Source organism: Candidatus Bathyarchaeota archaeon (genome assembly GCA_029882535.1).
Classification (GTDB): domain Archaea; phylum Thermoproteota; class Bathyarchaeia; order Bathyarchaeales; family SOJC01; genus JAOUKM01.
The window spans coordinates 1-56,958 of record JAOUKM010000007.1; the positions used below are offsets into that span (position 1 = coordinate 1).

A 56,958-nucleotide genomic window follows, 5' to 3' on the forward strand; every position below is an offset into this window, starting at 1 on the left:
AACTCTACATACTCATTTAGAATTTCCAGTTCTTCAGTAGTCAAGCGGTCTTGAAATTTTGTCAGCAACGCCTTAGCATGGGCTTCTGGAACTCGAACATAGAGAATATCTTTTTCGTGGATATGTCGTCCTACGACAGGTTTTTCTAGAGAAACTGCCACTTGCATTTCAGTCACGGCTTCAGAAACAGCTTTTCCTCGGTCTTGAATTTGGATAATCTCCCCCACACTCTCTCCGTCTTCTTTGACAAGAACAACCTTGGGCTTTATTCGGCCTGCTAAAACCTCTACTCCTACAATGGCGGGCTTCGCTTTTCTGAAAACGTATCCAGGTAATATTCGAATTTTTCCTGGTGTAATAAGGCGATCAAACTCTTCAAGAGTTAGTTTGTCTCGTTCGCGTCGTATCCACTCCACAAATTCGTCAATTAGGTGGTAGATTATGCTGTGTTGAAAGATTTTGACTCTGCGATCTCTAGCTTCTTCTTCAGCGTCAGGCAACACCTTTACGTTAAACGCCAAAATAGCTCCAAAAAGCGGCTCATGCTCCTTCACGACGTTAGCCTCTACAACGTCACGTTTTGAAACGTCGCCGACATCTGCCATCCGTATTGGAACATTTTCTCGTTTCAAAATCTCGGCGATAGCTTCTAAAGAGCCTAATGCATCAGTTTTTAGCACGATGCCATCGACGTCTGTAGCGATTTTTACTTTCTCAACTTCTTCAGAAACTATTTTGACAAATTCTTCAGTTTGTTCTTCTGAAGGCACTACATATAATGGGGCTCCGGCCAAAGCCGTGTCCAACTCTGGAGCAGCTAGTTTTATTCCTGAAGCAGCGGAAACCGAGTCTACCGAAGAAAACTTATCGCGAGGATCCCTTATTTCGTCCAAGGGTTTAGGCAAAAGAACCGCACGAACCTTCGTTACAATGGGCTTTTCCTCGCCTCCAATCACAACGGTATCTCCTTTCCTGAGAATTCCATCGTAAATAATGGCGTTAACAGTCATTCCAAGCCCCGCTTCTTCCTTCACTTCCAATACTGTTCCTTTTCCAGCACCCTCAGTTACTTGTAATTGAGTTCTAAGATACTGCTGCGTCAGTCCTACAAGAACTGATAGAAGCTCTGGAATTCCCTCTCCTGTTTTTGCGCTAACTGGCACAAGGGCAATTGTTCGCGTAAAATCTTTTATTTTGTCGAAGCGGTCAGACTGAAGGACCAAGGTGGAAAAAGTGCCCATAATTGTGTAAAGGCGGTTGTCAAGGTCTTCACGTACATAGGGGTCTTGAGATTGATACGATTTCAAAAAAAGTTTTTCCGGCTGAGACAACCATCCTGGTATGCGATCAATTTTATTTACAGCAACCAGAAACGGCGTCTTCCTCACCTTTAAAATCTCCAAAGACTCGTAGGTTTGGGCTTCAAAACCCTTCAACACATCAATCACCAGAATAGCGATGTCAGCAGCGCCTCCGCCGCGTTTTCTAAGGTTAGCAAAAGCCTCATGCCCAGGCGTGTCAATCACTAGAAGGCCGGGAATCTGAATTTTTCCTTTCGACCGACCAAGTAATGGGCCACATATCTCTATAAGCGTGTCTAAGGGAAAGAAGCTTGCGCCAATGTGCTGGGTTATGCCGCCAACTTCGCGTGCTTGGACGCTGCTTTTCCTAATCTTGTCTAGCAAAAGCGTCTTTCCAGTGTCAACGTGTCCTAGCACGCAAACTATGGGTTGCCTTGTTGTCATAATGTTCCCAGCGCTTGGATCTTTCTAAGGCTTAGTTTAAGAGCCTCATAAAAATGCTGTGCCTTTGATATAAACTGTTTTGCTTATCGATGCTTTTACAGATATTCTTTAATGCAACTACTCTCTAAAAGAAAATTGTGGCGATCTCTGTCTGCGGGTTGAGGAAAAATGCAGATCGAGCCAATTGAAAACCACCTGCTTTCAACAGTATTAAACCCTGCCTTAAAAAAAATAATTTCCAAGTTCGATATAGAATGCGAAAAAGACGGAAGCCTGATGGTTAACTCCTTAAGGCAGTTCCTAGGTGACGACCTAAAACTCTGCGAAAGATGCAGCAAGCTAAGCAACAAAGTAGCTACGCCCTTTTACGAGGCAGGCAGCCGAATAATGCGCACTGACAAGAAATTCATGAAAAACTGCTTTCTCGATCCAAAACACGGTGACGCTTGGTTGAAAGGCTTCACTCTGATGATGAAAGGAATCGAAAAATACGGCATCCGAATCCCCTTTACTCCGGGTGGTCCATTTGAGGTTGTTTGGAACTTCACACATGTCTGCAACCTAAAATGTAAACACTGTTACGAAGACGCGGGTGAGTATAAACCTGAACTATCCACAGAGGAGGCGTTCCTCGCCATCGACAAGCTTTCGAAAATAGCCTCAACCGGCCTTCCAGCTCTTTCTTTTTCCGGTGGCGAACCATTAATGCGCAAAGACTTTTTCGAAGTTGCTGCCTATGCTCACAAGAAAATTTCTTATCTTAGCGTAGCCACAAACGGAACACTACTCACGAAAGATAACGCAAAACGACTAAAGGATTTGGGCATAGAATATGTTGAGATAAGTCTCGACGGTGCAACTAAGGAGGTGCATGAGGAGCTCCGGCGTGTGCCAGGGTGCTTCGAAAAAACTATGAAGGGGATACAAAACAGCATAGATGAGGGCCTCGATGCTTGTATCGCCACTACAATACATAAAGAAAACATAGGTGAATTTGAGAAGATAATTGAACTTAGGGATAAGCTGGGCGTCCGATTTATACATTTCAATTACATCCCTACAGGAAGGGCTAAAGCACATTTCGAGTTAGACCTAACTCCAAAGGAACGCCTTTCCATTCTCGAAATAATGGGGAGGAAAATTGTTGATCTTTCTATTCAAACTAAGGAAGAAGAAGAAAAAACGGGGAAAAGCAACATAAGAGTTGACCGTTTCTTCAGCACGTGTCCACAGTATGCGAGTGTTGTCAAGAAGATAGCTAAGGAAAAAAGACAAGACTTCGCCGTTTCTGCTCACTATGCTGCCATGAAAGGCGTGGAAACTGTGGCAAACTTTCTAGGCGGATGTGGCGCTGGAAGACTTTACATGTGTCTTGAGCCAAACGGCGACATCAAACCATGTGTCTTTTTCCCCACTAACGAAGAAACTGTTCGAGGCAACATCCTAAAAGACAATTTGGAACAAATGTGGGACCATGACGAAATGTTTTGGAAGCTTAGAACAAGAGAGAATTTAAAATCATATAATGTGGGAGGACGTTTAGTTGGGTGTGGAAGCTGCAGAGACAAGTACATCTGCGGTGGTTGCCGTGCTCGTTCCTATAGCTATTTTAACGGCGACCTTGACTCTCCGGATATTGGTTGCATTGATAATGAAAAAATTTGGGAAAAAATTGTCATCCCTCTCTTAATCGCACCAACAACATCTTAGACTCTAAGCCCTGCCTTTTTCCTCTTTGCCAAAATATTTTGTCCATTTCAGCTTTCTCGCATCTCTACGCAATTTCAAACTGTTCTTGCGGCATTTACTTGAACAGAACCATAGGATAGTGCCGTCATTTTTAACATACATTTGACCCGTGCCCTGCTGAAATTCGTGCCCGCAGAAGGAGCATAACCTCGATTTTGGCATCTATCATGTCTCCAGTTTTCCTTTTTAACGTCGCATTTTTCTTGCTTCTCGCTCCGTTTCTCTCAGCATCAACACATCTTCAACTCTGACTGGGCCTTTTAAGTTTCTAGTGATTATGCGACCCTTGTCTTTGCCTTCAAGTATACGCACTCGAACCTGTGAGATTCCACCTGTTGCGCTTGTGCGGCCTATTACTTGGATGACTTCGGCGGGAATGTGTTCTAGCTCTTGTGTTTTCGCTTCTTCTTTTTTGCTCATCTTACTGTTTGCCTCGTTGAAGTGCCTCGATTCGGCTGATTATTTCTTTGATGAGGTTTGCAGCGTCGCCTTCTTTTACTATGCAGACGGACGCAGATGGAACATCTATACCTACAGCCGGGCCTAGTTTCTGTTTTGTTGGAACGAAGACATAGGGGATTTTTCTTTCTTCGCAGAGTATGGGAAGGTGGGCAACGACTTCTGGTGGTTCAACGTCTTCTGCGATGACTACTAATTTTGCTATGCCGCGTTCTATGGCTTTTGTTGTTTCGTTTGTTCCTTTTCTGACTTGACCTGTTTGTGTTGCGATTTGGAGGGCTTCATAGGCCGCATCTGCTACTTCTGTGGGAATCTCAAATTTTACGTAGAATGGTTTGGACATTAGCCTTCACCCTTTTTGGCAGAGTTTATTCAACATCTCCTATTTATAAGGTTTAATGATTTTTGTGCATACAGCAATGCTGCTTCAAGGATATAAGCTTTGGATTAAGTATGTTGTTTTGGTGACGTGTTACGTTTCTTTTCTTCCTCTAGGATTGCGCTCAACAAATTTGTGAAAATCTTTACTCCCTTAACGTTAACTATTGGAAGATGTACTCCTTTCTCTACTTCATAGAATTTTTTGTATTTTGGAAACTCTGTGAAGCAGACTTGGCTGATTGGGAACACGTGCTTTGCTATTTCGTGTTCGAAGGCTTTTTCGTAAACTTCAGCACATATAAGATATCCGTCTATCCAAAACAAACGATTTATACTAAAGGTTGATGCACACCAAATAAGATCGTCTAATGGGCGTTTGTCAAGTCCCAAAACGACAACTTTCTTTGTAGGTGCAATTTCTACGTCCAAAACTGTTTCTACTCCTTGAACGGCGTGTTTAAGACTTTTTTCACTTTCTTGCTAATTACGGGTCCGAGACCGTGTACTTCTTTTGCCCAGCCATCCACGTTAATTAGAGCGTTTATGGGAGTCTGGTATGATTCAAGGATGGCTAACGCCTTTTCATGGCCGATGTTTGGAAGACTTGCAACGAGGTATAATTGTGCGTCAGCCAGAGTTGCAGTTTTTTTTGCAGCGTGCACTACAGGAATCCGTTTTTCAACTATCTGTTCTTGTTTGGCAGCGGTGTAAAGAAAGTCAACTGTTCCTTTGTAGTTTGTTGTGTGAACCAACGCAATTCCTTGCTTTGCTAAAGCAAACATGGCGCCCCAGACTGCTGAGGGGTTGATGCGGGTGAACTTGTAAATTATCGGCAGATATCCCTCAAGTAGAACAATAGCGGTTGGATAAAGTTCTTTTAGCCCGAAAAGCTGGTCAAACAGGTAACGACGTGTAAGTGTATAGACAAAATCATGAACCGTTTTCCGCTCCACAGCACAACGATCTGAAAGAATGTAATCGCCTTTTGACAGCGGATGAGTTTTAACTGCGGCTCCCCGTTCCACCAATCCTTTAACAATCTTTGATGCGCTACTTGCCTCGTGATTGTCAACTATTATTGTAGGCTGGGGTTCTTTTTTTGGCTCTTCAATGTAAGGAATTAGCGTTTCTGTTCCAGACATTTTCTCAACTCAACCGTGAACGACAGTCAAACATATGTTCACTGCTTAATAAAACGTTGACAAAAATCAGCGTTGCGCTTTACTGTGGTAAAAGACAAAGAAAAAAAAAGAAAAAGAAGGAGTTTACAGTTTTTAAGGTCCTTTCTTTGTGATTTCTTTGATTACACCAGCAGCCACAGTTGTACCCATGTCTCGCACCGCAAATCGTCCCAGTTCTGGAAAGTCAGTGTAAGGTTCTACCGCGATAGGGTGCAAGGGTTCCATTCGGACAACAGCGCCATCGCCTGTCTTCAAGAACGCCGGTTTTTCCTCAACGGTCTGACCAGTTCGAGGGTCAATTTTCTTGATAAGCTCTGTGAACCGACACGCCACTTGTCCTGTGTGGTAGTGAAGCACTGGTGTGTAGCCAGCTGCAACTGCAGTGGGGTGATAGATTACTATGATTTGTCCAATGAATTCTTTAGCAACGCTTGGCGGATTGTCTGGGTGTCCACCCACGTCTCCTCGGCGCACATCATTTCTCGATATACCCCTCACATTAAAGCCTATGTTGTCTCCCGGCTCAGCTTTAGGCACCCTAGTGTGATGCGTTTCCATAGATTTGACTTCACCTTTCACATTCGACGGCATAAATACAAGCATGTCACCTTCTTTTACGACTCCAGTTTCAACACGTCCCACCGGTACGGTGCCAACTCCTGTAATCGTGTAAATGTCTTGCACAGGTATACGTAACGGCTTCGTAAGCGGCTTAGGTGGAACCTCGAAACCGTCCAGAGCCTCAAAGAGCGTTGGTCCTTTGTACCAAGGCATTTTGTCGCTTTTCTTAAGCAAGTTATCTCCAGTCCAGCCAGACGTCGGCACAAACGGGATTTTATCCACTTTGAAGCCAACCATCTTAAGCATGCGGCCGATTTCACTTTTGATTTCTTCGTAGCGCTCTTGGCTCCAGTTAACCGTCGGGTCGTCCATCTTGTTAATGGCAACCGCCATCTGATGGCATCCCAACGTGAAAGCCAAGAAGCCGTGTTCTCGTGTTTGTCCACCAGCGCCGATACCTGCTTCAAATTCTCCTCTCTTCGCCGAAACGAAAAGTACAGCAGCGTCTGCTTGACTTGCGCCCGTAACCATGTTTTTGACGAAGTCTCTGTGGCCTGGAGAGTCGATGACCGTGAAGAAGTATTTTGGCGTTTCAAACTTGAGAAATCTGAGATCGATAGTTAAGCCTCGCTCTCGTTCTTCTTTAAGATTGTCGAGAACCCATGCAAACTTGAAAGTTTCCTTGCCCAGCTTTTTAGCTTCTTCTTCGTAAGACTTTATTATTCGTTCGTCGATGGCGCCAGCTTCATAGAGCAAGTGCCCAGTGGTTGTAGATTTTCCATGGTCAACGTGACCGATGATGATTAGGTTTAGGTGCGGTTTCTCTGATTTGCTCATTTTTTCCTTCTCCATATATTGCTTATTTCTTTCCTCCAAATATTGGTGAAATTCGGTTTACACCACTGTTCCTTCAGCAATATTAAGTTTACTTTCTCAGATTCTGTCAATTCTTTTGGACTTACAGAAAAAACCGTGAGTGTTAACTAGGGACTTAGCAAGAAAGAGAAGAAGCGCCTACATATATTGATTAAAAAACCACAGAGAGCATAGTTTGTTCTTGTTTCCCATTCACGCCACCACGCAAAATGTATTGCCAATTCATAAAGACTATCTACCGTTTTCCCATTTCTTAAAAGTGGTTGTGCAAAAAGGAAGCAAAGGCATTCTTCGGCATTTATATAATCACAGTAGTGATAATAGCAAGTGCTTGCATATACATCAGTGCATATGCAAGAGAGTCGCTTGTGTTTGTTAGTTGCGAGTTTAATGATAGATACGATTTCATTAATATGGAAGTTAAAAACACTGGAAACACTAACATGAAGATTGTAGATTTGCAGATAAATCATGTTTCGTTATGGGATAACCCTAATGGGTCGATTACAGTAGATGCAGGAAAAACTCAGAGTTTAGGAGTTATGTATAATTGGTCTTCAGGGCATAGCTATAGTCTAACCATTGTAACAGCACATGGAAACACCTTTTCATTACTTGAAACAGCGCTTCAAAGAGAACTCCCTTTGGAAATCGAAGACATATTTTGGGACTCCACTGAAAACAAGACAACCATAGTTGTCAAAAACATAGGCACAAGAGAAAGAAAAATCATAGGACTTGAGTTAACCGATGCACTACCAATGTATTGTATGGTGACATCTTATACAAACATCGACATAGGAAAACTTGTCCCAGTCAACCAAACAGCCACAATCGTTCTCAACTCGTCAAATCACTTCCCACTTGCATGGACAAATGGCGAAACATACTATTTCAGTATAACACCTGAAACTGGACCTTTTACTATATTCACTAGTGAAGCGACAACTTGATACGTGTTTAAGGTTTGAGACATAAGAAAGATGCCATTTTTTGCTACTCACCTTTATTAGACATAGCCACTTATTATTACCTAGTCTTGTGATTCTCGTTTTCTCTGTTGGTGTTTTTCCCTTTGGTGCCATATGGCTCAGTCACTGCCAAACAGCATAAATTATTCCAAAACCAATTTCCTTCTAAATAAATAGATATTTCTTCACCTTTTTATAGTAAAAGGAATAGAGACACGATGCCTACCAATTTGCCTGTAGAAGCAAAAAAGAAATGGAACGAAGCTTCGACAACCAGAAACCCAAAGGCTAAGCTTCAACTTTTACAAGAGTTTCTGAGCTTAGTTCCTAAACACAAAGGCACAGAAAAACTTCGTGCTCAAGTAAAAACAAAAATGGCTACACTACGGAGAGAGGCAAAAGAGAAAAAACGCAAAAAAATCGGTGCACATGGACCAAAGCTTTTTATTGAGAAAGAAGGAGCTGCTCAGATTGTTATTTTAGGACAAACAAAGGCGGGGCGAAGCAGCCTTCTAGCTTCTATCACAAACGCGAAAGTTGAAGTCTCCAACTACCCTTTCACAACACACGAACCAGTTCCCGGCATGCTTCCCTTTGAAGACCTCCAATTTCAAATTGTTGAGGCCCCAGCAATAATTAGAGGTGCCGCGGAAGGAAAGACATGGGGACAACAAACATTGGCGTTGGCTCGAAATGCTGATGGCTTGATTTTAATGGTTGACTTGGCTGAAAATCCCGTTGGACAACTTTCTCTTATATTGAATGAACTTGAAAACGCCCGTATTCTTGTCAAAAAGCCAACTGCGCGGGTGGAAATAGAACGGAAACATATGGGTGTTGGCTTAAGAATCTTTGTAATCGGCCAACTTGTCAATTGCACGCTTAAAGATGTGGAGACGCTGCTGAAAAGCTACAGAGTTTCAAACGCTGTTGTAAAAATATACGGTGATGCCCAGCTTGACGATGTCGAGGACTCAATTTTTGAGAGCGCCGTGTTTCGTCCAACAATAATAGTGGCAAACAAGTTCGATGTCAAAGGAGTGACAGAAAGTCTTAGAGAATTGGAAAGACTTGTTGGCGGGCGCATCAATATAATTCCAGTGTCCTGCAAAACGGGGGTCGGATTGGAAGGACTTGGTGCAGGACTGTTTAAGTCGCTTGAAATAATCCGAGTCTACACTAAAGAGCCAAGTAGCAAGGAACCGTCTTCAGCACCATTCATTTTGAAGAAGAATTCAATAGTTGCGGAATTGGCTAAGCAGATTCACAGTGACTTTTATAGACGCTTTTCTTATGCGAGAGTATGGTCAAAGCGACTTCCGTTCAGTCCACAGAAGGTAGGATTGTCCTTTATTTTGGATGATAAAGACGTTGTAGAAATGCACATGCGGTAGGTTATCTTGACGCCCTAGCGATTCTTTCCATTTCGTTGCGTTTAGACACTGCGTAGCTTTTTATGTCATTGTTTGCTGCCAGAACAAGTTCTTCTGCTATGCACTCCTCCAATGTGCGAGAATTGCCAAAAGTTGATTTTCGCGCACCTTCCGACAATAGGCGAAGAGCAATGTCTACTCTTCTCTGAGGCGCAACATCAACAGCCATGTGATAAGCAACACCGCCATAGCTTATTCTGGTTGTGTCCTCGCACGGAGCAGAGTTCTCAACAGCTTTTACGAGGGCTTCAATGGGGTTTCTTCCTGTTCGCAAGTGAATAATTTCAAACGCGTTTCTTAACATGTTTATTGCTCGTGCTTTTTTGCCTGCGCTTTTCCCTGGCCTCATCAAATTGTTTATGAATCTTTCAACAATGTTTACTTCTGCCTTGTGAAATCTGTGATGTTCATGTCTGCCCATGCTGTGGGGGATATAAACTGGTGAAAGGGAAACGTATTTTTTTAAACCAATATCTTGTATCTGAACGTTCTTAAAGCTCCATTTTCCGAAAAGTTTTATCTCTTGCACTTGTTTGCTCATTTTTTACACCCTTTTCAACGCATTGGTTTCTGCTTTCTTCCGTATACAAGTTCGTTTAGAGACACGCCATTAACTGTGATGACTTTCCATCTTACACCGGGGATGTCGCCCATACTTCCTCCTCGGGAGCCGCCGATGCCTTCAACTAATACCTCGTCATGTTCATCTACTACATTTAGAGCTCCGTCACCAGGTAGAAAGGCTGTGATAGATCTACCATTTTTGATGAGTTGTGTTCTCACGCATTTCCTGATGGCACTGTTAGGCTGTTTGCTTTCAACGCCAACCTTCTCTAGCACAATTCCTCGCGCCATGGGTGCGCCTTGTAGCGGGTCAGCTTTTACATCTAGTCTGAGCATTCGCCGTTTGTAGTAGCGGTCGCTCCACCGGAATTTTTTCCTTTTCTTGACTAGTTGTCTTGCGGCGAATTCACCAGTTGGCGATTTTGAACCCATACTTTCAAATCCTTTCGCTACGATAAACCGCACTCTAATATTTAAACTGTCACGCACATGCATCAAACTTACATAGGAAAAGATATGTACCATGTGGGCATTATATAATTATATTTAGACTTATGAGCGTGGCTGGTTGGGCGTACCACAGCCCACCGATTACCTATTTAATCCATCGTATACTGGAATCCAACAAGTTTGTTAATTGCTGGAATTGTGGGGCAAGAAATCCGAGGAGCATGGAGCCCTGTTTTGAATGTGGAAAGAAGTTTCCGCGACAAAACATTACTGAAAAAATAAAAAAGTGAAGTAGAGCGGTATTATAAAATTTAAGGGAAATACGCTGAGAGGCCTTCACTTAACATTTAACTAAGGCCTTTCTTTCTTTGCTTTTTCTTTTTAATTTCCTCCAATATTGGGAGTATTGGTTCGCTTTTTCTCCACAATTCTTCGAAATGTTCACGCAAAATTCTTGCTAAAGGAGGGATTCTAAGCCATAGACCTTCAAGAGTTTGCGATGTTGTTGAGTTGGATTCTGATGGAAAAACGAGAATTACATCTTTTTCATCAAATGTCATGAACCGAAGCGGAATCTCTTTTCTGTTCAGATATCTTACTTGGCTTCCAGCTCTAATATACTTTTCATACATTTTCAACTCTTCCAGAGTCCATGATTCTGTTATCTGTCTTACAACCCTCACGGATTTACCATTTTTAAGGGCAAACTCTACAGCTTCAAGTACTTCTTTTTCGGGAGGACGCAAAGACGTTGTGGCTACCGAAAGCTCTTTTTCACAGTTCCTTATGGCTTCACTGTAAATTGCAACGAATGCAGTGTCCCTTCGAGTAAACCACACTTTACTTCTTTCAATTTTACGGTTTTTGCTTTTTGCGTACATTTGCAGAAGCGATTTCGTTAATGTCTGAATGGTTTTCCTCTTTTCTTCCAATTGCCCTAATGTTTCTATCTCTATGCCAATTAGAAGATTTTTTAATCCTTTTGTTGGTTCCACAGCAGCATAAATTGTGGGCTTTCCAGACTGTTCTGCTAAAAGGCCTTTCTCCGTAAGACCTCTCAGTACATCGTAGGCTCTAGGCCTAGGTATTCCCGATTTTTGCGCTAATTCACTTGGGGTCATGGGGCCATGTGTCAGTAGAGAAACATAAGCTCGTGATTCATATGGGGTTAAACCGAATTGCTTATCTAAAATTTCAGCAGGCTTTCTATTTGCCATAAGGCTTCCCTTTATATTATAAATAAACTGCTCCATATAAATTTTGTTACACAAACAAAGTGTAACAGGAACAGAAGGTTTATAAGGTTCGACGATAATATTAGAAGTGTTACACGATCATAGTGTAACAATGGGAGAGAAAAGAAAAATGGGAAAATCTGGTTTAAAGAAAATGCGTATGCTAGAAAGAACCTTCAATGGCAGATTAGTCGTACCATTCAAGGTGGTTCTCAGAATAATTAAAAATAGTTCTGAGTTAACGCCAAATTTACAAGTTTCTAAGAAAGAGTTCTCTGACACTTCTGTAACTCATGATCAACTCCAGAGAATTAATGCTCAATTGCTGAGAATGGAAAGGCAGAAGGCTGAAGCAATATGGCTTATTCGTGAAAAGCAGCGTTGCCTTTAAAACGTAAGGCATTACCAACGAATCAAACTACAATGACTGTTAAGGATTTTCTGCTACGCAATTTCCCCTTTTTTCTGTGTCTGTGAATCACAGCCTAGCGCGTTTATCTTTACGAGGATGAGCTTTCATTGGATTTATCTTCTCCCTTTCAACTTCAAGCCCCATATTTTGAGTTTGGCGGTAGTTTTTTGGAAAAATACTTAAGGATTTACTCAAGTTTGTGCACTAACATAGTTAAGCAGATCGATTCAACTCAACTAACAGCGTATCTTTTAGCCCCTTCGGCCTAGTCTTCAATATATTGACTTGCGAGACGTCATGAAAGCTGAGGAAGCTCCTCAATGTCGCTGCCAATTCAACAACAAAGTTTTCTTCAAAGCGATTTTCCTCTAAGATCACAGAATTAATTATCATCGTTTTGTTCGCTCGGTCCAATTTCGGATCGATTCTTCCAGCAAATCTTGTGCCATAAAGGATCGGCAAGACATAGTAGCCGTATTGTCTCTTCTCTGGAACCTTGTAAATTTCCCAAGCGTAAACGAAATTAAATATTTCTGAGATCATTCTCCGATTCCAAATGACATTGTCAAGGGGAGCAATAAAGCGGATTTTTTCTTTGATGGAAGAATCTTCTGCGGCTTCAAGAGTGCTCAAATATTTTTCCAGAACGAAATAAACATGTTTAACGCCTTCTATCTTCACAGGAAAAATCTTCTCGTCTTTGACCATCTCTCCTACTATTGCTTTACGCTGAGCACTTTTTAACGCAAGCCAACCGAATCTCCAGTCTCGCACGTCGATGAAACCGTAGGCCTCCATATATTTCTCAATCATAAATCGATCGTATTCCTTTCTGCTGGGTATCTCGGTGATCAAATTCTTAGGTAAGACGCGTTCCGTAAAGTCGTAACATCGACGATTTCCCTCAACATGGTGAATCATTACTTCACCACAGTCCCAAAGCAGATTCAAAACACGCTTAGCAGTTTTGCTTCCTATTTTCCCTTTAAAATCTTGTGCACACAATGGACCGTCGGCTTCGATTGCCGATAAGACGTGGCGGATCACGTTTTTGAGCTCTTCTCGCTTGGTTTTCAAGCGTTCATAGAATGGAGAGTGGAACTCCATGTAATTCTGCATTCGATAACGAAAGTATCGGAATTCCTCTGTGGGAATGATTGATTTCTCATTGCACCAGTATTCAAACACAGCTCTGTCCTTGTAGAGTAATGTATCCAAATATGAAGGTTTGTAGTCGCTCACTCTATTATGAAGAACCAGATGGTGGTTGCGGTGGACAACACGTACAGGATCAATTTGGACACACTCTAACCGCTTAATCGCATCCAACGTTCCGATTTTTCCCTCACCCTGCTGGAATCCTTGCCTAGCGATAAGAAATCTTCTGGCAGCCTTCTTTGAAACCGTTCTCAAATTCATCATATCCCTTACCGTATTAGTCCATTAATTTTTCAAGTTGAATACGTTGTCATGTCAATAGTGTATGTGTACGAATAAAAATGTCTACAAGAAAAAACTTTACTGAACCTCAAGTTATTCTGTCAATTGCAACACAATCTTTTCACCCGAACGATTGTAAACTGCCACATTTTCTTTTCCAACAAAAGGATAAGCCACGATCATCATTATTCTGCCAAAGGAATGGTTTAAATCTTCCATCGAAGGCTTCGACACACTGGAAGGATGAGAGTGAACAGTTCCTATAAGCGAAAAGTCTATCGGAAGCATATATGGAGGAAAGCTTGAAAATCCTTTTCCATGGGTAGCCAACGGAGGAATGACAAGATCGGTTATTTCAATTCTATCTTTTCTTATCTTGCCGCGTAGAAGAAGGATTGTTTCTCGAGGATATGCAGTTCTGGCACTTTCTAAAATAGAGTTGAAAATGCTATACTTTATTTGCACAACTTCCTTTCTTTTTTTCTCGGATTTTTTATTTTCGAACATTACAATAATCTCGCTCAATGAGATCTGATTTACGACACTTTACTTTTACTTAACCGTTAAAGTAGTTATTGTAATTCTTTTTTCAAAAATGTGCGCGCACCAGTTAAGCGAGCCACAACTCATTTATACCATGTTTTAATTGCATTCAACATTAGCGAGGCAAAAAACAAAAGATGATTCCTGAGGAGTTCTTCGTAACAAGTGGCAAAGCAACTAGTCCAGTTTCTGAACTTAACGCGTTTGACCTTGCTTTGAAAAACGCTGGAATAGCTCACTGCAACTTGGTGCCAGTTAGCTCTATATTGCCACCTGAATGTAAAGAGAGAAAATGGCAGAAACTACCTGCTGGCTCTATTGTTCACGCTGTTGTTGCTCGTATGGATGGAGATGAAGGAGTCACTGTTGGTGCAGGGATTGCGTGGGCTTGGGAAAAAAGCGGAGAGTATGGTATTGTGGCAGAGGCTCATGGGTCTATGGACCGTAAGGCTTTGAGGGAAACTTTGGTGTGGAGGATTAGAGAGATGGCTGAGATTAGAGGAATAGAAATCGGGGAGGTCAAGTTTCGAATTGAGGTTTTGCGTGTGCCGATGGCCCATTACGGCTGTGTTATTGCAACGCTTGTTTATTGCCCACTAACTTGCTAGCAACTTCACGCGCACAAACATTATAAAATCAAACTGTAAGCATTTTTCTTTTGTTTAACGAATTTTTGAAAAAGCTAATATTGTTGAGGTTGTCCACTGTTGGGAAGGCGGAGAAAAAATTGCACGAAGAAGTTGCTATCGAAGTCAAGTCGCTTGTGAAGAAATACGGAGACCTTACAGCTGTAGACGGCATATCCTTCACTGTTCACAAAGGAAAGGTTTTCGCGTTTGTCGGTCCCAACGGGGCTGGAAAAACCACAACCGTAGAGATACTGGTTTGCCTGCGGAATTCAACCTCAGGACAAGCAAAAGTTCTAGGCTTTGACATTCGTGATAGGAAAGGACAGCAGCAAATCAGGAAGAGAGTCGGTGTCTTGCCCCAAGACTTCAACACTTTCGACCTCTTAACCGTGAAAGAGAACCTCAACTACTACAAGAAAATGTACGACGGAGGCATGGACATCGACGAACTGATTGAACTGGTTGATTTAAAGGACAAAGCAAACGCGTTATACAAGAACCTGTCAGGAGGACTAAAGAAGAGACTGGCTATCGCCATCGCTTTAGTGAACGATCCTGACGTTGTTTTCCTTGACGAGCCGACAACTGGACTGGACCCTAGGGCAAGAAGAGACATGTGGAACCTTATCGACGGGTTAAGAGAACAAGGAAAAACCGTCTTTCTGACAACTCATTACATGGATGAGGCTGAGGTACTCGCCGACACAGTTGCCATAATCAGTTTTGGAGAGATAATTGCTATGGGAACTCCGAGTAAATTGATTGTCAAGCACGGTGGAAAGACTACTTTGGTAGTTGAAGAGGGAGGAAAAATCGTTTATGATTTGCTTGGGCAAATGTTTTCTGATGTAAGATTATAAAACGATGGAGATGTTCTTGCAACCCTTAAAAAGAAATCTGATCTGCCAGACGCGGTTTCAGTGTTGAGTAAAAGAAAAGCGGCGTTTGCCGAGCTTATAGTTAGAAGGCCTACACTGGAGGATGTGTTTCTTAACCTTACTGGAAAGAAGATTGTGGAGGGCGAATTGCATTGAAAAGAGTCTTAGCCATCGTTGCTGGCGCTCTAAGGATGTGGTTTAGAAGCAAACATACCTTGTTTTGGACACTTGCGTTTCCACTCTTGCTGATGTTGCTTTTTGGAGCAATCTTTAGCGTGAGCCAAAATCCGACATTTGATTTATACATGCAAAATCAAGATGTCGTAGATGGCGAACCCACTCTACTGTCAAATGCGTTCTGCGATACGCTGAACAAGACAGGGATATTAAACCTGCATATGGTTGATTCAACAGAGAATGCAACTCAGTTTATTGAAGGGAAGGGCATACAGAGGATGCTCATAATTCCGTACGGATTCCATAGTTCGGTTTCTGTTGGCAACAATGTTAGTATAGTTCTTAAGATGGTTCCAGCGGAGGTTGACACTGCTTCTGCCACTGTGAAGAGCGTGATCGAGCAGTTTGTGGAGATGTTCAACACGGAGTTAACAGAACAAGGTCCTCCGAAACTGGTCACAATTAAAGATGAAAGCATAGTGTCTGAGACGTTCAAGTACATTGACTTCTTTGTTCCAGGAATTATTGGGATGACTTTAATGACTTCAGGCATCTTCGGGGCTGTTGGATGGAACACCCGGAACAGAAAGCTTGGAATCTTAAAGAAGCTAGCGACAACACCGCTTTCCAAGTTAGAGTGGATTATCGGAGTGGTGCTTTACGAACTGGTCATGGGCGCAATCTCCACCGCAGTCATTCTAACCGTGGGAGTTCTAGTGTTCAACTTGAAGGTTCTGCCAAACATCTACACAGTGATTCTAATCGTCTCAGGTGCCATAGCCTTTCCAGGAATAGGAATGGTGATTGCGCGTTTCGTTAAAGAGTCGGATTCTGCTGACGCTGCTGGAAACGCTATTACGTTTCCGATGATGTTTCTTTCCGGCAGCTTCTTTCCACTTGAAATGATGCCAGACTTCTTGCAGCAGATCGCGAAGGCTCTCCCCTTGACCTATTTAAATAATGGGTTGAGAGATTCAATGGTCTACGGCAACGTGTCGAGCACGCTGTTTAATACGGCAGTAATGTTAGGTGTGGGTGTGTTCTTTATTATCGTTGGTACACTGATAACAAATTGGAGAGAAGAATAGCTTCTTAATGCCGATTATGATGCGCGCGCCTTACCTAGCTTTTTCTGCTCTCTTACCTTTATGCCGAAGCCCTCTTACTTTCTTTCCTGAACTGGTTAATCCTCGAAAAACTCGCCGCTTATGCGCTTTTTCGCAAATCCAGTTAATGTCCTTGTCTGTTTTGATAACTGGATGCGCCGGGTCAACCATGACGATTTCAAACCATTTGTAGCGTCCGTCTTCTCCAACCCAGTAAGAATTGAGAACTTCCAAGTTCGGAAACTTTCTCGCTGCACGCTCTTCAGCTATTAGTTTAAAACTTTTTGCAGGTTTATACTTGACAGCACCCATATGTTTTGGCTTTCTACCTGACTTGGGTCTAGGTCTGTTCAAGCCTCCCCGTCTTATTCTAACCCTAGTCATTACGAAGCCTTGTTTGGCTTTGTACCCCAGCTTTCGTGCTCTATCCAGCCTCGTGGGTTTTTCAACTTTAACAATCGAAGGTTGCTTTCTCCATTCAATAAGCCTGTGCCACATTAGTTCTTTCACAAAGGATTCTTCTGGTTTTTCCCAAGCTTTCGAAATATATTTGTAAGTCATACCGTGTTTTCTCCAGTTTGTGGTTCAACCTTAAAGGTTACATTCCAACGGATCGAGCGTCCGCCAACGGCTTGTAGGTAACACAATGAGAATCCTAATAAAGCTTTTTCTAAACATATCCTGGCAATGAATTTATTAGCCACAGTTCAAGTAGCCTAGAACCGAAGGAAAATGGAAAACTGGGACCTGATTATAATAGGCGCTGGTCCAGCTGGATTAACAGCAGGAATATACGCTGGAAGAAGCAGACTAAAGACACTCATACTTGAAGAGAAAACGCCAGGCGGCGAAGCAGCAGTCGCCCCATGGATTGAGAATTACCCAGGTTTTGAAAGCATCAGCGGACTAGAACTGATTGAAAAAATGACCAAACACTGCGAAAGATTTGGAGCACAGATAAATGGGCTGGAAAAAGTAGTGTCACTTGATCTTAAAGGCGAAGAGAAACTTGTGAAAACAGATAAGAATGCTTACTCTGCATCAGCAGTAATAATTGCCACGGGGACTCACAATCGACTGCTCAACGTGCTGGGCGAAGAGAAGTTCCAAGGACGTGGTGTTAGCTATTGTGCGTTGTGCGACGGCGCTTTTTTCAAAGGTAAAAAAGTAATTGTTGTTGGAGGTGGAAACTCAGCTGCAATGTCCGCACGTTATCTTTCAAATATTGCGGCAAATGTTAAGTTAGTGCATCGCAAGGATCAATTAAGGACTGAAGAAGCTTGCATAGAGACTTTGAAAAAGCAGAACGTAGAGTTTCTCTGGAATTCCAAGGTTAAAGAGGTTAAAGGCGACGGCGTAGTGAAAAGCGTGATTCTACAGCATAACAAGACTGGAGAGGTTAAGAAGTTAGAGGTTGACGGCGTCTTCGTCCAAATTGGCGAGATACCTAACACCAATTTCGTCAAAAATGCAGGTGTCGCAGTAGATAAGGATGGCTACATCATCGTTGATGCTCGTCAGAGAACAAATGTCCAAGGCGTATTTGCCGCAGGCGACGTGACTAACGGACCAGTAAAGCAAATTGGAACTGCAGTAGGTCAAGCCATAGTTACTGCAACAGAAGCATTTGGCTACATTAAACGACCCTACTATTACAAAGGCTAATTTGCATTTAGAAAAGACGCTTTCTGAGGGAATAAGAGGCCCGTTTCATCGGAACCGAGTCAACACCTAAACGCAAGAGGCGTTTGCGCATGTGCGCTGGTGACTCAAGGTTCTGCGAGCTTCTTTTCCCACAGAAGGCAAAGCCAGAAAAACGTCACTAACTTATTTATTAGTAGTTGACTTGTACAAAAAATTTGTGGTAATATGCTGTTTCTGCCGTTCAGTTTTCCTTTAACACGTACTCGTCGTATTCTTTTTCAAGCTTATTTTTGTGGCTAACTCTTCTTGTGCAATTATAAAGTGCGTAGCCTGTCTCTTCTTTAAGTCCCTACCGCAATCAATTTATTAGTTCGTTTTATGTAGTAAGCTATTTCTACACACGCAAAAGCTGTATCGGATGTGACGGCATGTACAAAATTGTGGCCATGCAAACGTTGGCTCCTCAAACAAAATTAGCTAAGATTTATGCTCCCGAAGTTGCCAAAAAAGCTCAGGCGGGTCAATTTGTTATATTAAGAGTGGATGAAAAAGGGGAAAGAATCCCGTTGACTTTTGTCGATTGGGAGCCCGAAAACGGTACTGTAACGCTGATTTTCCAAGAAGTTGGCGTGTCAACTAAAAAACTTGGTTCCCTCAATGTCAACGAAGAATTATACGATGTAGTTGGCCCTTTGGGACAGCCGAGTGACATAAAAAACTATGGAACGGTAGTAATCGTCGGTGGTGGTGTTGGCACTGCACCTTGTCTGCCCATAGCCAAAGCTTTCAAAAAGGCAGGAAGCAAAGTAATCTCGATAATTGGCGCACGGAACGAGAAGCTACTTATCTTAGAAGAGGAAATGAGGCGCATGTGCGACGAAGTTCACATCTCAACCGACGATGGCTCTAAAGGACACAAAGGATTTGTCAGCGAAGTGCTCAAAATGCTGATTGAAAAAGGATGCTCCATAGACATCGTATATGCTATAGGCCCGACAGTAATGATGAGGGCCGTCGCCGAGGTTACACGACCATACAAAATAAAGACAATTGTTAGTTTGAATCCCATAATGGTGGATGGAATGGGAATGTGCGGTGCCTGCCGGGTTTCAGTTGGTGGCAAAGTTAAATTTGCATGTGTCGACGGTCCCGAGTTTGATGGTCACCAAGTGGATTTTAACGAATTAATAAAGCGTCAAAGATCGTTTCTTACCGAAGAAAAACTTGCTATAGACCACTGGGAGAAATGCAGAGGCAACTGAGATGGAAAAGAAGCCAAAACCAAAGATTTGTAAAGAAAGCGTTCCAATGCCTAAACAAAAAATAGAAAAAAGAATACACAACTTCAACGAGGTGGCACTTGGCTACACCGAAGAACACGCAGTTGCTGAAGCAAAAAGATGTTTACAATGTCCACAACCAAAATGCATCGAAGGTTGCCCTGTAGAGATAGACATTCCAGCGTTCATAAAACTAATTAGTGAACACAAATTTGACGAAGCCACAAAGAAAGTTAAGGAAAAAAACAGTCTTCCCGCTATTTGTGGGCGTGTTTGTCCTCAAGAAGAACAGTGCCAGCAGCAGTGCGTGATGGGTAAGGCTGGTGAACCCGTCAACGTAGGACGTCTGGAGAGATTTGTAGCAGATTATGAAATGAAGAAAGGTGTACAATCTACATCAAAGCAATCGTCTACTGGGAAAAAAGTAGCAGTTATTGGAGCTGGACCCGCAGGGCTTACTGTTGCCGCAGATCTCGCTAAACTTGGACACGAAGTTGTTATTTTTGAAGCTCTACACAAAGCAGGTGGCGTACTAGTTTACGGAATACCCGAGTTTAGGCTGCCCAAAAAAATAGTAGCAGCCGAAGCAGACTACGTTAGAAAGTTGGGTGCCACCATTAAACCCAACGCTCTAATTGGTAGACTATTTACTATTCCCGAACTTCTCAGAAACAGGTTTGACGCAGTTTTCATAGGAACAGGCGCAGGGCTTCCACGATTCTTAAGGCTTCCAGGCGAAAACCTAGGCGGAATATACTCAGCAAACGAGTTTTTAATTCGCGTGAACTTAATGAAGTCGTATGCTTTTCCAGAGTATGATACACCCATCAGAATTGGCAAAAAAGTGGCGGTTGTTGGCGCGGGCAACGTGGCTATGGACTCCGCTCGCTCTGCTTTAAGACTGGGCGCTGAAGAGGTTTACATAGTATACCGAAGATCGAGGAAAGAGATGCCTGCCCGCGCAGAAGAGATAGAAAACGCTGAAGAAGAAGGCATAATATTCAAACTTCTAACAAACCCGACAAGGTTTTTCGGCGACGAAAAAGGCTGGGTAAAACAGATGGAATGCATCAAAATGCAACTTGGAGAACCCGACGAATCCGGACGCAGACGCCCCGTTCCAATTGAAGGCTCAGAATTTCTCATGAATGTAGATACAGTAATCATCGCAGTTGGAAGGACACCAAACCCCATTATTCAACTGACAACTGAGGGCTTGGAAACTACGAAGTGGGGTACAATAGTGGTTGATGAGGCTACTGGAAAGACTAGCATTGAAGGCGTCTATGCTGGAGGCGACATCGTAACAGGCGAAGCCACGGTAATCAGCGCTATGGGGGCTGGAAAAAGGGCTGCCCGAGCCATCCACGAATACCTCATGAACAAAAGGTGATAATACTGATCAATCAGTATTTTTCCTGATTGAACTAGGAAGGAATCCAACCAAAAATTTGAAGATTTCAAAGAGAGCTTTTGGGGTCGTCTAAGCAGGAACTTGAAGACTTTGCGGAATAAGAGGTCTGAGATGATTCCAGTCCATTGAGGGAGAGCTGAGAAATTGCTAACTCTTAGGTTTTTTCTCGTTTTACTATTTGTCTTGCTGCTATCACGCCTGAAACCGACGCTTGAACAAGTCCACGTGTCAGCCCTGCTCCATCTCCGATAGTAAACAGATTTTTAATCGGTGTCTCTAAGCAATCAATTAATGCTAATCTTGACGAGTAAAACTTCACCTCAACCCCATACAACAACGTGTCCCTCGAAGCCAACCCCGGCGCAATCCTATCCAAAGCCTCCAGCATCTCCAGAATATCCACTAAATATCGATACGGCACAACAAAACTCAAATCCCCAGGCGTAGCACTCCGCAACGTAGGCACCACAGTACTACGTTTAATACGCTCCTCAGTCGACCGTCGCCCCGCCTCCAAATCCCCCAACCGCTGCACAATAACACCACCACTCAACAAATTAGTCAACCGCGCAATATACTTTCCATACGCAATTGGCTCCTTAAACGGCTCAGTGAAAGACGTGCTGACCAAAATCGCAAAATTCGTGTTGCCGCTCTTCCGCTCTGCGTAACTCTGCCCATTCACCGTTAAAACACCATCGTAAGACTCAGTGATGACCTCCCCATAAGGGGCGACACAAAAAGTCCTAACATAATCATCAAAAAACCTCGAATAGTAAACAAGCTTCGGCTCATACAAAACATCCGTTAACTCCTCCAAAACTGCGGCTTGAACCTCAACGCGAACCCCCACGTCAACCGGGTTGTTCAACGTCTTCAGGCCCAAAGCTTGAGCCTCACATTTTAACCACTCCGCTCCACTTCGCCCAGGCGCGACAACAACATACTTCGCAAAAATCCGGTCACCACCAACAGTCTCAACGCCCTCAACACGTCCATCCCTAACAATAAGCCCCTTCACCTCACTCCTAGTCCTCACATCCACCTTGCCATCCAAGAAACTCCGCATCTTCCGAAGCGTCTCCGCACACTTCTCAGTCCCCATGTGACGAACCTTCTGCCGAACTAACTTTAAACCTGCAAGAGATGCCCTACGCTCAATCTCCTCAATCCGATCCACATCAACCCCATAAACGTTGTTCGGAGCACCAAACCTAGTATAGACCCCGTCAACATGACCCACCAATTCTTGAAGTTCCTCCTCGTTGACGTATTTACCAAGCCAACCCCCCACTTTAGTAGAAAGAGTCAACTTTCCATCGCTGAAGGCCCCCGCGCCACCCCAACCATGAAGAACATTACACGGGTCACAGTTAAGGCATCCAAACCCTCTACTAGCGGGGCACTTACGCTTGTCAATGTCTGCTCCCTTGTCCAGAATCAGAATATTCAGCGACGTATTTTCCACAAACTCTAAAGCCGAGAAGATGCCAGCTGGCCCAGCACCCACAATCACAACGTCATATTTCAAGAGGCACCCTCCAAAGCCTACACACAATAGCCTAACTATAATAAAAGTTTATAGATACTATTTCAGTTTGTGAACGTCTACTATATATTCAGAGTCTGGTTGAAATAATAGTAACTTCATTATTAAGAATGGAAATCCTTCGGTTATCGTCTGTAATCTTCGAATTATATATCACTACTAACAGATCTTAAGAGATACATATTGCGGTATTAATCGTGGATTTGCCTTATCTGCGTTCAGGAAGCTTTGAATACATTCCATCTGAAGTTCTATAGACTGCCAAACGTCCAATAGCCTTCCAATTGTCTCCATTTCTATGCCTAAGCTACACAACAATAACCTCAGCAGTAGGATCGGATTTTCCAGCCCAGATAGTAATTCCAAGAAAGTCGTTATTGTTGATGCGTGTGTAGAAACGTCCTTTAGGTTGAGAAGTTGAACTCATCTGTCTCACCTTATTTCTCCATAATCTGCATTGCTTTTTCTCTAAAGTGGAGGATGTCTTCCGCTTTTGCTCTTGTAAATACATCTTCAAATTGCACGAAATCTGTAATGGCATTATATGTTTGTTTAACTTCAAGTTCGCTTACCTTTTGTGCGTACATTATGTCTCCACAGGGCGCTATAACAACCAGAATGCTGTCATTCCAGAACTTTTTGTAGTCTGCAATTCTTTTTAGATACTTAATACTTGTTTCTCTTGGTGCCCTGCGCATCTTCACTTCAACAAGCATCAAATCTTTCTTTTCCTGGTCATATACAAGTAAATCTGGTGATGATCTTATTCTGCGAACAGTCCTGGAATTCTTTGTACCTTTCTCAGCTAGCTTGTTTCTGATTTCTGAAATGGTGGTTTCATAGCCGTAAGGAAAAACCGAATATCCCGATTTCTGCAACAAGACTTTAATTAGATCTTTTATCTGGCTGCCTTTTAGCAAGTCATCGTGAAAACTACTCATGTGATTCCCTCTTTCTTACTATCATCACAATGCTCATATATTTAACGCGAATCTCGATTGCTTCTGTCTCTAGATTAACATTAAAGCATGTAACAAAGCATAAGTTATTAAGTGGTAAGATTACACCAAGGGAGAAAGTTGCCTCAGATCTATGCTTGCCGAAAGTGTGGAAGGAGATATTCCTTTGAAGAGTTTGAAGAGAATAGGTTCTGTCGCGACTGTGGAACATATTTGATGCCAGAGAGCAAGGTTTCAAGGTTCCTGAAGGAAATCCGCAGAGCTGTAAAAAGCAAGACCTCGAAGAGTATACTTCCTGAAAACTATGAGATAAGAGGAGGGCAAATGGAGTTTATCAAGGAGGCAACTAAAGCTATCAAAAACAAGGAAGTTTTTCTAGGAAGTGCTCCTTGTGGAATAGGCAAGTCTTTGGCTTCACTTCTTGCTGTTCTGCCTCAGCTTGAAGAGGACAAACTGATGATTTGTTTTAGAACTAGAAGTCAACTACACATTTATCTTAAAGAGTTGAGGGCGTTATCTCGAGATCTTTCTGTAGCATCCTTCTTCAGCAAACAATACATGTGTCCGCTGCGGATAAAAGTAAATCTTCCCTATTTTGACTTTTTCGAAGAGTGTAAGAGACTGAAGGATAATTGCGAGTCCTCTACTAAGCCCTATTGTAAGTTTTATTGGAATAATATCCGAGCCAAAAAGCAAGCTGAGGAACTGGCCTTGGGTTGCGCTCGAAAAATTCTAGCTCCAAAAGAAGCAGTTAGACTGATGTCTAGACGAGGATTTTGTGCCTATGAAGCACTAAAAAGAATTCTTCATCGAGTTGATTTTTTTCTCGGAACTTATCATTATGTTTTTAATCCTAAGATCAGGCAGACGCTACTGAAGAGTTTGGGGGTCGACCTTTCTAGAGTCTACCTTATCATTGATGAAGCGCACAATCTTCCCACTTTTGCCAGAGAGTTGCTTTCCGACAAATTAACAAGATATGCTGTGGAAAGGGCTCTCAAAGAAACTGAAAGGTTTGAACATGAGAAATTGATGTCGGTTCGAGAGTATCTTGACATATTAGTTGAGGAAGTTTTTCAAGTTGCCCAGCAGACTCTGAAGAGTGGGGAGCTTAGACGGCTTAATCCTCAAGAGATTGGTGATTTGTTTCTTAACCGAAGTGGAGTCTCTGGTCTAGAAATTGCAAGAATCCTTCAAGAATATGGCGAATATGTGAAAGAGAAGCGACTTGAAATAGGTTCTGAGAGGATTCTTAGCTATATCTATCGAGTAGGCAAGTTCATAGAGACTTTTCTCGAAAACGATGGTACGGAGTATATCCATCTGGTGAGTAAGGATCAGAAGAGTAGGATTGCTTTAGAGGTCAGGAGTTTTGATGGAAGGGAGATGACGAATCCTGTTCTGCGGCAGGTCCGTGGAAGCATTCTTATGAGTGGGTTTCTCTCTCCTCCTAGAGTTTACAGAGATTTGACGCTTTACGAACCCAACAACGCATGTCTCAAAGAGTTTGATCCTCCTTTTCCGCCTGAGAATAGACTCATATTGGTTGCCCGAGGTGTGTCATCGGAGTTTAAAAGAAGAAATAACGAGATGCTTGAGAAATGGGGAGACTACATCGAAGCCATATCTGATGCAAATCAAGGCAATATAGCTGTTTTCTTCACAAGTTATGGATTAATGGATAGAGTTTTCCCTTTGATAAAAACGGACAGGAAGATGATTGTGGAACAGCAAAAGACGAAAAGAAGAGATGTGATTGAACAACTGACTAGGTCTTCTGACAGCTTGCTGTTTGGAGTAATGGGAGGCAAATTTAGTGAGGGAATTGATTATCCCCATAACATTTTAACATGTGTAGTCGCTGTAGGTCTCCCTTACGCAACGTGGGACATTTACCAGAAAGGTCTGATAAATTATCTTGAACAACATTTTCCTGAGAACGGTAGGACATATGCATATTTGGCGCCTGCGATACTCCGTTTAATTCAAACATGTGGACGCGTCCACCGATCAGCTAATGATGAAGGTTGTATAGTAATCCTGGACGGACGCGTCATGCGTCCAGACATCCGACAATATCTTCCAAGCTATTTCAAGAATGAAATGAAAATAATACAGACTCCTGCAAAGTGTGCGGAAAAGATTAGCCAGTTCTGGCTTAAGTCATCTACACAAGCGCTCTCATCGTGATCGCGCGAGTGCACACATAAGTTCCGATATAATGTTATCAAATAGAAGTAATTAATTCTCAGAATAGCCTAACTACAATGTATCTTTAGCGTCTCACAAATCCAGAATGGCTTAGCCTATCCACTAACAAAACACTGCAGCGCCGCTTTTTTCAGGCATCCAGCTTTCATCAGTTTCGCGTTCCACTTCTCAATCTTTGATTGCTTCTAGAAGGCTCATCACATTCCAAAGTTTCACTCGAGTATACGGCGGCATATTCGGGTCTTGAAGAATATCGTCGAGAACAGAAACTGCGTTCGAAGCCCTCACCGCAGGAGTTAATTCTCCAGTCTGAAGTGCACCTATTGACTCTTTGGCAGCCCGCCTTATGTTGCGTGGGGTTGTCGTGTCTTCAGAAATCTGACCAAGCACCACCGTGGCCTGTCCTATTCTTTCCTCGTATTCTTTCAATTTCTTCTTACTCACCATAGGCTGTGCCTCCCCATGGTAAAATTGAGAGCAAGCCTCAAATTATCCAGCAATAATATTTAGTGTTTGAGGTTTTAAACTTGTCTAAAAAACCCAAGGACATTCAACACATGGTTGACCTGTTAAAGCAAGGCGCTACACTTACTGAACTTGCTTGTCCAGCATGTTCCTCTCCCTTGTTTAGGTTTAAAAGTGGGGAGTTGTGGTGTGCCAAATGCGAAAAGCGTGTTATCGTGTTAAAAGAAGGTGAAACTGCGGAAAAGGTGACAAGTCAAGCGCAGCTAGTAGCCCTCGAAACTACAATATTAACGAAAATACGAGCAGTTGAGAAGAGGATTAGAGAAGAAGAGAATTTGGAGGAACTGCAGAAACTCAACACGGTTTTGACCTCGCTTTTGGAGAATCTTGAGAAACTGAAGAAGATGAAAGAAGCCTAGGTGCCAGAGTGTGCTGGGGCATTACGAAAATTTTCCAAGAATCATCCACGGCATCGCCCGCTTCTCTTACAAAGCTTCGCGAGGAAAAGTTCAGCAGGCAATTGCATCGGCTTTTTATTGGTTGACCCAAGAAAAGTGTAGGCTTGAAGAAATAGCCTATTCGTTTCCGCAAAGCTGCGTGGTGGACTTCGAGTTTGGCATTGGGGAAGATAGTGTTTTTACTTTTCTGGATAAGGCTGAGTTAGGCGTTTTGGAGGTTGAAATTGCAAAGAAGGCGTTAGTGTTTTTGGATTTTCTGTGTGTTCTTCAGTATCACGTTGTTGACGAGTCGAGAAGGCGTGCTCCATTGAAATTTGATTATTACATGTTGCGGTTTGCATTTGCTAGGAATTATATGGAGTTTTTGGTTTCGCATGAGCGTGGACCGCAACGCGTTCATGTAGAAGACTTGATAGTTTTCTTGACGGAGCACATTAATAAGGAATTGGCTGACCGGTATTCCGTTGCTCTAAAGCTTGAAGGCACACGGACGGTTTAGTGTTTCTCTAAGAACTTTAAAACCATGTTTTCAATGGCTTCAGCTACTTCTTTTATTGAGACGTTTCCATCGACCATTACAAGTTGCTTTTCTTCTACTAGTTTTAAGTATAGTTTTCGTACGTTCTCTTGTGTCTGCAGCGTCTCCATGACTGATTTTCTTCGTTTAATACGGTTGATTACGATTTTTGGCAGAACGTCGATGTATACTGCTAGGTCTGGTTTGACAGCATGTTTGTTTAGTTCTCTTATCCATTCCTGGTTGAGGTTGACTGCTCCTTGGTATGCAATGGAAGAGTATACGTAGCGGTCGCAGACAACAGTTTTTCCTGCTTTTAAGAGTGGTTTGACTTCGTTTTCGACGTGGTCGACACGGTCTGCTGCAAAGAGCACGGCTTCTACGACTGTTGGGACGCGGTTGTTTCCTTGAAGTATGTGTTTTCTTATTATTTTGCCGTAGGTGCCTTTGCTGGGTTCTGTGGTGTAGACGGCGTCGTATCCTTTCTTTGTAAGAGTTTTTACGAGGCGGTGGGCCTGTGTGGTTTTTCCACTGCCGTCGATGCCCTCAATACAAATAAACACGCTATGATGCTTAGTCTCTTCCACTTACACCAATCCTCTTCTGCTTAACATCCATATCTAAAACTGACTCCTTAAATAGCAATAACTAAGATAAAAATTGGAGTGTTGATAGTGATGAATCAGCGTTGGGGCGAAATAAAAGACCCCGTTCACGGATACGTTTACATAACCGAAACAGAAAAGGATATAATAGATTCTTTTCCGATGCAACGACTCCACAGACTCCGCCAACTGGCAGGCGCAGAATACGTCTACCCTGGCGCCAACCACACACGTTTTGAGCATTCCATAGGCACCATGTACCTAGCCCAGCGACTAACAGAAAACTCTAATCTCTCCCAGTACCTGTCCAAAGAAGAAACTCAAATGATTCGTCTCGCAGCGTTACTTCACGATGTGGGACACGGACCGTTTTCACACGTTTTTGAGTATTTGCTCGAGAAATTCCTCGGCAAAACCCATGAAGAAATAACCGTTTGGATGATAGAGAAATCCGAGTTGAGCGACATCTTGGAAAAGGCGGGATACGACGCAGATGAAGCAGCAAAACTCGCCACAGGTTCGCTGCGCCGAAAAGGAAAAATGTTCATGGATCAAATCATCCAGAGCGCTGTCGATGTCGACAAGCTTGACTTCATTGTCAGAGACACTTACCACACCGGCGCAGAATACGGTAACGTAGACGTTTTCCGCATAATCCACATGCTCGACGTCCTAGACGAAAACCTAGCTGTCGACATAGGCGCGCTCTCTGCTCTCGAATCTTTCATACTAGCCCGCATAGAATCCTTCAAAAGCATCTACTTCCACCGCGTAAGCAGAGCCGCCCAAATAATGCTTGCAACAGCCATGGAAAAAGCAAAAGACGAATTAGGACTTGTGAATTTTAAAACACCCGAAGAATACTTGGCTCTTAACGATTACACCGTCTGGACAATGCTAAAACTGTGCGAAAAATCCCGCAAAATCATGAAAAACCTGGAAAGGCGGCGGTTGCTCAAATGCGTCTACGACCAAACTTTCCATGTCAAGGACAAAACAGTCTCCAAGCTATTCAGCACCGAAGAAATCCGCAACGAAATGCGAGACAAAATCGCCGGAGAAGCAAGTGTGAACCCACAGTTTGTAGTCATCGACGTACCAACACTACCCTCTGTACCCTACCACCACTCTGCCTTAATTGAACCCATGGAAATCCCTATCTTCCACAAAACAAGAGACGGAAAAAAGGTTCCTCAACGTCTCAGCGAAATTTCGAGAATCTTCGAAGCGTTAAGAGGATTCATAAACGTCGTACGTGTCTATACCGAAGAAAAATATCGCGTAGAAGTTAGTGAAGCGGCAACAAAGGTGCTAGGCGAACTTCCCTACTCGGCAAGAATATCCTATTAACAGGTGGCAACCTTTGAGGATACGCGTGTTAAAAGGAAGAACCATCGTCTTAGGATATTGCAGAGGAACAGCGTTAGTGGCAAAAAAACCCATAAGCTTCTTGGGAGGCGTAGACCCAAACACGGGAACAATCATAGAAAAAAACCACGACTTAGAAGGAAAAAAACTGAAGGACACAATTCTCTGCTTTCCCCACGGCCACGGCTCAACAGTAGGCAGCTACGTTCTCTACGCCTTGGCAAAAAAGAACTTAGCGCCAAAGGCAATCGTAAACCAAACAGCCGACCCCGTCGTAGTGGTAGGCGCCATAATCGCAGAAATTCTAATGGTAGACCAAATAGACATCAGACAAATCAGATCGGGCGATAAAGTTGAAGTTGACGGGGAAAAAGGAGCAGTTAAAATCTTGGAGAAGAACCCATGCACTTGACAACTGAAGAAGAAAAAATGTACGATGGCGAATACGGCTGGGCATGTCAAATTTCTATGCGGATTCTCACCCGCCTCGGCGACCTGTTCAGCGCAACAAAACTAATACCCATAAAATCAGCCCACCTGTCTGGAGTGTCTTATAAAACTCTTGGTGACGCCCCAATTGAATTTTTAGAAGAACTTGCAAAAACGGCGGGGAAAGCCAGAGTGGAGGTAACGCTTAACCCTTCTAGCCTCGACCCCAACCTAACCAAGTTTTCAAGGAACAAACATGAAAAACAACGTCAAATTATTGGCCTATACAAGAAAATGGGTGCGGACCCCACTCTAACCTGCACACCTTATTATCTGAAACAGCCTTTGCAGGGTTTTCATTTTGCGTGGGCCGAGTCCTCAGCAGTAGTATACGCAAACTCGGTCTTAGGTGTCTACACAAACAGAGAAGGAAGCCCAAGCGCCTTAGCCGCGGCACTAGTTGGAAAGACTCCAGACTATGGCATGCATAGGCCAGAAAATCGTGAACCCGCTGTTCTAGTTAACGTCGAGACGAGGCTTAGGAATGAAGCTGAGTTTGGAGCTTTAGGCATACGCCTAGGAAATCTGCTCAACGACAAAATTCCCCTTTTAAAGGGCTTACCCAAGCATGACAATGATGACCTCAAACAGCTAGGTGCCGCAATGGCTACAGCTGGAATGACAACCATATTTCAAACGGGTAAACCAGTTGAAAAGACGTGGCAAGAAAAAGTCTCTGTTGAGAGAGAAGACATAGAAAACACCATGGAAAGTTTATCTACAACAGCTGAACAGCCAGACCTAGTTTTTCTCGGCTGCCCCCACTGTTCCATAGAGGAACTAGAGGAAGCGGCGACTTTTCTTGAGGGGAAAAGAGTGAAAGATAATTTGCGGTTGTGGATTTGCACATCTAGATGGCTTAAGGAAAAGGCAGAAAACTACGTCAACATAGTCGAGGAAGCTGGCGGACATGTGGTATGCGACACTTGTGCCATAGTCACGTGGTTAAGGGATCTTGGAATAAACTCGGTCATGACAAACTCCGCTAAAACAGCTTACTACGCCCCTACAATGAATAAGGTGGACGCGTTGTTTGCTTCGTTAAGCGAATGTTTGGAAACAGCTTGCCTATAAAAGGAAGCAGAACAAGGGAATAGGAGTTAAAAAGATTGGAGAAAAAATACCTGCAACGTTTGCGGCAAGAAAGTCGGCGGCGGAGTCTTGGTCTGCTGCGAACAACCTGTGGAACTGAGTGAATAAGCAGCCTATTAAAGCTTGCAGACGTCAGCCATACTCTTCTTCAATTCTTTATAGTCTGTGACTAGCGAAAGACCCGCCTCTGTTAACTCTGTTTGACCTCCATGCTTTCCACCCCTTCGAGTTTTAACAACATGTGTCCCAAGACGTTCTTCTACGTCTTTGACGAGACCCCACGCATAGCGATAAGACATATCTAAAGCCTTGGCAGCAGCACTAAGTGAACCTTCTGCCTTGATGCTTTCAAGGAGCTTATGTGTTCCCTCTCCGAACACGTATTTTCCATTGATTTCGAACCACAACTTGAAGGCAGGTTTGATTTTTGGGTTTTTTGTGGAAATTGGCAACCGAGTCATCTTCTAATTTGTTACGTAACTTAGGCTATTGAGTTTTGCTAACAAAAAAGCATGTATTCGCTTTCTAATCTTTCGAAAACGCAACTCGCACAACCTTGGCAGCTTTCGATATAGAGATAGATTTATTGGAAAGAACCGTTAATTTGCATAATGCTCCGAGAATGGGCTCCGGTAGAAGCCAATTGTCTGCCGAATATAGCCCGGCTAAGTATTCCGGCCTTTCGAGCCGGAGACCCGGGTCCAAATCCCGGCCGGAGCACCACTTTTAGTTTTAAGCCAAAAAGTAATAGGCAACTAACAGATATTGTTCTGAGAAAAGGTGAGAATTATGGAAAAATGGTTTGCGCGAAGACGGAAATCCAAGGTTCTCGAACTTGCGGATAGGCAGATGATTTTAGCCACAGACACGGTTGCGGATTTACAGAGAGCCGTAACTGCAGCTGCAAAAAACAACAAAAAAGAAGCTGAAACTCATATTGGACATTTGTCTAAAATTGAACACGAAATCGATGAACTGCGAAGAACCATCTTTGAAGAATTAACAAAAAACACAATGGCTCCTCATGACCGCGAAGACATAATGCATCTCGTTAAAAGACTGGATGAAATGGCGGACCACGTTAAAGATGCGGCGAGAAGCCTCGATTTAATACTTAAAATGGATATTCCAAAGGTTTTCTGGGAATTACTTGTTTATGTATCAACTAAACTGGTTGAATGCACGAGGATTTTGCGCCGAGCAATTGAGGCGCTTGGAACGAATCCGCCGGAAGCAAAAAGGCTTGCAATAACGATTGATAAAATAGAGGGTGAAATTGACGCAAAATATCAAAAGATAAAGGAACTTTTTCTTCAACATTCAGACGAGATGAATGCGGCAACAGTGATTTTTCTTCGAGACTTGGCAGAAGAAATGGAGCATGTGGCAGATTCGTGCGATGATACTGCGGATTATGTGAGAATTCTTGCGGCTACAAGAGAATTCTAAGTGCTGTCATTAACCTGAGACGCCTAATATACGCCTTGGATAAATAGAAAGTGAGAGAGAAAAGCAAAATTGCCCAAATTCAAAGTCGCAGTCTTGGACAAAATTTCATCTCATAAAACAATCGCATATTCAATCTACATTGGCGCCATACTTTTCTTTCTCGTGTTGATTCTGATTCCACCCATTTTCGGAATAGGCCTAAAATGGAACCTTATTGGAGAAATTACTGCAAACCCTGAGTTAATGTCCAGAGCAGTTAATGCCATTTGGGCATCCTTCGCAGTTGCCATCTTCGTTTCCATAATCGACCTTGTCGCTGGAATACCTATAGCATGGTTCATTACAAGGGGAAAATCCAGATGGCTAAACGTCGTAGACACACTTGCAGACATCCCCTTTGTAGTTCCAACAGTTACGCTAGGCTATTCTCTGCTTCTGTTTTGGAGCAGTCCCCAAGGAATTTCGTCTCTTTTTGGCGACAGTCTTGTTTCTCCAGGATGGCTCCTTGTAATACTTCTCCACTTTGTTTTTTCTTTCCCTGTGGTTGTAAGGGTTATGGTGGGAGCGCTTCTCGATTATCAACGCACTTTTGAAGAAGCGGCTAGAACACTAGGGGCGCCACCTTTCACTGTAGATAGAACCGTCACTTTCCCAATATTGAAGCCTAGTTTAATCGGTGCTTTCGTGTTGGCTTTTGCCAGATCAATTAGTGAAACAGGAGCGACGATGATGGTGGCTGGAATTTTTTTTGAAAACGGCGCAATCTTTGTAAAAAATATGAAAATCCAAGGTCAGCTAGGTCCTTTGGTTTTTGTAAGCCTGATACTAATATTAATCTCGTGCGCGATTTTCGGCGCGATACTTTTTTTTGGGTCGAAACTAAATGTTCCTATTCAACGTGTTTGGCCTTCGTTCGAAAGAAAGTTAAGTTCAAAAGGTGTAGCTGCTACTAGAGACACATTAACACTACTAGTCTTCTCCTTATTGGTCATAATTCCTTCACTTTTCGTAGCGTTACCGACGTTTAACGCGATAATGGACGGCACCATAAACAATGCAGTTTCGGGGTCTGGAATTTGGCAAGAGTATTGGTCAAGTTTAGGCTTGTCCTATCTTGTCGGAGGACTCGCAACATTATTAAGCATATTGGCAGGGCTGCCCATGGCGGTTTTAATTGCGCGAAAAAGGCTGGGAAGATCCGTTTCAGCTGTTTTAAACATCCTCATCAACATCCCAATAATTGTGCCTTCTACAGCTCTGGGAGTTTCTCTCAGTATTTTTTGGACTAGCTCTGCATTTGTGCCAGAGATAATGTTGCTAATTTTAGCACATCTTTCAATCACTTATTCCTACTTTGTAAGATCTTTGGTCGCTGCAATAGAGCGTACAGACATAGAATTAGAAAATGCTGCTCGTATTCATGGAGCTAAACCTTTTACTGTGTTCAGAACTATAATTTTGCCCTTGACGAAGTATTCGTTGCTTGCTGGTGCCATCATGGTGTTAACGAGAAGTGTAAGTGAAACTGGGGCAACTCTTGCTGTAGTGTCTCAGCTGCGAACAGTGCCCGTGCTACTTGTAGAATGGCTTAGCGAATATCAAAACAATCAGTTAACTACCATTACTCCATCCGACATTGGGTTAGGCTGCGGAATCCTCATCGTTCTTTCTTTTATAGTGCTACTTTTCCTTAAATTAGGAGCTGGGAGAAAAGCTGTCTACTAACATGGATGGTGAGTGTTGATGCCGAAAATACAATTGAAAGGAGTAACAAAACGTTTCGGAAAGAAAATTCTAGCAGTTGACAACGTTAGCTTAGAAGTTCACGATAAAGAATATTTTTCACTCATAGGACCAAGCGGCTGCGGAAAAACAACATTACTCAGAGCAATTGCAGGCCTAATTCATCCAACCAAAGGAAAAATCTACATAGACGACGCCTTAGTCAACAATGTCCCTCCAGAAGACCGTGGAATCGGCTTCGTCTTTCAAACTTATGCCTTGTTTCCACACATGAATGTTTTCGACAACGTAACCTACGGACCCAGAGTAAAAGCTTGGGAAGAGAAAAAAGCTGCGAGCCTCGGTCGTGAAACGTTGGAGATGGTGAAGCTGGAAAAGCGTTTTGATGCTTACCCACACGAGTTAAGTGGTGGCATGATGCAACGTGTCGCAGTGGCGAGGGCATTAGCCGCTGGCTCAAAAATTCTTCTGTTAGACGAACCTCTCGGCGCTTTGGATGCAAAAATTCGTAATGAACTTAGATACGAAATCAGACGACTTGTGAAGGACTTGGGATTAACGGCTATCCACGTAACTCACGATCAAGCGGAGGCAATGGCTATTTCTGACAGAATCGCTGTTATGAAAAAAGGTCGCATACTTCAGGTGGGAACGCCTTACGAGTTGTATATGAAACCTCAGCAGATTTTTGTGGCTAATTTTATCGGAGAATCCAATTTTCTCGAAGGACGAGTGACTGGAGTCAAAGGTGACGTGGCAACGGTGAGATTACGTGGTGACTTGAAAGTTAGCGCCAAGAAAAACAAGGCAGCCCAGATGGATAAGAGGGTTGTTTTGGCAGTTAGACCTGAAGCTTTCGAGATAGCAAAGGGACGGAAAAATTTGGTAAATGGGTTAAATGGAGTTATTGAGAAAGTTCGGTTTGAAGGAACGGATATTCGCTACGAAATTCGCTTAGCTAATGATGACTCAATTATTGTTGTAAGGCCGAGTTTGGGAGGGGAATGGCTCAAAGAGGCTGATGAGGTAACAGTTGGGTTTTCGCCTGAGAAAAGCCACATGTTCTTATATCCGCCGAAGGGTTTAATGGCTGAGCTGGAAGTGGAATAAATCTTGAAGGGTGACATAAAGCAAAGTGCGTAGAGCCAATAGCAAGATTTTTTGCCATTATTCGTATCTTTTTAGGTACAATGGTTTGCCGGCTTCTTGTATTTTCTCTTCTTGAGTCATGTCCTTAAGACTAATTTTAACTGTCGACTCCTCGGAGTCCGCATAACTCCCTTCAGCTTCGAGGCTTTCTTCAATCTTCTTGAATACTTGAGAGCTCATTTTCTTTACGCTCAATTAAGACCCCTCTATTGCACAAAACCGTTTACGCTAAACGTTCGTGTTTTAAAAGAGTAAAATTCTTTGTGTGTCTTAAAAAAAAACCACATTTTTGACCCAGCAAAGACACTAACTTTCCTCTTCGAATTGGCGAACATGCTTTGAAAGTAACGGTCCAACTTCGCTTGCTTCCTCAACAACTGGCAGAATATTCTTAAGTTTCTGCAAGTATCTTTGCGCTTTCAACGTTTTGACTACTGCCAATCCTCTTTCAGTAATAGCGTAAACGACTCTTTTCTTGTTTAGAGGTCGTTCTTCGACAAGATTATTTGAAATTAAAAAGTTCAAGTATCTCTTCAGCGTCCTGCACTCTATGTCAGCCTCATACGAAACGTCCTCAAAGTTTAAAGACTGAGGAACCAGAGCTTCGAGAATGCTTAGATACTTTTCTAATCTTGAACGAGGCATAGCATTGTCTCTCCTTTCTTATGATTCATTGCTGTGAATAAATCTCTTAAGAAATCTGAGTAACTATTTGAAATTCATATTTCTCGAAATTGCAATGTCCATATTGCGGTTATTCCACTTCAGCACCTAACGATTCGATTTGCCGAGGTAAATTCTGAGAGCAGACAAAAAAACCCATGAGATGGTTGCCAATGATGATATGGTTTCAGGCACCGCGATTCCCAAGCTATAAATTCCCGCTGAATATAATATCCATGAACCTAAACATATCATAAAATCTGCCAAGGCTACAACAGATTTTCTTTCCACAGTGTAGATTACTGAAGCGAAGCCCAATGACACAAAAAATAGCACCGACACAAAAAAGTGGAGAGAATCGTACACTTCATCAAAAGTAGCAACCAGTTGAAGCAGTAAAGCCGAGATTAACAAGCAGTAGCTGGTATACTTGGCATGATTCCTAAAAGCTGTGATCGAATAAATCATGATGAAGAATCCAACTAGCAGCAAGCCAAAATTGAACACTGGTGCAATGTCGCTTCTAACGGCGTGTCCAAGATCACTTAAGGCATTATCCGACTAGCTAAACCAAGGAGACAAAATTATGGAGACTGCGATGAAAAGATACGCTACTAGAGGGCCAGCTACTCCAAACAGAGCATATTTCCGTTCATTCATATTTATCCCTATACTGCTTCAACGATGACAATAATAAGCGGTAGTTAAGCCGTCTTCGTCGCTGTCTATTCTTACGAAGCCAAACCTTTCAAACTGCACGACAGCATCAACTTGTAGCTGCTTACAACTCTCTTCAACTAAGCCCTTAGCAACAGACGCATCTTGTAACACCACTTGACACTTTACGACGGTATTTTCAGGAATCCAATGAATTAAAGGCGCCTTAACTTTCTTAGCTTCCCCATACTCTTGGCTATGAAACATCGCCTTCACAACATCTTCTTCCATACAGTCTATCCTTATATTGAACAACTCCATAAACCGTATTACTCGGCCTTTTTCCATTCTCTCAACATCTTTTGTTGCCACCCAAAACCGCGCAACACCATCTTTTGGTATGACGTTGAATTGTCGAAAACCCCTTTCCGGATAATCAGGATGCAAGGGAATTTTTGCTGCAAATGGTTTGGGAAGATAGCGTACAATCAGTTTTTTTGGGTTGTGCACAAAGAAGTAACGGTTTGCTTTAGGTTCAATTATCCTTCGGTTGTATGCGTACAGATTTTCCCAGCTGAGCGTCACGTCTTGCGTTTTAGGTCCCACATCGACGATCAACCGTTTTGTTGCGTCTGCTTGTATGCCTCTACGTCTAAGAGCTGCAAAGGTAGCCAACCTTGGATCGTCCCAGCTTTTATAGAGTCCATCACGCATGCCTTGCACAATCTTCGATTTGCTCAAGGACGCCCCAGTGATTTTCATTCGTCCATAATGAATGGCTTCTGGGTACGTCCAGCCGAAATAGCGATACATGTACTCCTGTCGAGTCTGATTAGTCAAGTGCTCTTTTCCACGTATTATGTGAGTCACGCCCATGAGGTGGTCGTCTACGCCGCATGCAAGGTTGTATAGCGGCCAAACACGATATTTGCTGCCAACTCGAGGATGCGGATAAGTCTCGGTGTCGATTATGCGCAGTGCCGGCCAATCTCGAACCGCTGGATTCGGATGTGTAAGGTCTGTTTTGACGCGGACAACAGCATCTCCTTCCTTGTAAGTGCCATCGAACATTTTTTGCCAACGTTTTAACTGTTCTTCAGGCAGCACGCTGCGGCAGGAGCATGGTTTTTTGGCTAAAATCAGTTTTTTGAACGCTTCAGACTTGCAGGTGCAAATGTAAGCATTGCCCTCTTTAAGCAATCGCTCTGCATGTTCGTAATAGATGGGTAAACGGTCGCTTTGAATAATATACTCGTCAGGCTCACATTCTAACCATTTTAAGTCCTCTTTTATAAAGTCGTAAAACTGTAGCTGCGGACGTTTCAGTTTGGGGTCAGTGTCTTCAAAGCGCACAAGAAACTTTCCCCCATACATCTTTGCATATTCATGACACAGAATTATCGCCCTCGCAGAGCCGAGATGAATAGGCGCGTCGGGGTTAGGAGAAAAACGCGTCACAACCACTTTATACTTGTCTACGTTTGGCAAAGGTGGAAGCCTCTTCTCCTCTTCAACTTTCTCTCGAACGAGAGCCTCAGGCCAATTCTCTTCCACAATCTTTCTCTGCTCTTCAAAACAGAGGCTGTTAACTTCTTCAACAACCTCTGCCACAATGGGCACTATCTCCTTAACCTTCGCTTTCAAACGCGGTTTTTCAGCAAGTAACTTACCGATAACTGGCGCTGGATACGCTTTTCCTTCATGGCGAACAGCATTTAGCAATGCAATTTTCTTTATTTTTTCTCTAAGTTCGGCGTTAAAAGACAACGAAGTCACTCAAATTCTCAGATTTTTCTTTCGATAAGATAGTCTGCAAAGGCTCTTAATTTTTCTTTTGCAGCTGAAGCAGGGAGTAGCTTGTCAACATTGTTCCAGCTTTCTCTCACGATTTTACGTGCATACTTTTTTGCATAGTCAATAGCGTTGTACTTCTCCATAATGGCTATGGCTTCGTCACGTAGTTTCTGCTCGTTTGTGTGCATGGTTAAAATTTCGTTAAGTCGCTTTCTGTCTATAGATGTTGCTTTTTGCAAAGTATAAATAACAATCAATGTCCGTTTGCCTTCAGAAACGTCCATTCCCAGCGCCCCTTTCTTCTCAGTAAACGCTTTTCCAGTTAAGTCTAAGACATCATCTTGTATCTGAAAAGCAACACCAACCGCCTCTGCAAAACGTCCCAATATTTCAGTCAACTCGTCATCAGCACCCGACAAAACTGCAGCCAGCCTTGCCGCTATCCTAGCTAAAGTTCCAGTCTTGTAAGCACACATCTGCAAATAATCCTGCTCACCTATCTTGTCAGCATCTGCAAGTCCTCTGTGCCACGCGATATCCATAGCTTGGCCGAAGCTGAGGTTAATCATTTCTTGCACGTAAATCTCGTAAGCCTTGTTCAATGTGGCAGGTGGGATTTTGTCTCGATTTTTAACAAGAGACAAGAGGGGAAGGTAATACATAGCGTTGCCAGAGTTTATGGCTATGTCCAAGCCGAACAGCTTGTAGGTGCACGGTTTGCCTCTGCGGAGTTCTGATTGGTCTTCTATGTCGTCTACCATCAACGTTCCGTTGTGTATGACTTCGGGGATTATGGCGTATTCTAGGAAGTCTTTGGGACTCTTTCCTAGGGCTTCGCAGATTAATAGAAATAGGCTGGGTCTCCAACGTTTTCCGCCTCGGTCGAGAAACTCCCAGATAGGCTCCGCAATTGCTTTGTCTAAAGCCTCGAGGTTGTACGCGTATCTTGGCGCACTAAGATCAAAGACAACTGCGTCTTTCTCAAATTTTCTCGGGATATATTTTTCAATCATCTCATCAATAACAGCAACTTGCTTTTCTAAAAACTTCTCAACACCAATCTCCATAGTCATCGCCTCGCATACAATTCAGGTTTGAAACCTCGCTTTTCCAACCACTCCGCTGTCTTTCCCAACAACACCACAGGAGCCTTCTTTAACTCGTCCACCGATTCTGCGCCGACAAGAAACATGGCGTTTCTCAACTCTTCAACAAAGAAATTCAAAGCTTTCTTCACTTCACTTGCGCTTTTAGTAGCTGGACGTAGTATAGGGGTGGACATGCTGGCTAGACTCGCGCCTAGCGCTAATGCTTTTGCCACATCTGTGCCTGTTCGCACTCCACCTGAGGCTATAACTGTAAGTTTTGTAGAGTGGCTGACTTCGACGAGACTTGCTACGGTATGTATGCCCCAGTCCCAGAAGCTCTCGCCCAACCGTCGGCGAAACACGTCTTCAGCAGCTTTTGCCCGATAATACTCTACAGCTGCCCAGCTCGTTCCACCAGCACCAGAAACATCAATACCTTTCACTCCAACCCGTTCTAGCTTCTTAGCAACCTCAGCAGACATGCCTGCTCCTGTTTCCTTTACAATTATGGGTATTTGAAGCGCCTTTGCTATCTCCTCTATTTTCTGAAGAACACCAGCATAACCTGCCTCACCTTCTGGTTGAATCGCTTCCTGCAACGGATTCAAATGAATAGCCAAAGCATCGGCTTCAATCATTTCCACCGCCTTTTCAGCCTCCTTCACGCCATATCCTTGTACAAGTTGAGGCGCTCCAATGTTGGCAACTAAAAAGGCGTCTGGCGCCTTTTTTCTAACAATTTTATAAGTCGATTCTAGTTTAGGTTCTTCTATCGCGGCTCTTTGGCTTCCAACACCCATTCCTAAGCCAAGCTCCTCAACTGCTTTGGCGATAAACGTGTTGATTTTTGTGGCTTCTCTTGTACCTCCAGTCATGGCACCAACAAAAATTGGAGCAGAAAATTTGTGGCTGAAGATATTCGTAGTGAGACGGATTTTGTCGCGGTCAATTTCAGGCAAAGCTTGGTGCACGAAGTAGACATTTTCAAAACCAGTAGTAATTCGTCTAGCCCCTACATCTTCTTCTAAGGAGATTTTTATGTGTTCAGCTTTTCTATTCTCTGTCTGATTAGGCAATACAGTTCACTCTTTTTCGATTAATGTACTGACTACTTTTTCTTCCCTAAGCGCCTTGTAAACATTACATTCCTCGGCAGCATTAACAATTATCGTCGGAATGTCAGCGTCAATAGCTGGTATCAGTTCTAAAATTTTGCCCAACATCCCCCCTGTCACGTCGGTTACTTTTGCTTTCTCAATATTGTGTAGCAAAGTTTTCAATTCCTGCAATGTGATGTGCGGTATTAGTTGTGCAGAATCGTCAGTCTTCGGATCTGCTGTGTGTAGTCCATCTACGTCAGCGCCAATAATTATCTTATTAGCCTTGAACTTTGTTGCTAAGGTGGCAACTAGCTGATCACCAGAGAGTATTGTGAATCCTATGTTGTTGTCTAGAACTGCGTCTCCAAAAAGCACAGGCACAAACCCTATGTCTAAAAGCTGGATTAACGTGCTGTTGTAGAAGATTTGAATTCGTCTAGCCTTCGTAACTATGCAGGACGACGGAGAAACAGAAAAAGCAGCAATATTATGGCGTATTAGAGCATCCACAACTAGTTTGTTCAGTTCAAGCATGGCTTGATGGGTTTTTGAAAAGCCTTCAATTTGTGATGGATCTTCGTAGCCTTCTTTGATCTTGTATTGTTTTGCTAGAGGATGACCGAAGCTGCCGCCGCCATGCACTATAATTAAACGTTCAACATTTGCGTCAGCTATTTCCTTTGCCAGCCGCTGTATGGCATCTAGGTTGGGAGTCATGGGTTTTCCTTTATCTGTTATCACGGAGCCGCCGAGCTTCAAAACCATCAACTTGGCTTCAGCTCTGCTCTTCAATTTTAGCTCCGTCCGCAGTTCTTCTAGCAACAAAAGCCCTTCCGCCAGCCTGCTCAATAGCTTTTTGGACATGCTTTAAATTCTTCGGTTTGGCTAAAGCAATAATGCAGCCCCCTCCCCCTGCGCCTGTCAATTTTGCACCTAACGCTCCAGCTTTCCTTGCTGCGAACACCAGTCTTTCTAACGATTCGTTTGAAACGCCGACAGCATAAAGAAGGGCGTGATTGATGTTCATAAGCTCGCCTAACAGTGCTAAGTCGCCATTTTGCAACGCCTTGACAGCAGCACAAGCAACTTCGCCTCCACTCTTTATTACTGGCTCAACAATGGACGGATACGAGTCATGTATCCTTTTCACTTCCGCAACTAAGCTTCCAGTAGATCTTTCTATGCAGGTGTTTCCGATAACAAGAAGAATGTCAGCAGCCACTTCCAACCGAGTGAAACCCTTATTCCTTTGATATAATACGACGCCGCCATACGTTGCAATTGTAGGGTCTACGCCCGAGGGAGTGCCGTGAATCAGCTTCTCAGCGTCATAGGCAATCTGAAAAACATCTTCCTGTGCTAATTCTACATTCAGCAATCTGCTCATTGCAAGTGCGGTTGCAGCCGCTACCGCTGCGGAGGAACCTAGCCCTGCGGCAACTGGAATTGAGGAGTTAATCTCAACACTGACGCCCACATTCTTTCCACGATGTTGGCCTAAGACTTTCCTTGCTGCAACCATTATCGGTTCCAGTTTAGCTCGGATGTTTTCTTTGCCTTTTTCTGCTGAAAAACGATTATTTTCGAAATAACCAGCCACGCCTAAATCTCTTGAAAGCACACGTATACGTTTGTCATTTCGCAGAGTTACTGTTACATAGGCGCGCTTGTCAATGGCTAACACGATTGCTGGCTCGCCGTAAACGACGAAGTGCTCGCCGAACAGTATTATTTTGGCTGGTGCAGAGGCTGTTACTGCCAAAGACACCACTACCTTTCCTATTTTGTGAACGCAGCAGAAGCGTAACCGACAACAGCCGAATAATCTCCTGTAACGTCACCGCTTGTTTTATAGCAAAGAATTTGACCTTTTTTGGCGCCGAAAAGTTTGGCTGCAGTAATAAGAGCCACAACTGGACCATAACCGCAGGCAGTTATGTGATAACGTTCAATAGTTGAATAAAACTCTTTTTCATCCAGCTTTTCTAAGGCACTAAGCGCTTTCCTATCTTTCTTTTCCGCTAACTCGTGGGGCTCATAATGTGTCATGTCTGTAGAGGCGATTATTACAGCGTTTTTTCCATCCAAAGCCTCTGCGACAGCTTGACCCACTTCACGGCTTGACTCAAAATCTTGCATCAGAAAACTTACGGGTACGAACGTGAAAGCTGAGCCGTAAAGATACTGTAGAAAAGGAAGCTGAACTTCAATAGAATGCTCAAAAACATGCGCCAACTCGTCTACATCAATAATTCCTGATTTGCGCAAAATCTGGTCTGCAGTTTCTTTGTCGATTTGTACGTCACCTAAGGGTGTTCGCCAAACTCCTTCCTTCATAACCGCTAACCCGCTACCTTGCCCAGTGTGATTTGGACCAAAAATCACGATGACATGTGGCTTACCGTCAGCAGCCAAACAGGAGTATGAATGGGCAGCCACTGGACCTGAGTACATATAACCAGCGTGAGGACAAATTAAGCCAACAACATTTCTTGAGCCCTTTTGCACAATTGGAATCTTCCCAGGGCCCAGTTTGTGGGTGAAGCAGTTTTCTATCTGTTTTTTTAATGCTTCTGGAATGCCAGCGTAGAAACTTCCCGCTTGGCATGATCTCCTTATTTTCACTGACGTACCCTCAGTTGGCTATTCAACTCGTGATATTCTTGCTTCAAAATCGTCAATGGACAACTCCAAGTCTTTGTCAAGCGCCAATTCTCCTTTCTCACGAAGCACTTGCCTCGCCAGCATCCAATAAATGACTGCTAAAGCTCTTCGACCCTTGTTGTTCGTTGGAATCACAAAGTCTACGCCAGAAAATTCGTTATCAGTGCTACACAATGCGATGACTGGAATGCCCATAATCCCTGCTTCTTTCACAGCTTGCAAATCAGCTTTCGGGTCAGAAACAATAATGACTGCTGGTTCGATGTGTTTTGGATAAAAAGGATTTGAGAACAGCCCGGGAACAAATCTTCCTGCAATAGATGTTGCCTTTGTTACTTCACAGAACTTCGTTGCTGGATAACGTGCATAAAGTCGAGCTGCAACAACAGCGATTTTTGCTGGTTCAAATCTTGAAAGGAATTTCGCTGCGATGCGTATACGTTCATCTGTTTTCTTAACATCCAGCACGAACAAACCGTCAGGTCTTACACGGTAGATAAATTGATCCATGTCTTTCGTTTTCATACGTGTGCCTATGTGGATGCCTGCGGAGAGTAGCGTATCACGTGGTAATAAGAGTTCTTCTTCAGTTGCCACTGCTAATTCTTCATCACTTTTTTCCTGTAAATTCGTCTTCTCGATATTCCCGGCATTCTCAGTTTTTTCATTTTCTTCTTTTTCTGACAGCAATATTTTCCTCCTTTAACGGAATTTTAGCCATTCTCGCTCTTTTTCCAAGCGTGTCTTCTATCCTGATAAGTTCGTTAATTTTTGCGATTCGAGCTCCTTCAATCACGCCCGTCTTAATAATGGGACAGTGAAAAGCTACCGCCAAATGAGCAATCTCCGCATTCACAGTGTCGCCTGACCTATGCGATACTACCGGCGCGTATAGTGCTTCTCTAGCCGTTTTTGCGGCTTCCCAAGCGTCGGTAAGTGTTCCTATTTGATTGGGCTTTATTATTATCGAGTTAGCAGCGGCTTTTTTGATTCCATGTTTTAGTCGTTTAACATTTGTAACAAACAAGTCGTCGCCACAAATGAGGCAGTTGCTGGCTGTTTTTGTTAGCCACGCAAAATTTTCAAAATCCTCCTCGTGAAATGGGTCTTCCACGTAAATTAGGTTGTATTTTTCGATCAATTCCAAAACATATTCCACCTGCTCTTCGGGTGTTCTTTTGGTTTTTTCATGAGAATAAATGTAGCATTTCTTTTTGGAGTTCCAAAGAGTTGAAGCAGCAACATCTACTCCTACTCTACATTCGAATCCAAGCTGCTTTGAAACCTCTTCACATGCTTGCATCATGAGCTCTAGAGCTTCGTAGTTATTTACGTCGGCAATCCAAGCGCCTTCATCGCTTCTTCCACTTGTAAACGTTTTCTTGGTTTTTCTAAGAATTTCACCCACTTTTCTATGGAACGCCACGTTTGCCTTTGCAGCATCCCAAAAAGACTTTGCATAGATGGGTAAAACCAAAAATTCTTGTATATCAGGAGCTCTACCATGGGCGTGTTTACCTCCGCTTAAAACATTTCCTAGAGGAAATGGGAGTTCATAAGCAAGGTGACCTCCAAGATATTCATATAATAGCACATCATAAGAGTCGGATGTTGCTTTTGCGGCACACAAAGAGATAGCGTACGCAGTGTTTCCTCCTATCTTTTTGAAGTATCCCGTTCCGTCGATTTCGTGAAGAAGATAGTCTATTTCTTCTTGTTCATTTGCATCCATGCCAACTAATTTAGGTGCAATTGATTTTTCAACGATCTCTACTGCGGTCTCTACACCGCCTTCTGGATAATACACAACTTCAGCCAAGCCTTTGCTCGCTCCCGCTGGCGCGGCTGCTCTTCCAAAACCAGACTCAGTTTCTATGTCCACTTCTATTGTTTCGTCTCCACGACTATTGAAAATTCTGCGCGCCACAACTTCCTTTATTTGACTGGACAAGCCTAGGCATCTCCCCCCTTTACGGTGGTCTCATCTGTCTTTTTTTTCCAGTGTCATAAAACTTAATGATTTCATCGATAATTTCTACATGAGAAAGAAGCATTCTTCGGCAACAATAACGCGTTACGCCGAGGTCATCTAAGACTTTGCCTGCATCTTCCCCTTCTTTTACTCGTCTAGCGAAGTCTTCCCATTTGTCGCCTATTACTTTGCCGCATGTGAAACAGCGAACAGGAACAATCATTTTTCAGTCCATCCTTTTTTTATCTGTAGCTTTTCTGGCGTTTAGCACGTGCACCTGGGCCTCCAAATTTTTTAGATTCCTTTCGTCGAGGGTCACCTGCAAGCATGGTTCTGTCATATTCGGTGAAGACCGACTGCAAATGTTTGCTTTTTGTCCACTTTAATAGTCCTCTAGCCATCGCCATTCTCACAGCTTCTGCCTGTCCTATGAAACCACCACCAGAGACTTTTATGTTTATGTCCATCTGATTCCTGAGTTCATCACCAACTTGAAGAAGAGTTTCCGTAATTTTCAATCGAGCGATCTGCGGCTCAAAGATCTCTAGGGGAACATTGTTTATTCGAATTCTCCCTCTGCCTGCTCTTATTGTAGCTCTAGCTATAGCGGTTTTTCGTTTTCCACTAATTGTTACTATTTTCTTTGAACTTGGCATTTTACTCGCCTACCGGGATCCACCCAATTTCTTCAACCAGCTTGCCCACAGTAATGTAGGGGCATTTTAGCTTCTCAGCTCTTGCCTCCGATATTATTTCCAACTGATGGTCTTTAAACTCTTTAGGCACCCCGATGAAAACACGTAGCCTTTTATATGCTTCTATACCTTTTGGCTTTTTTCGAGGTAGCATTCCTCGAATTGCTCGTTTCACAAATCGGTCAGGACGTTTAGGAAAATATGGACCTTTTCGAGGATGCCCAATTTCCAACTTCTGTTTCGTCTCTTTTACTCTACTGAGTCTTTTCCCAGATATGACTGCTTTTTCCGCGTTTAGTATTATGACGCTTTCACCTTGAAGAAGGCGTTTTGCAACTACAGTTGCCATTCGGCCCAATATCAAATTGTCCGCGTCAACAATTGTTACCAGTTTGCTTTGAGGTTTCATATTTTTTACCCAACAATTCTTACGTTCGAGCCCTTAGGATTTTTCTTCACCAATTCGGGAAACGTCAAACACTTTCCCTTTGCCTTTTTTATTTTTTCTCTAGCTGTAGCTGAAAATGCGAAAGCGGCAACTGTTATAGGATGAGAAAGAGTTCCAGCTCCAAGAACTTTGCCAGCTACCGCCACTACTTGGCCTTTCTTGGTGTGCCGATTTATGCGGCTCAAATTCACGGACACGCGTCTGCTTCTTGTCTTGGACACAGCATTGGCTATGCTGTTCCATATTCGTGCATCATTTTCTTTCGCTGCTTTCTTCAAAAAGCGAATGAGACTTAGTTGTTGTGGGTTGTCAGGCTGTCCTTTTTTCATCTTTCTTCACTGTTAATTGGTTTAAAAAATCCTTCAATTTTCCTTCCAGAATATTAAATGCTTCTCGCAGGGTTCTTTCCGTCGAAAGGGCGCCTGTTGATTCGATGCCGAAAACAAAGGAGGTTTCGTCCCAAGTTACTTCTATTGCTTTAGGTTTTTTTGGGCAAGCATCTACACAGTCCTGACATATAGTGCAGTTTTCAATGTTTCGAATCTCAATCTTGTTTCCTGCTTTTATAAGGATATTTTTTGGACAAACCTTTATGCAGTCACTACACAAGTTGCAAAGTTTAGTGTCTATTGTAATGATTGGCACATACTTGTAAGCACACATAGAAACGGGCTGCCATCTCGCATGATCTTTACCTTTTCCCAACCGCGCGTAGGCTTCTAGTCTTATTTTTTGTCCTGGCGCTAACTTGGCTATGGGAATTTTGTTGCTCACGGGAACTATAGATGGATTTTCTGACTTGAAGTCACCGGAATACACGTTTATGATATGGTCTTCTGCTTCTGCTTCCAGCACTAAGGACGCGCGGCAGAGGTTGCATCCAAACTCGCTTTTGCATGTACAGTTTTCAGGCAAGTTGTAGGTGTCTAAATCTGTTTTCAATGGGATTAGTCCAATTCGGTGGGCTAGAAATTCGTCTTGAAGTGGGGAGGAGTTTTCGATGATAACTACGTCGTCCATGGCCATGGTAGGTACTTCGGAGAGTATTATTCTTCGCAACGTGTTCATGAAAGCCGTGTTAGTTCCTTCAATAAGCAAACGCAAAGAAACGTCGTTCTTCTCTAAGATTTGAATTTTCACGAGTTTTACGTTCCTTCCATAGCCATATTAGCCAACATTTTTAACACTGCAAAACACACGGTATTACACTCTTCGACCTCTTCGACCACCTTTTCTTCGAGTGCCGTCGTGAGGAATGGGCGTAACTTCTTCAATGCGACCTATGCGGAACCCAGCTCTTGCTAAAGCTCTTATTGCTGCTTGTGCTCCTGGGCCTGGGGTTCTGGCGCTTGAGCCGCCAGGTGCTCTTACTTTTATGTGTATGGCTGTTATGCCTTTTTCTTTTGCAGTTGAAGCGGCTGCACTTGCAGCGCGCATGGCGGCGTATGGTGAAGATTCTAGGCGATCTGCTTTTACGAACATGCCGCCACTGGTTCTTGAAATTGTTTCTGCTCCTGAGATGTCTGTTACGTGTATGATAGTGTTGTTGTATGAGCTGTAGATGTGAACGACGCCCCATTTTTCGGTTTTCTTACTCATGCTGCAGTCTGCTCCTCTTTATCGTCTATTTTTTGGTTTCGGTTTGAGGCGTACTGACTAGATTTTGACGCAATGGATGATTTGGGTTTTCTATAGTACTGGTGGGTGCATAAGTGATGTGAGCTTCTTCATCTCTTAGCACTAAGTAGCTTGGTGACGTTACTTTTTTTCCGTCAATAGCTATGTGACCGTGTGTTATAAGCTGACGAGCTTGATATACTGATTTGGTTAAGCCGTTCTGAAAAACAAGAGATTGTAGTCTTCTTTCAAGAATGTCTTCGATTGCTAGATCTAGCACATCGTCTAGGGCGGCAGTTTCTGGAAGTATTCCAAGTCTATCCAGTCTGTTGAGAAGTTGTTCCTTCAATTTTTGTCCTTCTTTCTCAGGCATGCCTAATATGGAACGTGCTATGCCTCGGAACTTTGATAGCGCTGTCTTGTGGCGCCACAATTCCCTTTTGTTTCGCAGTCCATACTGACCAAGCAGCTTAAGTTCTGCCTGCAATATGTCAATTCGCCATGGAAACCTAGGAGTTTCATATTTCTTTCGCTGCTTTTTTGGATCACCCATTACCTCTTAGCCCCCATAGGCCTCTGTTTCTTTTTGACGCCTATAGCCTTTCCTTTCCTTCCAGTGGTTTTAGTCCGCTGACCACGCACTTTAAGCCCGTAGGAGTGGCGGTAGCCTTTCCACGATTTTGTGGCTTTTAGAAGATTTATATCTGTTTTTGTTTGAAGAACAAGGTCGGAGCCCGTGAGATGTAAATTTTTTCCAGTTTCTAAGTCTTTTTGGCGGTTAAAAAGCCATTCTGGCAAATCGTACTTAGTTGGATTTTCTATTATATCTTCTAGTTTTTCTAGGTCTTGGTCTGAGAGAAATCCGAGGCGGATTTCTGGGTTTATTTCGCCTTTTTTTACTATGGTGTTTGCCATGCTGATTCCTATTCCTTTTATTTTGGAGATGGCTCGGGCTACTTTTAGGGTGCCATCTAGGTCTGTTTCTACTATTCGGGTGATGTGGCGGAATTCTTTTGACATTTTAAGTCTCCAGCGTTTTGAAGCTAACTACCGAAAGTGATACGCAATTTATATAAACTTTCCTTAGGTTAAACCCCCAACTCAACATATTTATGTAAGGCGGTGCCATGGCGTGCCCCGTTACTTATTTCCTATGGGAGCTTCAGAACAAAATGTTGGTAAGTGTCAACTGGGAGGATCCAGCGCTCAGACGGTGGCTAGGCACCATGGCAAGGGAGGGAACCAGATACATTTACCGAACAGCCTTCAAAGCCTATGCACAGTTCACAGACATGTCTGCCTCAGCATTGATCGATGAGGCTTTGGCAGACATCAAGAGAGATCTTAGAGAGAAACAAGATGTTGTTTTGACGCGTTTAGTGTATTTCTATTATTGGCTCAAGGAGGCGTATCCATGGAAGAGCAGGAGAAGAGGAAAGTTTTATATGGATGGATAATCCAACCAATCTTCCATGAAATCACTAACAACTCGCCGCCTTGCACTACTCACCATACTATCCACCCTATGCATAAGTATTCAACTAATGCCCCGCCCCCCAAATGTCGAATTCACTTCTTTGCTTGTCTTTATCGTCGGTGTTTTTTTCGGCACATTTATAGGTAGTGCACTAGGCACCACTGTGATGTTCATAAACGGATTTTTATCTCCTTGGGGATTTGCCGGGCTGATGTTGCCTTTCCAGATAACTGGAATGATTATCATAGGCATTGTAGGTGGACTTTATGGACGGACAAAGAAAGGCACGTACACTCTAAGTTCGTGCGGTGAGACGGCAGCTTTAGGTGCTTTCCTTACGCTTGTTTATGACGTAATTACAAATTTTGGCGTTGCCGTATCTAATATTGTGCTTGGAATGCCAATATTACCGGCGTTTATAAGTGCAATTGTTTTCGGGGCTCCTTTTTCGTTAATCCATGTTGTATCAAACTTCCTTGTCTTTTCACTAGCTTTCTTTCCGCTAACAAAAGCTTTACAGAAATTCTTCGGAGGTGAAAACATTTGGAAAAAAGCTTCTTTACCTATGTAATTCTCGGCGTGGTCGTCTGGGCAGTTTTGGGAACCGTCGTCGCTGGCTATTATTTCGTCCAATATCACACATATCAAAATGAATATAACAATCTAATTAATCAGATTGCTGCATACAACAGTGTAGTCGACAATCTAGCCAGCCAGTTTACTTCTTCATACAACGATTTAGCCGATCAACTCGATGCGTACAACAACCTAACCAACAATCTAGCTGATCAACTTGACGCTTATATTAGAGATATTTCAACCGTGTTGGAAGGTATCTCTCTTAAAGCTAACGTTCTTCTAAGCTATGGTAACGAAACGAAAGTTTGGCATAACAACACTGTGCTTCCGTTAGGCTCAACCGCATTCACAGCCATATACTCAATAGCAGATAACATAAACTATACAGACTATGGAGGAGAGCTTGGAATACTAGTGACATCAATAAATGGTGTAGCCAACAATTCTACGCATGGATGGTTCTACTGGTACTGGGACTCTGGAAGCTTAGAATGGATACTTCCAAATTACTCATGTGCAAAACACATACTTCACAGAGGAGACACGATCGCCTTTACTTATGCTAGCTATATGGAATGGCCGCCACAACCACCTACCTAGACTGGTGTGTGGCTGTTTTAACGGCGTTGTAGCCTAGTTTAAAAGCCTTCAGGTTTATGTCTAGATATTTGGCTGGCACCAATTCATGCAATGCCCCTTTCAAAGCCTCAACGTTCATCGGTAGTTTCTCAGTAACTGCCAACGCTCCTATCATCACCACATTCTGAGTTATTAGGGCACCTACCTGTTCCGCCAAAGTTACAGCGTCAATTAAAATGATGTTTTCCGTAAAGCCTCTGATTTGTTCAAGAACTTCTCCGACCTTTGGATATTCAGCTCCGCTAATTTTGAAAGGATTAGTATTCACAAGAACTATTGTTTTTTGTGAGGCAAATTTGATGTTTCGAAGAGCCTCCATGGGTTCGAAGCCAACGATTACGTCTGCTGTACCTTCTAAAACAGTAGGTGCAAGTGCCTTTTCGCCGATCCGTACATGAGAAACCACAGCTCCACCTCGTTGAGCCATGCCATGAAGCTCACTTACACGCACATTGCAGCCTTTTTTGACTGCAGCAGTTCCTAAAATTTCTGCTGCCAAAAGTATGCCTTGTCCACCAACACCAGCTAAAATGATATTGAATTCTTCCAAAGTATAGCCCTCCTCTAATGTGCTTCCATGCTTTCTATAGCGTCATAAGGGCAGACTGAAGCGCACAATCCACATGCTACGCAAAGGAATTCGTTAATACTAGCTCTTTCTTCTTCAACGGTTAAGGCTGGACAACCTAACAGCTTAATGCAAGCCATGCAATTTGTGCATTTCTCGGTAATCTTGCAAACCATGATTTCTGCACTTTTGCGTCTTCTTTCTCTAGCTACCATTAAGGCGCATGGCGCTCGAAAAACTATGACTGAAGGCCCGGGATATTGCAGAGCCTCCTTTAAAGTTGCTTCGGATTCTTTAATTTTGAAGGGGTCAACCACTTTTACATTTTTTACACCGCACCCTTCAGCAACCTTTTCAATACGTATTTTCTCTGTTGGGCTACGCATACCAGTTATACCAGTTCCTGGATGTGGTTGATGTCCAGTCATCGCTGTTGACAGGTTATCTAAAATAACTACAACAATCTTGTGATTGTTATAAACAGCATTAATAAGTCCTGGGATTCCCGCATGGAAAAATGTAGAGTCTCCAATTATCGCGATGGTTTTTGCGTTTGTTACCCTACGTATTCCTTGGGCAGTGCCTATGCTGGCGCCCATGCATATCATTATGTCTCCAATATTTGAGGGTGGAGCAATTCCTAAAGCATAACAACCTATGTCGGTTGTATAGATTGCTTCTTCTCCTGCAGCTTTTTTTATTACGTAGAAGGATGCTCTATGCGGACATCCAGCACACAATATTGGCGGTCTTAGTGGCAAATCTCTGGCAACTTCAGTGTATCTTTCATCAATTTTGTTAAAGTTTATTGGCGATTTTCTGCCAGTTATCTTGGCTAAACCTGTTGTGACAGTGCGTATTGAAAACTCGCCTTCCCTTGGAAAATATATCCTATTCATTTTTCCAAATATTTCGACCTTCGGCGCACAGTCCTTGGCTATAGCCTTGATCTGCATTTCCAAGTAAGGTTCAAGCTCTTCAACGACAATTATTTTTTCATGCTTTTTCAGAAATTCTCCAATCACTTTTTCTGGAAGCGGATGTATCATGCCAAGCTTTAGGACGCTAACATCTATGCCTAACAAATCTGCCGCTTCAACTGTGTAGTTATAAGCTGAGCTTGAAGAAATTATGCCGAATTTTCTATCTCTCCCTTCAAGTACAACTCTGTTGTAGAGAGACATATTACTGATTCCTTTAGCCATTCCCAGCGTTTTCAAAAGTACTCCGTGTTTGGGTCTGGAATTGGCTGGAACCATTACTAAACGTTTTACATCTTTAATGAATTTTCCCTTTAAGTTAGGTTTCGTAAGTCTGCCATATACTACAGATCCACGCGTGTGGCTTGTGCGAGTTGTGGTTCTTAACAGTACTGGTAATTCTAGTTTTTCAGAGATTTCAATTGCTGAAATTGTCATGTCTTTTGCTTCCTGAGGGTTGGACGGTTCTAGGCATGGCAGATTTGAAAATAGTGCATAGAAGCGGTTATCTTGTTCGTTTTGAGAACTATAGCATTCTGGGTCATCGGCAGTAACTATAACAAAGCCACCCCTTACACCAGCATAAGCCAAGGTCATAACTAGATCCGAAGCCACATTTAGCCCAACGTGCTTCATAGCGGTAAGGGCTCTGACTCCACAGTTTGCCGCGCCAGCAGCAACCTCCACCGCAACGATTTCATTGGTGGAATATTCCATATACAAGCCGGCTTGAGCAGCAATTGCTGAGATAGAGTCACCTATCTCAGATGCTGGTGTGCCTGGATATGTCGTGACAATGCCTATGCCCGCTTCTAAAATCCCTCTAGCAATGGCCTCGTTACCAAGCAAAAGCACATGTTTTCCAGGGCTGTCTTCTAACAGCACACTCAGATCAACCAAGAAACTTCTCCTCTGCTTTATAGAAAGCATTCATAGTCTTATCGCTTCACTTATAACTTTCTCTAAGAAGCCTAGACAAAGTTAAATGAAGAAAGTCACGACCGAAAGAGATATTAAAACAGATATAGATAACAGCGGAACCAACGAGGTTTGAAAAATGTCCATAAAATTATGTTCAGGTAAAGAAATACCCATAGAGATGCACAAGGCGAGAATGGTGCAGAAAATTTGGTTGATACCAGTGGAACACCGGCTTAAAGCTATAGAGGAGGCGGGCTACAACACGTTCCAGCTCAAAACCAAGGACATATTTCTTGATATGTTAACTGATAGCGGCACAAATGCTATGAGCGACAACCAATTCGCTGCCATGATAAAAACCGACGATGCTTATGCAGGTAGTATGACTTTTTATGAATTCGCCGATGCAGTGAAAGACGTTTTGGGGTATAAGTATGTAATGAATGTTCATCAAGGAAGAGCAGCAGAACACTTGATATCGAAAGTTTTTGCTAAACAAGGGGGCATTATACCTACAAATTATCATTTTACTACCACTAAGGTGCATATCGAACTGACTGGAGGGTCAACATGCTTAGAAATCTACGCTGATGAAGCACTAAAAACAGAGAGCACTCACCCGTTCAAGGGTAACATGGACCCACAAAAGTTGAGAGACACTATTAAAAAACATGGTAGGGAAAAAATACCTTTCGTTCGTATGGAAGCAACAACTAACTTGCTTGGTGGACAACCGTTCTCTATGAAAAATCTCAAAGAGATCAAACAGATTTGCAGTGAATACCGCATTCCTCTGGTACTTGATGGAAGTCTACTTTGCGAAAACGCATATCTTATAAAACAACGAGAAAAGGAGTGTGAAAGCAATACGGTTGCAGAGATAGTCAAAGAGATGTGTGGTATAGCGGATTTATTCTACATGAGTGGAAGGAAAAATACATGCGTTAGAGGCGGTTGTATAGCGACAAACAATGAGGAACTCTTTGAAAAGATAAAGCCGTGGCTTCCAGTGTATGAAGGTTTCTTCACATATGGGGGAATGTCCCAGAGAGAAGTTGGCGCTATGGCTGTCGGGATGCGAGAAATGGTAGACTTTGATCTTGCAGGTTGTGCAGTAGAGCAGATAAAATATTTTGTAAAGAGACTTCGTAAAACAGGAATTCCGGTGGTCACACCGCCAGGTGGATTAGCTTGTCATTTAGACGCGATGAAGTTTCTACCTCATATTCCTCAATCCGAGTATCCTGCGGGAGCTTTGACAGCTGCCCTTTACATAGCCTCTGGGGTAAGGAGCATGGAAAGAGGTACTATTTCAATGGAAAGAGACCAGGAAGGAAATGAAGTCTTTTCTGATTTGGAACTGACAAGGATTGCACTTCCAAGGAGAGTTTACACAATATCGCAAATTGAATATGCTGTTGACAGAATAAATTGGCTATATAGCCACCGAGATGTAATAAAAGGGTTAAAATTTGTATATGAACCACCAGTGCTCAGGTTCTTCATCGGAAAGTTGGAAGCCATCGACAATTGGGGAAGAGACCTCTGCGAAGCATTCAAGAGTGAATTGGGTGACTATTGACCTCTTCATAAGTTGCGCGCGCATTACTGGGGATGATGGAAAAGCATGGAGAATCCTATAAAACGCTAACGCGCGCAATTCGATAGTTCCAGCGTGGACATGTGTTTACAAAAAAAGAAAAAATGTGATTAATGAGTGTAGTCTTGGTTATGTGAAGGTTGTTCCACTTTTTGGTTCTGCTTGTTGCACTTGTATTGTTTTTATCCACTCTTTTTGCATTGTGAATTGCTTTTGCTCTCCATCGACGCTAGCATAGTTATAGTTTACATTTAGGTTTAGGATTATCCTCATTTGCAGTGTATTACCGGCCTTAACTGCTCCAGGTTTGAATTCAAAGATTATTTGCCTATCGCATCCATCTGTAATATCCAAGGTTTTATTACAAAGCATGTAGCCCGTTGCATTAGTAATCTGGAATCTTAGTCTTAATGTGACATTTAGGTTGTGGAATTCGGTGTATCTGAATCTATTTTCAGAGGTTATTCTTTCTCTATGAACATATCCTTTCCCTTCAAATGGAGAGTTACCAAAATTTCGTATGCTATATGCTTTTGCTTCCCAAGAATACTCTGCACCTGATAAGGGTGATGATATGACAGGATCGGTTTGGTAGGTCAATGAGAGAACGGTAGCATCGTATCTGAAAAGGGACCATATCAATAAAGAAGATATCAAAATTACCAATGTAATGGAAATTGTTGTCACAATTTTCTTATTCATTAACTCTCACTCCAGTATTCGCATGCATCAGTCTTAAGAGAGCCTTCATAATCTAGTGCAGCCATTAGTAGTAAGGTCAAGGTCAAAGTCTTCAGTATGACTGTTAGGAAGATGTTTTTCCTCATTTTCAAAGTGTTTCACCAAAATAAACTTGGAAACGGCTTCTTTTAAGGGAATCGTTTCGAAAAAACTCGAATATTGCCATAGAATAGTTCTAGAAACCTCGAACTCTATTGTTACAGTTCATTTTACAACGCGCGCTTTTTTTCTTCGCGCAAATTTACAGGACTTGAGAGTTTTTCTGCAAGTATGTAGAATGGATAAATACTGCAAAACGCTAATGTGCGTGCTTATCCATTGAAAGTGGAAATAGAAGTTTCTTGCATAATTCTCTTGCGGGTTTTGTTAAGTTATTCAGGAAGCGTAAGTAGAATCCCTCAAAAGTGTGGGGAGTTTGTCCAAAAGTGCGGGAGTTGGGATTTGAACCCTCCACGATGTGGAGATATCACTCAATCTCCTCCTTTTTTTCTGCGTACGTGCAGGCGCGTGCAGGGAACTATTAAATACTCTGATTCACCATCAATAGCGTCTAAATTAGATGGAGAAAGAAGGTGTAAACAAGATGCCAACATGGATTTGCACTGAATGTAAGACTGAATATACAGGTAGATGCCGACAGGCGACATGTCCAAACTGTGGAGCGCCCAAGGAAAAGCACACCAAGAAGGCATAGCATTGCTATGGTGTTTTGAATGTTAGATCATACAATTGCGCACTTTGAAATTCCTGCCGACGATGTAGAGAAACTGCGGAAATTCTACTCAAAACTGTTCGGATGGAAGATTGAGAAGATGCAGGGCTTTACAGAGTATTGGAACATTGAAACGATTCCTGTTGATGACAAGGGCATGCTATTACGACCAGGAGTAAATGGGGGAATGATGAAAAAGCAGAATCCAGAACATAAGCCAGTAACCTACATCGCAGTCGAGTCTGTAGACGAGTACAGCAAGAAGATAGAGGAATTAGGTGGAAAAATCACAGTACCAAAGCAAGAGATCCCTGGAATAGGCTGGTGGGCCTTCGCCCTAGATCCCGAGGGAAACCAATTCGGTATTTTCCAGAGCAAATAGACCATCAACTTCAATGCCCCCCTTTTTGCGCGCGCGCATTTGAGTATGTTACTGAGCAGGATGGACTAAAATTCTTCGGGAAGCGAATATAGAGTCGCCGGTATGTCTGTGGCGCCGCCGGTAGGACTCGAACCAGCGACCAGTGGAGATATCTCCCGAAAACCATAGTTTAAGTTGGTATACGTGTGCATGTGCTTTGGAATTAGCGAAGTTGAACAGCTTTGCTGGAGTTTTTTGATGGGGCAGCGGCGTACCCGTGTTGCTCAGAGGAAGGTGACGAATCACGGTTAGGCTGCTTAAATGTCCTTGTCCCCAAAAAAAATTGGGACAAAGACAATTGAACAGAGGACGAAGTAATTTCTCTTTCAAGCGTGTGTACTTGTACCATTTTTTTCTAGTACAGGTACATTTATTTCAGTTTCCTCTTAATGGAATTTTTCTTTAAGCTGCTAGTTACTCAGAAAAAGCTTATTTTGGTT

The 56,958-nt window shown here is 43.0% G+C and carries 64 protein-coding genes, 1 tRNA gene and 1 pseudogene; 25 read left to right on the forward strand and 41 right to left on the reverse strand.

Translation table 11 applies throughout. The features are described from left to right. Positions 1-1,745: translation initiation factor IF-2 (gene infB / locus OEX01_03275; GenBank protein MDH5448008.1), on the reverse strand; the 1,745-nt coding region annotated here is incomplete at its 3' end. 168 nt (positions 1,746-1,913) lie between these two features. Here infB and OEX01_03280 point away from each other — a divergent pair. Then, positions 1,914-3,455, forward strand: a complete 1,542-nt coding sequence (locus tag OEX01_03280; protein ID MDH5448009.1) for a radical SAM protein — start codon at positions 1,914-1,916, stop codon at positions 3,453-3,455. A 3-nt stretch (positions 3,456-3,458) separates the two neighbouring features. Here the strand turns inward: OEX01_03280 and OEX01_03285 are convergent, their stop codons facing one another. The 6 genes from OEX01_03285 to tuf form a co-directional block, all read right to left on the reverse strand. Next, positions 3,459-3,656 (reverse strand): 50S ribosomal protein L24e, encoded by a 198-nt coding sequence (locus OEX01_03285; GenBank protein MDH5448010.1) that lies wholly within the window; start codon positions 3,654-3,656, stop codon positions 3,459-3,461. Between the two features lie 24 nt (positions 3,657-3,680). Further along, positions 3,681-3,914 (reverse strand): 30S ribosomal protein S28e, encoded by a 234-nt coding sequence (locus tag OEX01_03290; GenBank protein MDH5448011.1) that lies wholly within the window; start codon positions 3,912-3,914, stop codon positions 3,681-3,683. Position 3,915: 1 nt separating this feature from the next. Beyond that, positions 3,916-4,296, reverse strand: coding sequence for a 50S ribosomal protein L7Ae (rpl7ae, locus tag OEX01_03295; protein ID MDH5448012.1), 381 nt, complete (start codon positions 4,294-4,296; stop codon positions 3,916-3,918). A 104-nt stretch (positions 4,297-4,400) separates the two neighbouring features. After that, entirely contained in the window at positions 4,401-4,763 is a 363-nt protein-coding gene (locus OEX01_03300) for a hypothetical protein (GenBank protein MDH5448013.1), read from the reverse strand. An 8-nt stretch (positions 4,764-4,771) separates the two neighbouring features. Further along, positions 4,772-5,476: a hypothetical protein gene (locus OEX01_03305; GenBank protein MDH5448014.1), complete on the reverse strand. Its 705-nt coding sequence runs from the start codon at positions 5,474-5,476 to the stop codon at positions 4,772-4,774. Between the two features lie 132 nt (positions 5,477-5,608). Beyond that, the gene (gene tuf, locus OEX01_03310; protein ID MDH5448015.1) at positions 5,609-6,913 is read right to left on the reverse strand and encodes a translation elongation factor EF-1 subunit alpha; all 1,305 of its coding nucleotides are present in this window, start codon (positions 6,911-6,913) and stop codon (positions 5,609-5,611) included. A 302-nt stretch (positions 6,914-7,215) separates the two neighbouring features. Here tuf and OEX01_03315 point away from each other — a divergent pair, with 302 nt between their 5' ends. Together OEX01_03315 and OEX01_03320 are read left to right on the forward strand one after the other, a co-directional pair. Continuing rightward, positions 7,216-7,905, forward strand: a complete 690-nt coding sequence (locus tag OEX01_03315) for a hypothetical protein (GenBank protein ID MDH5448016.1) — start codon at positions 7,216-7,218, stop codon at positions 7,903-7,905. A gap of 236 nt (positions 7,906-8,141) precedes the next feature. Continuing rightward, complete coding sequence (locus OEX01_03320; GenBank protein ID MDH5448017.1) at positions 8,142-9,317, forward strand: 50S ribosome-binding GTPase; 1,176 nt, start codon at positions 8,142-8,144, stop codon at positions 9,315-9,317. Between the two features lies 1 nt (position 9,318). Here the strand turns inward: OEX01_03320 and OEX01_03325 are convergent, their stop codons facing one another. The 3 genes from OEX01_03325 to OEX01_03335 form a co-directional block, all read right to left on the reverse strand. Then, positions 9,319-9,897 (reverse strand): 30S ribosomal protein S7, encoded by a 579-nt coding sequence (locus OEX01_03325; protein ID MDH5448018.1) that lies wholly within the window; start codon positions 9,895-9,897, stop codon positions 9,319-9,321. Positions 9,898-9,911: 14 nt separating this feature from the next. Next, positions 9,912-10,352: a 30S ribosomal protein S12 gene (locus tag OEX01_03330; GenBank protein MDH5448019.1), complete on the reverse strand. Its 441-nt coding sequence runs from the start codon at positions 10,350-10,352 to the stop codon at positions 9,912-9,914. Between the two features lie 365 nt (positions 10,353-10,717). Beyond that, positions 10,718-11,587: a helix-turn-helix domain-containing protein gene (locus OEX01_03335; protein MDH5448020.1), complete on the reverse strand. Its 870-nt coding sequence runs from the start codon at positions 11,585-11,587 to the stop codon at positions 10,718-10,720. Positions 11,588-11,717: 130 nt separating this feature from the next. Between OEX01_03335 and OEX01_03340 the strand changes: the two genes are divergently transcribed. Continuing rightward, positions 11,718-11,996, forward strand: a complete 279-nt coding sequence (locus OEX01_03340; GenBank protein ID MDH5448021.1) for a hypothetical protein — start codon at positions 11,718-11,720, stop codon at positions 11,994-11,996. Positions 11,997-12,230: 234 nt separating this feature from the next. Here OEX01_03340 and OEX01_03345 read toward each other — a convergent pair whose 3' ends face one another. Both OEX01_03345 and OEX01_03350 read right to left on the reverse strand, forming a co-directional pair. After that, positions 12,231-13,439: a winged helix DNA-binding domain-containing protein gene (locus tag OEX01_03345; GenBank protein ID MDH5448022.1), complete on the reverse strand. Its 1,209-nt coding sequence runs from the start codon at positions 13,437-13,439 to the stop codon at positions 12,231-12,233. A gap of 111 nt (positions 13,440-13,550) precedes the next feature. Then, the gene (locus tag OEX01_03350) at positions 13,551-13,964 is read right to left on the reverse strand and encodes a Mov34/MPN/PAD-1 family protein (protein MDH5448023.1); all 414 of its coding nucleotides are present in this window, start codon (positions 13,962-13,964) and stop codon (positions 13,551-13,553) included. Positions 13,965-14,137: 173 nt separating this feature from the next. On the opposite strand from OEX01_03350, the gene OEX01_03355 reads away from it, so the two are divergent. The 3 genes from OEX01_03355 (at position 14,138) to OEX01_03365 (ending at position 16,772) form a co-directional block, all read left to right on the forward strand. Then, on the forward strand, positions 14,138-14,608 hold the full coding sequence (locus tag OEX01_03355; GenBank protein MDH5448024.1) for a pyruvoyl-dependent arginine decarboxylase: 471 nt from the start codon (positions 14,138-14,140) through the stop codon (positions 14,606-14,608). A 65-nt stretch (positions 14,609-14,673) separates the two neighbouring features. Then, a complete protein-coding gene (locus tag OEX01_03360; protein MDH5448025.1) occupies positions 14,674-15,489 on the forward strand; it encodes an ABC transporter ATP-binding protein in 816 nt (271 codons plus the stop codon). 170 nt (positions 15,490-15,659) lie between these two features. Next, the gene (locus OEX01_03365) at positions 15,660-16,772 is read left to right on the forward strand and encodes an ABC transporter permease (protein ID MDH5448026.1); all 1,113 of its coding nucleotides are present in this window, start codon (positions 15,660-15,662) and stop codon (positions 16,770-16,772) included. A 30-nt stretch (positions 16,773-16,802) separates the two neighbouring features. Here OEX01_03365 and OEX01_03370 read toward each other — a convergent pair whose 3' ends face one another. Next, positions 16,803-17,351 carry a 50S ribosomal protein L15e gene (locus OEX01_03370; GenBank protein MDH5448027.1) on the reverse strand — a complete coding sequence of 183 codons (549 nt, stop codon included), beginning with the start codon at positions 17,349-17,351 and terminating at the stop codon, positions 16,803-16,805. Positions 17,352-17,522: 171 nt separating this feature from the next. Between OEX01_03370 and trxB the strand changes: the two genes are divergently transcribed. The 3 genes from trxB (at position 17,523) to gltA (ending at position 21,107) form a co-directional block, all read left to right on the forward strand. After that, complete coding sequence (gene trxB, locus OEX01_03375; GenBank protein MDH5448028.1) at positions 17,523-18,455, forward strand: thioredoxin-disulfide reductase; 933 nt, start codon at positions 17,523-17,525, stop codon at positions 18,453-18,455. 407 nt (positions 18,456-18,862) lie between these two features. Next, positions 18,863-19,696, forward strand: coding sequence for a sulfide/dihydroorotate dehydrogenase-like FAD/NAD-binding protein (locus tag OEX01_03380; GenBank protein ID MDH5448029.1), 834 nt, complete (start codon positions 18,863-18,865; stop codon positions 19,694-19,696). 1 nt (position 19,697) lies between these two features. Then, positions 19,698-21,107, forward strand: a complete 1,410-nt coding sequence (gltA, locus tag OEX01_03385; GenBank protein MDH5448030.1) for an NADPH-dependent glutamate synthase — start codon at positions 19,698-19,700, stop codon at positions 21,105-21,107. A gap of 175 nt (positions 21,108-21,282) precedes the next feature. Here gltA and OEX01_03390 read toward each other — a convergent pair whose 3' ends face one another. Then, complete coding sequence (locus OEX01_03390; protein MDH5448031.1) at positions 21,283-22,659, reverse strand: NAD(P)/FAD-dependent oxidoreductase; 1,377 nt, start codon at positions 22,657-22,659, stop codon at positions 21,283-21,285. Positions 22,660-23,114: 455 nt separating this feature from the next. Next, positions 23,115-23,618 carry a hypothetical protein gene (locus OEX01_03395; protein ID MDH5448032.1) on the reverse strand — a complete coding sequence of 168 codons (504 nt, stop codon included), beginning with the start codon at positions 23,616-23,618 and terminating at the stop codon, positions 23,115-23,117. A 234-nt stretch (positions 23,619-23,852) separates the two neighbouring features. Between OEX01_03395 and OEX01_03400 the strand changes: the two genes are divergently transcribed. Continuing rightward, complete coding sequence (locus OEX01_03400; GenBank protein MDH5448033.1) at positions 23,853-25,826, forward strand: ATP-dependent DNA helicase; 1,974 nt, start codon at positions 23,853-23,855, stop codon at positions 25,824-25,826. A 189-nt stretch (positions 25,827-26,015) separates the two neighbouring features. Here the strand turns inward: OEX01_03400 and OEX01_03405 are convergent, their stop codons facing one another. Continuing rightward, positions 26,016-26,294, reverse strand: a complete 279-nt coding sequence (locus OEX01_03405) for a UPF0147 family protein (protein ID MDH5448034.1) — start codon at positions 26,292-26,294, stop codon at positions 26,016-26,018. Positions 26,295-26,374: 80 nt separating this feature from the next. Here OEX01_03405 and OEX01_03410 point away from each other — a divergent pair, with 80 nt between their 5' ends. Together OEX01_03410 and OEX01_03415 are read left to right on the forward strand one after the other, a co-directional pair. Further along, positions 26,375-26,731, forward strand: a complete 357-nt coding sequence (locus OEX01_03410; GenBank protein ID MDH5448035.1) for a hypothetical protein — start codon at positions 26,375-26,377, stop codon at positions 26,729-26,731. Positions 26,732-26,741: 10 nt separating this feature from the next. After that, complete coding sequence (locus tag OEX01_03415; protein ID MDH5448036.1) at positions 26,742-27,269, forward strand: hypothetical protein; 528 nt, start codon at positions 26,742-26,744, stop codon at positions 27,267-27,269. On the opposite strand, the gene tmk is transcribed toward OEX01_03415, so the two are convergent. Further along, a complete protein-coding gene (gene tmk / locus OEX01_03420; protein ID MDH5448037.1) occupies positions 27,266-27,874 on the reverse strand; it encodes a dTMP kinase in 609 nt (202 codons plus the stop codon). The two genes, OEX01_03415 and tmk, sit on opposite strands and share 4 nt — an antisense overlap. Positions 27,875-27,964: 90 nt before the next feature. Here tmk and OEX01_03425 point away from each other — a divergent pair, with 90 nt between their 5' ends. From OEX01_03425 to OEX01_03435, 3 genes are read left to right on the forward strand one after another with little or no spacing between them, the layout of a single operon-like run. Further along, positions 27,965-29,242, forward strand: coding sequence for an HD domain-containing protein (locus OEX01_03425; GenBank protein ID MDH5448038.1), 1,278 nt, complete (start codon positions 27,965-27,967; stop codon positions 29,240-29,242). A gap of 19 nt (positions 29,243-29,261) precedes the next feature. Then, positions 29,262-29,672 (forward strand): DUF126 domain-containing protein, encoded by a 411-nt coding sequence (locus tag OEX01_03430; GenBank protein ID MDH5448039.1) that lies wholly within the window; start codon positions 29,262-29,264, stop codon positions 29,670-29,672. Next, complete coding sequence (locus tag OEX01_03435; protein MDH5448040.1) at positions 29,669-30,823, forward strand: aconitase X catalytic domain-containing protein; 1,155 nt, start codon at positions 29,669-29,671, stop codon at positions 30,821-30,823. The genes OEX01_03430 and OEX01_03435 overlap by 4 nt, the downstream gene beginning before the upstream one ends. A gap of 134 nt (positions 30,824-30,957) precedes the next feature. On the opposite strand, the gene OEX01_03440 is transcribed toward OEX01_03435, so the two are convergent. After that, positions 30,958-31,302: a LysR family transcriptional regulator gene (locus OEX01_03440; GenBank protein MDH5448041.1), complete on the reverse strand. Its 345-nt coding sequence runs from the start codon at positions 31,300-31,302 to the stop codon at positions 30,958-30,960. Between the two features lie 165 nt (positions 31,303-31,467). On the opposite strand from OEX01_03440, the gene OEX01_03445 reads away from it, so the two are divergent. From OEX01_03445 to OEX01_03460, 4 genes are all read left to right on the forward strand, one after another. Continuing rightward, positions 31,468-31,564, forward strand: a tRNA-Glu gene (locus tag OEX01_03445). A 66-nt stretch (positions 31,565-31,630) separates the two neighbouring features. After that, entirely contained in the window at positions 31,631-32,290 is a 660-nt protein-coding gene (locus OEX01_03450) for a DUF47 family protein (protein ID MDH5448042.1), read from the forward strand. Positions 32,291-32,359: 69 nt separating this feature from the next. Beyond that, positions 32,360-34,015: an ABC transporter permease subunit gene (locus tag OEX01_03455; protein ID MDH5448043.1), complete on the forward strand. Its 1,656-nt coding sequence runs from the start codon at positions 32,360-32,362 to the stop codon at positions 34,013-34,015. Positions 34,016-34,033: 18 nt separating this feature from the next. After that, positions 34,034-35,143 (forward strand): ABC transporter ATP-binding protein, encoded by a 1,110-nt coding sequence (locus tag OEX01_03460; GenBank protein ID MDH5448044.1) that lies wholly within the window; start codon positions 34,034-34,036, stop codon positions 35,141-35,143. Between the two features lie 57 nt (positions 35,144-35,200). Here the strand turns inward: OEX01_03460 and OEX01_03465 are convergent, their stop codons facing one another. The 19 genes and pseudogenes from OEX01_03465 to OEX01_03555 all read right to left on the reverse strand — a co-directional run bounded on the left by OEX01_03465 (position 35,201) and on the right by OEX01_03555 (position 48,900). After that, on the reverse strand, positions 35,201-35,377 hold the full coding sequence (locus OEX01_03465) for a hypothetical protein (protein ID MDH5448045.1): 177 nt from the start codon (positions 35,375-35,377) through the stop codon (positions 35,201-35,203). Positions 35,378-35,488: 111 nt separating this feature from the next. Continuing rightward, positions 35,489-35,827, reverse strand: a complete 339-nt coding sequence (locus tag OEX01_03470) for a winged helix-turn-helix domain-containing protein (GenBank protein ID MDH5448046.1) — start codon at positions 35,825-35,827, stop codon at positions 35,489-35,491. Between the two features lie 126 nt (positions 35,828-35,953). After that, a pseudogene (locus tag OEX01_03475) lies at positions 35,954-36,388 on the reverse strand (hypothetical protein). Between the two features lie 135 nt (positions 36,389-36,523). After that, a complete protein-coding gene (locus OEX01_03480; GenBank protein ID MDH5448047.1) occupies positions 36,524-38,278 on the reverse strand; it encodes a glutamate--tRNA ligase in 1,755 nt (584 codons plus the stop codon). Positions 38,279-38,286: 8 nt separating this feature from the next. Further along, entirely contained in the window at positions 38,287-39,363 is a 1,077-nt protein-coding gene (locus OEX01_03485) for a polyprenyl synthetase family protein (protein ID MDH5448048.1), read from the reverse strand. A gap of 2 nt (positions 39,364-39,365) precedes the next feature. Further along, positions 39,366-40,460, reverse strand: coding sequence for a type 2 isopentenyl-diphosphate Delta-isomerase (gene fni / locus OEX01_03490; GenBank protein ID MDH5448049.1), 1,095 nt, complete (start codon positions 40,458-40,460; stop codon positions 39,366-39,368). A 6-nt stretch (positions 40,461-40,466) separates the two neighbouring features. Next, positions 40,467-41,333, reverse strand: a complete 867-nt coding sequence (locus OEX01_03495; protein MDH5448050.1) for an isopentenyl phosphate kinase — start codon at positions 41,331-41,333, stop codon at positions 40,467-40,469. Next, positions 41,260-42,255: a mevalonate kinase gene (mvk, locus tag OEX01_03500; protein ID MDH5448051.1), complete on the reverse strand. Its 996-nt coding sequence runs from the start codon at positions 42,253-42,255 to the stop codon at positions 41,260-41,262. Before mvk ends, OEX01_03495 begins: the two co-directional genes overlap by 74 nt. An 8-nt stretch (positions 42,256-42,263) precedes the next feature. Beyond that, complete coding sequence (gene amrB, locus OEX01_03505; protein MDH5448052.1) at positions 42,264-43,109, reverse strand: AmmeMemoRadiSam system protein B; 846 nt, start codon at positions 43,107-43,109, stop codon at positions 42,264-42,266. A gap of 18 nt (positions 43,110-43,127) precedes the next feature. Beyond that, positions 43,128-43,838 (reverse strand): 30S ribosomal protein S2, encoded by a 711-nt coding sequence (gene rpsB, locus OEX01_03510; protein MDH5448053.1) that lies wholly within the window; start codon positions 43,836-43,838, stop codon positions 43,128-43,130. Then, positions 43,813-45,099, reverse strand: a complete 1,287-nt coding sequence (locus OEX01_03515; protein MDH5448054.1) for a hypothetical protein — start codon at positions 45,097-45,099, stop codon at positions 43,813-43,815. The genes rpsB and OEX01_03515 overlap by 26 nt, the downstream gene beginning before the upstream one ends. A 19-nt stretch (positions 45,100-45,118) precedes the next feature. Continuing rightward, positions 45,119-45,343, reverse strand: coding sequence for a DNA-directed RNA polymerase subunit N (locus tag OEX01_03520; protein MDH5448055.1), 225 nt, complete (start codon positions 45,341-45,343; stop codon positions 45,119-45,121). A 19-nt stretch (positions 45,344-45,362) separates the two neighbouring features. Then, positions 45,363-45,776, reverse strand: a complete 414-nt coding sequence (locus OEX01_03525) for a 30S ribosomal protein S9 (GenBank protein MDH5448056.1) — start codon at positions 45,774-45,776, stop codon at positions 45,363-45,365. A gap of 1 nt (position 45,777) precedes the next feature. After that, positions 45,778-46,224, reverse strand: coding sequence for a 50S ribosomal protein L13 (locus OEX01_03530; protein ID MDH5448057.1), 447 nt, complete (start codon positions 46,222-46,224; stop codon positions 45,778-45,780). A 5-nt stretch (positions 46,225-46,229) separates the two neighbouring features. After that, complete coding sequence (locus tag OEX01_03535) at positions 46,230-46,592, reverse strand: 50S ribosomal protein L18e (GenBank protein ID MDH5448058.1); 363 nt, start codon at positions 46,590-46,592, stop codon at positions 46,230-46,232. Beyond that, on the reverse strand, positions 46,573-47,403 hold the full coding sequence (locus tag OEX01_03540) for a DNA-directed RNA polymerase subunit D (protein ID MDH5448059.1): 831 nt from the start codon (positions 47,401-47,403) through the stop codon (positions 46,573-46,575). The genes OEX01_03535 and OEX01_03540 overlap by 20 nt, the downstream gene beginning before the upstream one ends. Positions 47,404-47,466: 63 nt before the next feature. Beyond that, entirely contained in the window at positions 47,467-47,862 is a 396-nt protein-coding gene (locus tag OEX01_03545) for a 30S ribosomal protein S11 (GenBank protein ID MDH5448060.1), read from the reverse strand. 25 nt (positions 47,863-47,887) lie between these two features. After that, positions 47,888-48,433, reverse strand: coding sequence for a 30S ribosomal protein S4 (locus tag OEX01_03550; protein MDH5448061.1), 546 nt, complete (start codon positions 48,431-48,433; stop codon positions 47,888-47,890). Then, positions 48,433-48,900 carry a 30S ribosomal protein S13 gene (locus OEX01_03555; protein ID MDH5448062.1) on the reverse strand — a complete coding sequence of 156 codons (468 nt, stop codon included), beginning with the start codon at positions 48,898-48,900 and terminating at the stop codon, positions 48,433-48,435. The genes OEX01_03550 and OEX01_03555 overlap by 1 nt, the downstream gene beginning before the upstream one ends. Before the next feature lie 107 nt (positions 48,901-49,007). Between OEX01_03555 and OEX01_03560 the strand changes: the two genes are divergently transcribed. From OEX01_03560 to OEX01_03570, 3 genes are read left to right on the forward strand one after another with little or no spacing between them, the layout of a single operon-like run. Continuing rightward, positions 49,008-49,337: a hypothetical protein gene (locus OEX01_03560; GenBank protein ID MDH5448063.1), complete on the forward strand. Its 330-nt coding sequence runs from the start codon at positions 49,008-49,010 to the stop codon at positions 49,335-49,337. 15 nt (positions 49,338-49,352) lie between these two features. Further along, on the forward strand, positions 49,353-49,928 hold the full coding sequence (locus OEX01_03565; protein ID MDH5448064.1) for a hypothetical protein: 576 nt from the start codon (positions 49,353-49,355) through the stop codon (positions 49,926-49,928). After that, a complete protein-coding gene (locus OEX01_03570; GenBank protein MDH5448065.1) occupies positions 49,901-50,536 on the forward strand; it encodes a DUF4430 domain-containing protein in 636 nt (211 codons plus the stop codon). Before OEX01_03565 ends, OEX01_03570 begins: the two co-directional genes overlap by 28 nt. Here the strand turns inward: OEX01_03570 and OEX01_03575 are convergent. Beyond that, positions 50,529-51,125 (reverse strand): indolepyruvate oxidoreductase subunit beta, encoded by a 597-nt coding sequence (locus OEX01_03575; protein ID MDH5448066.1) that lies wholly within the window; start codon positions 51,123-51,125, stop codon positions 50,529-50,531. The two genes, OEX01_03570 and OEX01_03575, sit on opposite strands and share 8 nt — an antisense overlap. 14 nt (positions 51,126-51,139) lie before the next feature. Then, complete coding sequence (iorA, locus tag OEX01_03580; GenBank protein MDH5448067.1) at positions 51,140-53,023, reverse strand: indolepyruvate ferredoxin oxidoreductase subunit alpha; 1,884 nt, start codon at positions 53,021-53,023, stop codon at positions 51,140-51,142. Between the two features lie 157 nt (positions 53,024-53,180). Between iorA and OEX01_03585 the strand changes: the two genes are divergently transcribed. After that, positions 53,181-54,626 carry a tryptophanase gene (locus tag OEX01_03585; GenBank protein MDH5448068.1) on the forward strand — a complete coding sequence of 482 codons (1,446 nt, stop codon included), beginning with the start codon at positions 53,181-53,183 and terminating at the stop codon, positions 54,624-54,626. A 147-nt stretch (positions 54,627-54,773) separates the two neighbouring features. Here the strand turns inward: OEX01_03585 and OEX01_03590 are convergent, their stop codons facing one another. Both OEX01_03590 and OEX01_03595 read right to left on the reverse strand, forming a co-directional pair. Beyond that, positions 54,774-55,346 (reverse strand): hypothetical protein, encoded by a 573-nt coding sequence (locus OEX01_03590; protein MDH5448069.1) that lies wholly within the window; start codon positions 55,344-55,346, stop codon positions 54,774-54,776. Further along, positions 55,346-55,477: a hypothetical protein gene (locus OEX01_03595; protein MDH5448070.1), complete on the reverse strand. Its 132-nt coding sequence runs from the start codon at positions 55,475-55,477 to the stop codon at positions 55,346-55,348. Before OEX01_03595 ends, OEX01_03590 begins: the two co-directional genes overlap by 1 nt. 621 nt (positions 55,478-56,098) lie before the next feature. On the opposite strand from OEX01_03595, the gene OEX01_03600 reads away from it, so the two are divergent. Beyond that, complete coding sequence (locus tag OEX01_03600; protein ID MDH5448071.1) at positions 56,099-56,479, forward strand: VOC family protein; 381 nt, start codon at positions 56,099-56,101, stop codon at positions 56,477-56,479. Positions 56,480-56,958 lie beyond the last annotated feature (479 nt).

Bases quoted from the DNA above. Each gene is read 5' to 3' on its own strand.
- OEX01_03590 (MDH5448069.1), bottom strand. From the start codon at position 55,346: ATGAATAAGAAAATTGTGACAACAATTTCCATTACATTGGTAATTTTG.
- OEX01_03545 (MDH5448060.1), bottom strand. From the start codon at position 47,862: ATGAGTAAGAAAACCGAAAAATGGGGCGTCGTTCACATCTACAGCTCA.
- OEX01_03380 (MDH5448029.1), top strand. From the start codon at position 18,863: ATGTACAAAATTGTGGCCATGCAAACGTTGGCTCCTCAAACAAAATTA.
- OEX01_03395 (MDH5448032.1), bottom strand. From the start codon at position 23,618: ATGAGTAGTTTTCACGATGACTTGCTAAAAGGCAGCCAGATAAAAGAT.
- OEX01_03565 (MDH5448064.1), top strand. From the start codon at position 49,353: ATGAAATCACTAACAACTCGCCGCCTTGCACTACTCACCATACTATCC.
- OEX01_03345 (MDH5448022.1), bottom strand. From the start codon at position 13,439: ATGATGAATTTGAGAACGGTTTCAAAGAAGGCTGCCAGAAGATTTCTT.
- OEX01_03325 (MDH5448018.1), bottom strand. From the start codon at position 9,897: ATGAGCAAACAAGTGCAAGAGATAAAACTTTTCGGAAAATGGAGCTTT.
- OEX01_03555 (MDH5448062.1), bottom strand. From the start codon at position 48,900: ATGTCAAAAGAATTCCGCCACATCACCCGAATAGTAGAAACAGACCTA.
- OEX01_03425 (MDH5448038.1), top strand. From the start codon at position 27,965: ATGAATCAGCGTTGGGGCGAAATAAAAGACCCCGTTCACGGATACGTT.
- OEX01_03560 (MDH5448063.1), top strand. From the start codon at position 49,008: ATGGCGTGCCCCGTTACTTATTTCCTATGGGAGCTTCAGAACAAAATG.
- OEX01_03405 (MDH5448034.1), bottom strand. From the start codon at position 26,294: ATGGTGAGTAAGAAGAAATTGAAAGAATACGAGGAAAGAATAGGACAG.
- gltA (MDH5448030.1), top strand. From the start codon at position 19,698: ATGGAAAAGAAGCCAAAACCAAAGATTTGTAAAGAAAGCGTTCCAATG.
- OEX01_03400 (MDH5448033.1), top strand. From the start codon at position 23,853: ATGCCAGAGAGCAAGGTTTCAAGGTTCCTGAAGGAAATCCGCAGAGCT.
- OEX01_03530 (MDH5448057.1), bottom strand. From the start codon at position 46,224: ATGAAACCTCAAAGCAAACTGGTAACAATTGTTGACGCGGACAATTTG.
- trxB (MDH5448028.1), top strand. From the start codon at position 17,523: ATGGAAAACTGGGACCTGATTATAATAGGCGCTGGTCCAGCTGGATTA.
- OEX01_03520 (MDH5448055.1), bottom strand. From the start codon at position 45,343: ATGATTGTTCCTGTTCGCTGTTTCACATGCGGCAAAGTAATAGGCGAC.
- OEX01_03550 (MDH5448061.1), bottom strand. From the start codon at position 48,433: ATGGGTGATCCAAAAAAGCAGCGAAAGAAATATGAAACTCCTAGGTTT.
- OEX01_03585 (MDH5448068.1), top strand. From the start codon at position 53,181: ATGTCCATAAAATTATGTTCAGGTAAAGAAATACCCATAGAGATGCAC.
- OEX01_03350 (MDH5448023.1), bottom strand. From the start codon at position 13,964: ATGTTCGAAAATAAAAAATCCGAGAAAAAAAGAAAGGAAGTTGTGCAA.
- OEX01_03485 (MDH5448048.1), bottom strand. From the start codon at position 39,363: ATGGAGATTGGTGTTGAGAAGTTTTTAGAAAAGCAAGTTGCTGTTATT.
- OEX01_03370 (MDH5448027.1), bottom strand. From the start codon at position 17,351: ATGACTTACAAATATATTTCGAAAGCTTGGGAAAAACCAGAAGAATCC.
- OEX01_03460 (MDH5448044.1), top strand. From the start codon at position 34,034: ATGCCGAAAATACAATTGAAAGGAGTAACAAAACGTTTCGGAAAGAAA.
- tuf (MDH5448015.1), bottom strand. From the start codon at position 6,913: ATGAGCAAATCAGAGAAACCGCACCTAAACCTAATCATCATCGGTCAC.
- OEX01_03305 (MDH5448014.1), bottom strand. From the start codon at position 5,476: ATGTCTGGAACAGAAACGCTAATTCCTTACATTGAAGAGCCAAAAAAA.
- OEX01_03600 (MDH5448071.1), top strand. From the start codon at position 56,099: ATGTTAGATCATACAATTGCGCACTTTGAAATTCCTGCCGACGATGTA.
- OEX01_03320 (MDH5448017.1), top strand. From the start codon at position 8,142: ATGCCTACCAATTTGCCTGTAGAAGCAAAAAAGAAATGGAACGAAGCT.
- OEX01_03450 (MDH5448042.1), top strand. From the start codon at position 31,631: ATGGAAAAATGGTTTGCGCGAAGACGGAAATCCAAGGTTCTCGAACTT.
- OEX01_03280 (MDH5448009.1), top strand. From the start codon at position 1,914: ATGCAGATCGAGCCAATTGAAAACCACCTGCTTTCAACAGTATTAAAC.
- OEX01_03525 (MDH5448056.1), bottom strand. From the start codon at position 45,776: ATGCCAAGTTCAAAGAAAATAGTAACAATTAGTGGAAAACGAAAAACC.
- OEX01_03440 (MDH5448041.1), bottom strand. From the start codon at position 31,302: ATGACTCGGTTGCCAATTTCCACAAAAAACCCAAAAATCAAACCTGCC.
- OEX01_03335 (MDH5448020.1), bottom strand. From the start codon at position 11,587: ATGGCAAATAGAAAGCCTGCTGAAATTTTAGATAAGCAATTCGGTTTA.
- OEX01_03355 (MDH5448024.1), top strand. From the start codon at position 14,138: ATGATTCCTGAGGAGTTCTTCGTAACAAGTGGCAAAGCAACTAGTCCA.
- OEX01_03535 (MDH5448058.1), bottom strand. From the start codon at position 46,592: ATGAAAAAAGGACAGCCTGACAACCCACAACAACTAAGTCTCATTCGC.
- OEX01_03340 (MDH5448021.1), top strand. From the start codon at position 11,718: ATGGGAGAGAAAAGAAAAATGGGAAAATCTGGTTTAAAGAAAATGCGT.
- OEX01_03290 (MDH5448011.1), bottom strand. From the start codon at position 3,914: ATGAGCAAAAAAGAAGAAGCGAAAACACAAGAGCTAGAACACATTCCC.
- OEX01_03285 (MDH5448010.1), bottom strand. From the start codon at position 3,656: ATGCCAAAATCGAGGTTATGCTCCTTCTGCGGGCACGAATTTCAGCAG.
- rpl7ae (MDH5448012.1), bottom strand. From the start codon at position 4,296: ATGTCCAAACCATTCTACGTAAAATTTGAGATTCCCACAGAAGTAGCA.
- OEX01_03330 (MDH5448019.1), bottom strand. From the start codon at position 10,352: ATGGGTTCAAAATCGCCAACTGGTGAATTCGCCGCAAGACAACTAGTC.
- OEX01_03470 (MDH5448046.1), bottom strand. From the start codon at position 35,827: ATGCCTCGTTCAAGATTAGAAAAGTATCTAAGCATTCTCGAAGCTCTG.